Origin of the sequence: Bradyrhizobium sp. cf659, assembly GCF_900113725.1 — a bacterium.
In the GTDB taxonomy this organism is placed as follows: Bacteria; Pseudomonadota; Alphaproteobacteria; order Rhizobiales; family Xanthobacteraceae; genus Bradyrhizobium.
In genome coordinates this window covers 853,851-910,283 of record NZ_FOQJ01000003.1, presented here as the reverse complement: position 1 = coordinate 910,283, position 56,433 = coordinate 853,851, and the positions used below count along the sequence as shown (strand labels likewise).

Below are 56,433 nucleotides of genomic sequence, written 5' to 3'. Positions count from 1 at the left end.
GCCGGCCGCGAGATGCTCGAGCACGTCGCCTTCGCGCGCCGTCAGGGGCTCGCAGCCGGGCAACCAGCGCTGGCGGCGCGAGCCGGGCTGCGCAAACTCGTCGATGGCGGCATCGATCCGGTCCACGATGTCGCGGGTGCGGAACGGCTTTTCGATGAAGTCGGCCGCGCCGCTCTTGATCGCGTCGACCGCCATGGCGATGCTGCCGTTCGCCGAAGTCACCAGGACCGGCGCCATGCAATTCTCTTCGCGCAGCCGCTTGAGCACGTCGAGGGCGGAGCGATCCGGCGGCATCTCCAGCAGCACGCAGGCCGGCATCCGCGCCCTCGCTTCCGAGAGCAGAGACGCACCGTCGGCGAAGCAGATCACGTCATAGGCGCTCTGTTGGAGCGCGGTGGACAATTGTTCGCGGGAGGCGGCGTCGGTGTCGATGACGAATACCTCACCCTTGGAAAGCATGTTTCCCGGCATAATCCCGATCCAGCAATGTCTTGGTCAAATGATCCGAAACGGCGGGGCCTCGTCGCGCCCGGCGTCATGAGCACGGCATTCACGCCCGTGCTTCGGTTTTCCTTATGTATGTTCCGTGCTGTTCCCGGATTTGACGGATCGGGACAGAAACTTTACATTTCGGGACATCTGCGGGAATGGCTGGCAGGAACGGTTTGCATGACCGACCTCATTCGCAGCGCAGGCTTGAGCTATTACCCGGAGGTCGCCCGGTCGGTCGGGCTCGACCCCAGACAGATGATGCGCAAGGTCCGGCTGCCGCTGGCCTGCCTCGACAAGCCGGATACCCCCATTGCCGTGACGGGCCTGCGCCGCCTGCTCGAACTATCGGCGCAGATGTCCGGCGCCGAAGATTTCGGCTTGCGCCTCGCCGAACGCGGCGGCCTGACCAATTTCGGCGCGGTCGGCCTGATCGTGCGCGAACAGGCGACCGTCGGCGAAGCGATCGAAGCGTTTTCGCGTTTCATCCATATCCATCATGACGGCATGCGGCTCGACGTTGCGCGCAACAAGCAGACCGTAACCGTCGCGCTGCATCTGCGCGGCCGGCAGCCGAGCGCGCCGCGGCAGTCGATCGACATGGCGCTCGGCAGCGTCCACCGCATCATCCAGTCGCTGTTCGGCAGCGATTGGCGGCCGCAGGAAGTGCATCTGCATTATCCGCCGCCGCGCGACCGCAAGCGCTACCGCGACTTCTTCGGCTGCCACGTGACGTTCAACGCCGAGGACGACGCAATCCTGCTGTCGGTGCACGACATGGAGCGCCGGATCCCGAGCGCGCATCCGCTGATCGCGAGCTATCTGCGCAAACGGATCGAGGCGATCGAGACCCGGCCGGCAAGCTGGGAGGAGAAGGTCGACGAGGTCGTGCGCCTCCTGCTCGCCAGCGGCGACTGCACGGTCGAGCGCGTGGCCGAGCATCTCGCCTGCACCCGCCGCACCGTCCACCGTCACCTCGCCGCGTCAGGCACCAGCTTCTCGGCCATCCTCGACGCGCAGCGCGCCGATCTCGTCGTCGAATTGATCGACGACCCCGGCCGGCCGCTGGCCGATATCGGCGCGCAGCTCGGCTTCTCCGCGCAAAGCGCCATGGCCCGCTGGTTCCGCGGCCGCTTCGGCTGCACCATCACCGCGTGGCGCAAGGGCGTGCGGCCGTTGGCTAAGCCGGCCGGCGTGCCGTCGGCATCTGCGGCCTAACTCTATCGTGCCGGAGCGGGCACGCCCATGATGGCAAGTGCGCGCCGATTGCTGCCGGCGAGCAGCGGGCCGAACGCAATCGCAAAGCCGAGGAAGGCGACGACCCAGCCGCAGGCGGCAATGTGCAGCAGCACATCGCCATGCGCAGGCCACGCCACCGCAGCAACCCGCGCCAGCGCCGCAGCGACGATCGCGACATAGATGCCTTGCGTCGCCGGCGAGGCCGTCAGCGCCTGTCCGGTGTGGCCGAGGCTCGCGCGCGTCATCACCGCGAGCGTCATGGTTCCGGCCGCGCCCGCCATCCAGGCATGAATCCCCGCACTCGGCGGCAACGCACCGAACACGGCCAGGGCATGCAGGAGGAAGCCGAGCGGCACGAAGAAATAGCCGACATGCAGGATCAGGAGCAGCCGTTCACGCGAGGTGCGATCGCCGGCCCAGCGCGCAAGCCGCACCAGATGCAGCAGGCCAACGAGCGCCATCACGGCACCGGTGATCACGTTCAACGGCGCCACGATCCACGAGATCAGCGCCAACGCGCTCAATCCGATCACCGCTCCGTCGAAGCGGCCGAACGGCACCGGCAGGCGGCCGGGATTGAACTTGACCAGCCAGTTGCGGGTGAAGCTCGGAATGATGCGACCTCCGATCAGCGCGATCAGCAGCACGACCACACCGATGCCGACACGGATGCTGACATCGGCCGCGCCCGCGTAATGCGTTTCGAGATGAAAGCCGACATTGCCGGCGAGCAGCACGAGCACCAGGATCACCACGGGCAGGTTGCGCCAATTGCCGCCCGCGATGATCTCGCGCGTCGCGGCGGCGACGACCAGCGCCAGGAACGCCGCATCGACGACAAGCGCGAACGCCCAGCCGACCTCGGCGGACAGCGTCACCGCGAGGCGGCCGGCCAGCCACACCACCAGCAACGCGCCCAGCGAGGCGCCCTGGATCGGCAGCCGCCCGGTCCAGTTCGGGATCGCCGTGAACAGGAACCCGGTGATCACAGCCGGCAGGAAGCCATAGAGCATCTCGTGGACGTGCCAGTCGCGCGGCGCGAAGGCTGACGTCACCGACAATTCGCCGTAGAACATCGGCAGCCAGGCCAGGATCGACAGCCCTGCCTGGATGGCGGCGAGCAGGAAAAAGGGCCGAAAGCTGTTCGCGAACAGCGGCCAGCCCGCAAAATTGCGGGATCGGGCGCCAGCCATGAGGCAACTCCTGTGAATTCAGACCGTTGCCTGGAAAAATACTGCCGTCCCGGCCGGCCGGTTTTGCGCTATCGCAAACACCTGGACGATTGCAGGTGCCATCACACTCCCGAGCGCCAAGGAGGCAGAATGGCCAAGGTCGACACATCGCTGGTTGCGCATTTGCCGCTGTTTGCCGGGGTCACGCCGGAAGCCTTGGATGAGATCCTGCGCGAGGCCCGCTCGGCGCGCTATCCCAAGAACAGCGCCATCTTCGAGCAGGGCGCAGACGCGCAGTCCTTCTTCCTGCTGCTGCACGGCCATGTCCGCGCGGCCAAGACCACGCCGACCGGCGAGCAGATCGTGGTGCGCTACGTCGCGCCCGGCGAGACGTTCGGGCTCGCGATGGCGATCGGAGCCGCGCGCTACCCCGCGACTGCGATGGCCGTCGACGACAGCGTGGTGCTGATCTGGCCGACCTCGGCCTGGCCGCGGCTGGTCGAGCGGTTTCCGGCGCTGGCCGCCAACACGCTCCAGACCGTCGGCACGCGGCTCCAGGAGAGCCACACCCGCATCCTGGAAATGTCGACCCAGCAAGTCGAGCAGCGCGTCGCGCATGCGCTGCTGCGCCTCGCCAAACAATCCGGCAAGAAGCTCGACCACGGCATCGAGATCGACTTCCCGATCAGCCGCCAGGACATCGCGCAGATGACCGGCACCACGCTGCACACCGTGAGCCGCATCCTCAGCGGCTGGGAACAGCAGGGCATCGTCGAGAGCGGCCGTCAGCGCATCATCCTGCGCGAACCGCACAGGATCGTCGTGCTGGCGGAGCGCAGCCCCGACAGCGGTGCGGCGTAACTCTTCTTCTCCCTCTCCCCGTTCTTACGGAGCCGCGACGAGCTTCGCTCGCGCTGAGAGGGTTGGGGTGAGGGGCCGCTTCCGCGAACTCGCTAACAGATGAACTCGCGGAGAGTCCCCCTCACCCGGATTGCATCTTCGATGCAATCCGACCGCTCCCCGCAAGCGGGGCGTGGTGAACACCACCTCGAGCTAGGAAGATAGGGGTGAGGGACGCTCCCGCTTACGGCGAAAGCGCTCCCTCACCCGGGAATCCGCACGCGGCCCGCGCGAATTCCAGACCGTCTCACGCCGGCACGCAGTCGCACAGCGCGGCGAGGAATTTTTCCCGATCGATGCCATGCTCGCGGCAGGCGTCATCCACCGTGTGGAAGGTTGCGATCGGACAGCCGACACAGGCCATCCTGAAGGCGAGAAACACGCGGATCGTGTGCGGCGCCGTACGCATGATGTCATCGACCAGATCGTCGGATCGAAAGGGCATGGACAACTCCGTTCCGAAACGACGATAGCGGAGCGGGCGGCGGTTTCTTTGTTGGAGCGCAAGCAAGGTCGTCATTCCGGGGCGCGCGTAGCGCGAGCCCGGAATCCATTGTACAGCACATGTCGAGGAGCAATGGATTCCGGGTTCGCGCCATCCAAGTCGGCTATTGCCGACTTGGATCTTGAAATTTGCCGAACTCGGGTAAACCCGAGTTCGGGTGGCGCGCCCCGGAATGACGGGGAAGAGAGTTCTACACCGCCCGGCTGTGCAGCTGCTTGCCCGGATCCAGATGCGCGTCGAACGCGGCGGCGACGCTGCGGACCAGGAAGCGCGAGTCGTTCGCGACCGCGAGCCGGTCGCCCTCCAGCCTCACGACGCCGTCCGAGATCAGCGGCTTCAGACGCGACGCCGATTTGAGCATCGTCTCGGCCTCTGTGCCATGGCGCGCGCAGATGTCGCCGAGATCGGCGCTGAACTCGCACATGATACGCTCGATGATGTCGGCGCGCAGCCGGTCGTCGTCGGTGAGCCCATAGCCCTTCGCGGTGGCGAGGCGGCCGGCACTGACGCTCTGCGCATAGGCGCCGATCTGCACCTCGTTCTGGACGTAACCCTGCGGCAGATGTCCGATGGCGCTCGCGCCGAAACCGAGCAGGACTTCGCCTTTGTCGGTGGTATAGCCCTGGAAATTGCGCCGCAGCGTCCGCTCCTCGAAGGCCACGGCCATGGAATCGTCGGGCCGCGCGAAATGATCGAGCCCGATCTGCACGTAACCGGCCTCCTTCAGCGCATTCGCGATCGCACAGGCCTGGTCGTGACGCGCCAGGCCGTCGGGCAGCGCGCCCTGGCTGATCATGCGCTGGTGCTTCTTGAAATCAGGCACGTGAGCGTAGCCGAACACCGAGAAGCGGTCGGGCGCGAGCGAGAGACTGCGCCGCACCGTGTCCAGGCACGAGGCGACGGTCTGATGCGGCAGCCCGTAGATCAGATCGAAATTGATTCCCGCGATACCGGCACGCCGGAGCATGTCGACCACGGCCGCCGTCTGCTCGAAGCTCTGCACGCGGTTGATCGCACGCTGCACGATGGGGTCGAAACTCTGCACCCCCAGGCTGGCGCGATTGACGCCGGAAAGCCGCATGGCCTCGACCATGTCGGCGGTCAGTGTGCGGGGATCGATCTCGACCGCGATCTCGGCCGAAGGCAGCACGAAGAACGCCTGGCGCATCGCCGCCATCAACTCGGCAAAAGCCTCGGGCGCCATGATCGTCGGTGTGCCGCCGCCGAAATGGATATGCTCGACCTTGATGCGGCGGCCGATGGTCTCGGCGACCTGCGCGATCTCGCTGCGCAGCGTCCGCTGATAGGCCGCGATCAGATCGTCGCGCCGGACGATCTGGGTATGGCAGCCGCAATACCAGCACATCTCGCGGCAGAACGGCACGTGCAGATAGAGCGACGCGCTGGCCCCGGCAGGAAGCGCGGACAACCACCGGGCGTAGGTGTCGGCGCCGATGACGGGCGAGAAGTGCGGCGCGGTCGGATAGCTCGTGTAGCGCGGCAATCTCTCTTCGCCGTAGCTCGCTGCAAGATCAGCTCTCATATCTTACCCATTCGTAAATTTCAGCCGCAGACGTCACGGCAAATCACGGAATGCATTCAGCTAACCCGGATTTGCGGAGGCGACCTTGCGCTCGCGCAAAGTCGGACCGCGGCGCCGCAAACATTGCGCTCGCGCAAAGCGCGGCGGCCGGTTCCGCGCCATGATCATGGGCAATTCGCACGGCCATCCGGAGCGTTTGCCATGAGGTTTCTCGCATTCGAACTGCTTCTCTCCCTGCTGGACGTTCGCGGCCATATCCCGCGCTTCGAAGACTTCCGGCCGGTCCCGGCGGCGCCGGCCCCGGCCGGCGCCGTACGCGCTCTGGCCGCCGCAATCGCTGTCTTCGCCGTGCTGTCGCTGGCGATCTGGGCCGCGGTCTGGGTTGCCATTCATCTCATCTAGCCGCGTCTTCGCGAAGGCCTCGATCATGATCTCATCCAAGCGCGCATTTGCCGGCGCGGTCGCCCTGACATGCCTTGTCTGGCCGCCCGCCTTCGCCGCCGACAGAACCAGTGGCGATCTCGTCATCACCAGGGCCTGGAGCCGGGCGACGCCCGGCGGAGCCAAGGTCGCCGGCGGCTATCTGACCATCGAGAACAGGGGCGCTGCGCCGGAGCGGTTGAAGACCGCCTCGACCGCGCATGCGCTTCGAACCGAGATCCACGAAATGGCCGTCAATGGCGGCGTCATGACCATGCGTCCGCTCGTCGACGGGCTCGTCATCGCGCCGGGACAATCCCTCTCGCTTGCGCCCGGCGGCGGACACCTGATGTTCATCGGTCTCGATGCGCCGCTTCGTGTCGGCGATCAGGTCCCGGTGACGCTGTCGTTCGAGCATGCCGGCGAGGTGAAGGTGACGCTCGATGTGCAGGCCATCGGCGCGCAGGCGCCGGAGAAGACAGAGCGCACGGAGATCGCGCCGCCCGCGCCCCGTCCGGAGCCGGCCGCTCCACCCGCCATGGTTTCCGAAGCAGACGAAAGCTTCTTCACGCATCTCCATGCCGAAAAGGCCATGGCGAACGTCACGGTCTCGCCCGGGCGTGCCGGGCCGGTCGAGATCGCAATCCAGCTTGAAGATGCGAACGAATTGCCGCTGAGCGCCGACGCCGTTGCAGTCACGCTCGGCAACCCCGAGCACGGCGTGGCGCCGGTTACCGCAAACGCCGAACGCATCGGCAACGATCAGTGGCGTGTCAGGATGTCGGCGCCGCTGTCCGGCCGCTGGTCGCTCGGCCTCGACATCCGCATCACGCCCTCGGACGCGGTCAACGTGGTGTCACCGATCCTGCTCCGTTGAGCCGCCTAAGTACTGTTGCGTAGACGAATCCAGAAGAAGCTTGTCGCAGCGCAAACACTCTTGCCGTAACAGGCGCACACTGCATCCCGTCATCAAAACCATTTCAGATGAAGGATGCTTCCGATGTTCACCCGCAGAGCCGCATTGATCAGCGCCGCCGCGACCGCCTTGATGCTGGCAACCCCCGCCCTGGCGGCCGAGGATCTCAAACTGCCGCGTCAAAAGGTCGAGCTGGTCGCTCCGCCGTTCGTGCATGCGCACGAGCAGGCGACCAAGCAGGGCCCGAAGATCGTGGAGTTCAAGCTCACGATCGAGGAGAAGAAGGTCGTCATCGACGAGAAGGGCACCACCTTCCAGGCGATGACCTTCAACGGCTCGATGCCGGGCCCGCTGATGGTCGTGCATGAGGGCGACTACGTCGAAACGACGCTGGTCAATCCCGCGACCAACACCATGCCGCACAACATCGACTTCCACTCCGCGACCGGCGCGCTCGGCGGCGGCGCGCTCACCCTGATCAATCCCGGCGAGCAGGTCGTGCTGCGCTGGAAGGCGACCAAGACCGGCGTGTTCGTCTATCACTGCGCGCCGGGCGGCCCGATGATCCCCTGGCACGTCGTCTCCGGCATGAACGGTGCGGTGATGGTGCTGCCGCGCGAGGGACTGAACGACGGCAAGGGCCACGCGCTGAAATACGACAAGGTCTACTATATCGGCGAGCAGGACATGTATGTGCCGCGCGACGAGAAGGGCAATTTCAAGTCCTACGACTCGCCGGGCGAAGCCTTCACCGACACCGAAGAGGTGATGAAGAAGCTGATCCCCTCCCATGTCGTGTTCAACGGCAAGGCCGGCGCACTCACCGGCAAGAATGCGCTCACCGCCAATGTCGGCGAGAACGTGCTGATCGTGCACTCGCAGGCCAATCGCGACAGTCGCCCGCATCTGATCGGCGGCCATGGCGACTATGTCTGGGAGACCGGCAAGTTCGGCAATGCACCTGAGGTCGGGCTGGAGACCTGGTTCATCCGCGGCGGCTCGGCGGGAGCTGCGCTGTACAAGTTCATGCAGCCCGGCATCTACGCCTACGTCACGCACAATCTGATCGAGGCCGCCGACCTCGGCGCCACCGCGCACTTCAAGGTCGAAGGCAAGTGGAACGACGATCTGATGACCCAGGTGAAGGCGCCTGCGGAAATACCGGCCAACACCAACTAGACGCGACAAGGGGCCGGTGATCACCGGCCCCTTCTTCCTTTCGGGGGACGATCATGCTGATCGCATTCAAGCTGAAACTGGCACTGGCTTGCGCAGCCGGACTCGCAGGACCGATCGCGGTGGCGCCGCTGGTCTCGGACATGGCGGTCCGCGGCACGGCGGCGGAGCCTGCGATCGTCCAGATCGCGCCGGGCAGCCTGTCCTATCGCGAGGCCGGCGATTTCACGCGTGGCGGGCAACAGGCGGAAGCGCCGCTGCGCGCGATGCGGTTCGCGAGACCGCTGCACGTCATGCGGCATCAGGTTTCTTCATCCGACTACCGGCTTTGTGTGCAGGACGGCGCCTGCCGTGCGCTCGACCGCGACGTGGCGATAGCCACCGATCGCCCCGCGGTGCAGGTGAACTGGCACGATGCGCAGGCCTATGCGGGCTGGCTCTCGCACAAGACCGGCAAGACGTGGCGCCTGCCGAGCGACGCGGAATGGGCCTTTGCGGCGGGCTCGCGGTTCAAGGACGATGGCGCGCCGGTGGACGCGGAGGATCCTTCGAGGCGCTGGATCAGCCGCTATGAGCGGGAATCCGAACGCGACCGCTCCGACACGACGGCCTATCCGTTCGGCAAGTTCGGCGCGAACGAGCACGGCATCGAAGATCTCGCCGGCAACGTCTGGGAGTGGACCTCGACCTGCTTCGTGCGCTCGCGGACCGACGAGGCCGGCAATGCCGGCAAACCGACCGTGAATTGCGGCGTGCGTATCGCCGAGGGCGCGCACCGCGCCTATGTCACCGATTTCATCCGCGACGCCCGCGCCGGCGGCTGCGCGCAAGGCGTGCCGCCCGCCAATCTCGGCTTCCGCCTGGTGCGCGAGGAGCCGTCGTGGATTGCGAGCGTGTCGGCGCGATGGAGCAAGACGTGGGCGAGGTCGTAGCCACACGCGCTGTCATTGCGAGCACAGCGAAGCAATCCAGACTGTAGCCGTGGAAAGATTCTGGATTGCTTCGCTGCGCCCGCAATTGACGGCGTGGATCAAGGTGCGCCACTCGCACGGCCACCGTAGGGTGGGCAAAGCGAAGCGTGCCCACCGACTTTTACGCTGCGCGGATGGATGGTGGGCACAGCGCTATCGCGCCTTTGCCCACCCTACAAGTTCAAGCGAAAATGGCCGGGACGAAGCCCGGCCATTTCACAATTATTCGCGAGCGCTTCTTACGTGTTCTTCAGCGCGACGCGGAATTCGGCTTCGGTCTTGGCCTTGACCTCGTCGAGCGAGACGCCATCGGCAAGCTCGATCAGCGCCATGCCGCCGTCGCCGTGCTTGTCGATGGTGAAGACGGCGAGATCGGTGACGACCATGTCGACCACGCGTTCGCCGGTCAGCGGCAAATTGCACTTCTTCAGGAGCTTCGAGCCGTCCTTGGCGGAATGCTCCATCACCACGACGACGCGCTTGACGCCGGCGACGAGATCCATCGCGCCGCCCATGCCCTTGACCATCTTGCCGGGGATCATCCAGTTGGCGAGATCGCCGTTCTGGGCCACCTGCATGGCGCCGAGGATCGACAGATCCATGTGGCCGCCGCGGATCATGCCGAAGGAATCCGCGCTCGAGAAATACGAGGTCGAGGGCAGCTCGCTCACGGTCTGCTTGCCGGCGTTGATGAGGTCGGCGTCGACCTCGTCCTCATAGGGGAACGGGCCCATGCCGAGCATGCCGTTCTCGCTCTGGAGGCTGACGTCGACACCATCAGGGATGTAGTTCGAGACCAGCGTCGGGATGCCGATGCCGAGATTGACGTAGTAGCCATCGCGCAGTTCCTTCGCGGCGCGCGCGGCCATCTGTTCACGGGTCCAGGCCATATCGCTCTCCTGATTCTCAAGCTGCCGTGCGCGGGCGGGTGTTGCGGAATTCGATGCGCTTCTTGGCCGTGCCGACCTCGACGATGCGCTTCACGAAAATGCCGGGCGTGTGGATGTGGTCGGGATTGAGTTCACCGGCCGGAACCAGATGCTCGACCTCGGCCACCGTGATCTTGGCGGCGGTCGCCATCATCGGGTTAAAGTTGCGCGCGGTCTTGCGGTAGATGAGGTTGCCGGCGGTGTCACCCTTCCAGGCGTGCACGATGGCGAGGTCGGCGAACAGGCCGCGCTCCATCAGGTACTTCTCGCCATCGAATTCCTTCACTTCCTTGCCTTCGGCGATCAGCGTGCCGACGCCGGTCTTGGTGTAGAAGGCCGGGATCCCGGCGCCGCCGGCGCGGATGCGCTCGGCCAGCGTGCCCTGGGGATTGAATTCGAGTTCCAGCTCGCCGGCGAGGAATTGCTGGGCGAACAGCTTGTTCTCGCCGACATAGGACGAGATCATCTTCTTGATCTGCCGGGTTTCCAGGAGGCGGCTGAGCCCGATGCCGTCGACGCCGGCATTGTTGGAGACGACCGTCAGCCCCTTGACGCCGGACTCCCGGATCGCATCCGACAGCTCCTCGGCAATGCCGCAGAGGCCGAAGCCGCCCGACATGATCATCATGTTGTCTTTCAGAATGCCGTCGAGCGCCGACTTGGCGTCGGGATAGACCTTGTTCATGCAAAAAACCTCGACTGAACCTTCGGCTTGCGGGCGTCGCGCCTCATTGGCGGCGATTATTAGGCGAAATCGTCCGAAGCCGTCAATGATACGGGGTTCTCCGCGCCGCGGGGCGGTGGTAGAAGCTGCCCACGCCGTGGGCAAGACCGCCCGTGGCCTTGAAAGCGACAAGAAAACCCATCAAGTTGCGGCACTTAACCTAACAGGACTTGGGCGTGGGGCGCGCGGGTTTTCCCGGCCCGCCCTTCTGGCTCCAACGACCAACCCGATCAGGACATGCCATTGACCATGGCCCAAGGAATGAAGCGCCTCGGGACGCCGATCGCGGCGCTGCTCGGCGTCGCGCTGATCGCCCTGATCGCGACCTCCTGGCTCATCAACCGCGACGCGCTGCGCAAGGCCGTGGAAGCGCAGATCCGCGACGTCACCGGGCTCGAGCTCAATGTCGCAGGCGCCATCGACATTTCGGTGCTGCCGGCGAGCTACATCTCCTTCCATGACGTCGGCCTGAAGGGCGGCGGCACCAGCGATCCCGCGCTCCGTGTCGACGTGCTCACCGCCAATCTGCGGCTGCTGCCGCTGCTGCTGCAACGGTTCGAGATCGCCGACCTGACGCTGCTGCGGCCGCGCATCCATGTCAGCCTGAAGCCGGACGGCGAGAGCAACTGGACGCCCTTCATCCAGACCATCGCGCGCACCATGAAGCCCGGCGCCGAAAATCAGGTCTCGTTCTCCGAGATCCGGATCCAGGACGGCGTGCTCAATTACGAGGACGCCGCCACGCACGCCACCGAGCAGTTCGACGACATCGACCTGTCGCTGGCCTGGCCCTCGATCTCGCGCTCCTTCGCCGCGACCGGCCAGTTCGACTGGCGCGGCGAACGCGTCGATGGCTCGATCAGCTTCGCCGATTTCGTCGCCGCCCTCTCCGGCGACCGTTCCGGCCTGAAGGCGCGGATCGCCAGCGCCCCGCTCAAGCTCGCCTTCGACGGCAGCGTCGCCAACCGCACCAGCCCGATGATGGAAGGCACGCTCACGATCGACAGCCCGTCCTTGCGCAACGCGCTGCGCTGGACCGGCCAGCCGCAGCCCGCCAGCGGCGGCTTCGGCCGTTTCGCGCTGAAGGCGCGCGCCAATGTCGTCGGCGCCTCGATCGCGCTCACCAACGTCAATGTCGAGCTCGACGGCAATGCCGCCGAGGGCGTCATGACCTACGCCAACAACGGCCGGCAGACGCTCCAGGCGACGCTGGCCGCCGACACGCTCGACTTCACGCCTTACATCTCGACCTTCCGCCTGCTCGCGAGCGGCGCGCGCGACTGGAACAGGCAGCTGTTCGATCTCAACGGGCTCTCGACCACCGACCTCGACATGCGCCTGTCGGCGGCGCGGCTGACGGTCGGGCCGTCGAAGCTCGGCCGCACCGCGATCGGCGCCAATTTGCGCAACGGTACGCTGGCGCTCTCGGTGGGCGAAGCCCAGGTCTATGGCGGTATCGCCAAGGGCTCGTTCGGCATCGCGCGCGCCGACACCGTCGCCGACATCAAGGCGCAATTCCAGTTCACCGACGTCGACCTCCAGGCCTGCGCCTCCGAACTGTTCGGCCTCAACAAACTGTCCGGCCGCGGCAACATCAACGTCTCCCTCGTCGCCTCCGGCTCGAGCCCGTTCGGCCTCGTGCAGTCGCTCGACGGCAGCGCCACCGTCACCGGGCACAACGGCGCGATCTCGGGCTTCAATGCCGAACAGCTCCTGAAACGGCTGGAGCGCCGGCCGCTGTCCGGCGGCGGCAATTTCCGCAACGGCTCGACGCCTTACGACAATCTCACCATCGCGGTGAAATTCTCCGACGGGGTCGCCACCGCCGAAGACATCCGCGTCGAAGGGCCGGCGGCGAAGATCACGATGACCGGCACCGCCTCGGTGCCGACGCGCGAATACGACATGAAGGGCGTGGCCAGCCTCAACAGCGCCTCGGGCTTCGAATTGCCCTTCGTGGTGCAGGGCCCCTGGGATGATCCCCTGATCTTCCCCGATCCGGAAAGCCTGATCCGCCGCTCGCCCGCCTCCGCCCCCCTGCTCGACATGCTCAAGGACCGCAAGGCGGGCGACGCCGTGCGCTCCGCGATCGAGCGCATCACCGGCGGCGGCAAGCGCCCCGCACCGGCAGAATCGCCGACGGCGGAGAACGCCAAGGAAAACGCAAAGTCGAACTGAGGACCGCGCTCGAGCGGCACTGTCCGACCATCGCGAATTGATCCGGCCGAATTGATGCGGCGATTGGATCGATGCGCGCATTAAGCATCTCCACAGGCCCCGTCCCCACGACCTAGGTCTGACAACATGCCGCTAGATCGGCTGGCGGCCATGCGCTAGTGTTTTATACGACCGGTTAAAAACACCGGCCGTTTGAGGGAGAAAAACGTGAGATCCAAGGTTATTGGCGCAGTCACACTGGCGGTCGCTGCGGCGGGGCTGTTCGCAGCCGCTGCACCCGCATTTGCGCAGCAGAAGACGATTACGGTCTGGTGGGGCAAGGGCTTCTACCGCTCCGAAGACGACGCGCTGATCGAGACGATCAAGAAGTTCGAAGCCAAGACCGGCATCAAGGTCGAATTGTCGCAGTACGCGATCCAGGACATGATTCCGAAGACGGTCGCAGCGCTCGATGCCGGCACCGTGCCCGACGTCGCCTATTCCGACTCCTATGACGTGCAGGCCCAGGGCAAGTGGGCCTATGAGGGCAAGCTCGAGGATCTCACCGATGTCATGGAGCCGATCAAGGATCGGTTCGTGCAGAACACGCTGGATGCGTCGATCCTCTATAACGACGTGACCAAGAAGAAGGCCTATTACGGCTTCCCGCTGAAGCAGCAGAGCATGCACGTCCAGATCTGGAACGACATGCTGGAGAAGGCCGGCTTCAAGGTCGCCGACATCCCGAACGACTGGGAGGGTTACTGGACGTTCTGGTGCGACAAGGTGCAACCGGCGATCCGCAAGGCCACCGGCCAGCGCATCTACGCCGTCGGCCAGCCGATGGGCGTGGAATCCACCGACGCCTTCCAGTCGTTCTACACCTTCATGGACGCCTACCACGTCAAGCTGGTCGACGACGACGGCAAGCTCCTGGTTGACGATCCCAAGGTCCGCGAGAACCTGATCAAGGCGATGAAGGACTACACCGACACCTACATCAAGGGCTGCACCCCGCCCTCGTCCACGACCTGGAAGGATCCGGACAACAACGTCGCCTTCCACAACAAGACCATTGTGATGACCCACAATTTCACGATCTCGATCGCGGCGAAGTGGTACGAGGATTCGCAGAATCAGGCGCTGACGCCCGAGCAGCGCGAGGCCGGCAAGAAGGCCTACGAGCAGGACATCGTCACCGCCTCTTTCCCGAAGGCGCCTGATGGCACGACCATCCGCTACCGCTCCGACGTCAAGACCGGGCTGGTCTTCACCGCGGCCAAGAACAAGGCCGAGGCGAAGCAGTTCATCAGCTTCCTGCTCCAGGAAGACAACGTCCGCCCCTATATCGAGGGCGCGCTCGGCCGCTGGTTCCCGGTGACCAAGGAAAGCCAGGCCAGCCCGTTCTGGCAGGCCGACAAGCACCGCAAGGCGGTCTACGCCCAGTTCACCGGCGGCACCGCTGCGTTCGACTTCACCAAGAACTGGAAGTTCACGATCCTGAACAACGAGAACGTCTGGGCCAAGGCGATGAACCGGGTCGTCAGCGAGAAGGTTCCGGTCGACAAGGCCGTCGACGAGCTGATCGCCCGCATCAAGCAGGTCGCGGGCTAAGGTCCATCCCTCCCTCTCCCCGTTCGTCACGGGGAGAGGGTTGGGGTGAGGGGCTCTATCCACGAGTAATGCTCGCGGTGAGTCCTGTACCCCCTCACCCGGAGTGCTTCGCACTCCGACCTCTCTCCGCAAGCGGGGAGAGGTATTAGATTTGAGAGAAGAGTCCGAAAGAATGGCGATCACGCTCTCTGGCGATCAGGCAATCCCCGCGCCGCCCTTGTCGTCGCGGCTGACCCCGGCGCAGGTCTGGGGCATCGCGCTGCTCGCGCCCTATCTGCTGGTCTTCCTCGCCTTCGTCGTCTATCCCGTCTGCTACGGGCTGTGGCTGGCGCGGGCACCGGCGAACTATGTCGCGCTCTACAACGACCCGATCTTCGCGCGCGCCGCGGTCAACACGCTGATCTTCCTGGTCATCGGCATCAACATCAAGATGCTGATCGCGCTGTTCCTGTCCGGCTTCTTCGCCCAGCAGCGCACCTGGATCAAATGGCTCTCGGTGATCTTCATCCTGCCCTGGGCGGTGCCGTCGATCCCGACCATCCTGTCGGTGCGTTTCATGCTCAACCCCGAATGGGGCGTGATCAACCACCTCATCTTCTCGTTCACCGGTGACGACGGCCCGAACTGGCTGAACGACCCGACGGTGGCGCTGACCATGGCGATCGGCGTCCACATCTGGAAATCGCTGCCGTTCTGGACGCTGATCCTGATCACCGGACGCCTTGCGATACCGCACGATCTGTTCGAGGCCGCCGAGGTGGATGGCGCGAGCTGGTGGCAGAAGTTCCGCTTCATCACCTGGCCGTCGATGCAGACGCTCTACATCACCTGCACGCTGCTCTCGATGATCTGGACGCTCGGCGATTTCAACAGCGTCTACCTCCTCACCGGCGGTGGCCCGGCCGACCTCACGCATGTGCTGGCGACGCTCGGCATCCGCTATCTCCGGCTCGACCAGCTCTCGCTGGCAATGGCATCGATCGTCTGCGCGATGCCGTTCGTCCTGCCGCTCGTGTACTTCATGATGAAACGGTTGTCGCGATGAAGCTCCCCTCCTTGCGCGAAGTCGCGACCGAAGCGCGGTTGCTGCTGATCGGCATTCCCGTCTTCATCTGGACGATGGTGCCGATCTATCACATGTTCCTGTTCGCGATCTCCCCGAAGGAGGACGCGTTCTCGGGCAAGCTGTGGCCCGACCATCCGACGCTGCACAACTTCGAGATCGTGTTCAAGCAGCAGCACTACTTCCTGCGCGACTTCTACGTGCAGTTCTGGAACTCGCTGGTGATCGCGGCGTCCGTCGGCGTGCTGACGCTGTTCATCGCGACCGCCGCCGCGTTCTCGATCTCGCGGCTGCGTGTGCCCGGCGGGCGCATCGTGATGAACCTGGCGCTCTTCACCTATTTCATCCCTGCGGCGTTCCTCGCCGTGCCGATGTACCGCACCATGGGCAATTACGGCCTCCTCAACAATCACTGGGCGCTGATCCTGGCCATGGTGACGATCGCCAGCCCCTACGCGATCTGGGTGCTGAAGCAGGCCTCCGACAAGCTGCCGGTCGAGCTGGATGAAGCCGCCGTGATGGACGGCGCCACCACGCTCCAGATCTTCCGGCTGGTCTATCTGCCGCTGATGATGCCCTCGCTGGTCGCGATCGGCACCTACGCGGTGCTGCTCGCCTGGAACGAATATCTCTACGCGTTCCTGCTGCTCTCGAACGACCGCGAGATCACGCTGCCCGTCGCGCTCGGCAACTTCCTCGCCGCCGACGATTCGCCGTGGGAGCTGTTGATGACCACCGGCTTCATCTACGCCCTGCCGCCGGCCGCGATCTACTACGCCTTCCGCCGCTACATGGTGGGCGGGCTCACGGCGGGCGCGGTGAAGTCCTAGGCGCCCTTCGTCATTGCGAGCGAAGCGAAGCAATCCAGACTGCATCCGCGGAGAGACCTGGATTGCTTCGTCGCAAGTGCTCCTCGCAATGACGGCAGGGCCTACAGCGGCGCCGCGCTCTCGCCCTGCGAGCTCGACAGCTTCGAGGCGAGCGAAGCAATGACGATGACCACCGCGATCAGGGCAATCACCAGCGTGCAGATCGCGTTGATCTCGGGCTTCACGCCAAGGCGCACCTCCGAATAGATCCGGATCGGCAAGGTCGCCGAGCCGGGACCGGTGGTGAAGCTCGCGATCACGAGATCATCGAGCGACAGCGTGAAGGCGAGCATCCAGCCGGCGACGATCGCGGGCGCGATCAACGGCAGCGTGACGGCCATGAACGCACGCACCGGGTTGCAGCCGAGGTCCATCGCCGCCTCCTCCAGCGAGCGGTCGAGCGAGCCGAGGCGGGACTGCACGACCACCGCAACGAAGCACATCGTCAGCGTGGTATGGGCGATCGTCACCGTCCAGAAGCCGCGCTCGGCGTTCAACGCCACGAACAAGAGCAGCAGCGACAATCCGGTGATCACCTCAGGCATCACCAGCGGCGCGTAGAGCATGCCGGAGAACAACGTCCGGCCGCGGAACCGCTCGCCGCGCGACAGCGCCACCGCGGCGAGCGTGCCGAGCAGCGTGGCGATGGTCGCCGAGGAGGTCGCGACCCGCAGGCTCATCCAGGCCGCCTCGATCATCGCGCGATCATTGAAGAACTCGTGATACCAGCGCAGCGACCAGCCGCCCCACACCGTCACCAGCCGCGAGGCGTTGAAGGAATAGATGACGAGAATGAGGATCGGCAGATAGAGGAACGCCAGCCCCAGCGCGAGCGAGGCGACATTGAAGCGGGACAGGCGAGAGACCTTGCGCATCGACTCACCGTCCCTGTTCCAGTTGTCGCTTCTGGAGCCGTTCGTACAGCAACAGCGGCACCAGCAGCACCACCAGCAGCACGATGGCCGCAGCGGAGGCGACCGGCCAGTCCTTGTTGGTGAAGAATTCGAGCCACAGGGTCTGGCCGATCATCAGCGAATTGGAGCCGGCCAGGAGGTCGGGGATCACGAACTCGCCGACGATGGGGATGAAGCACAAGAGCACGCCGGCGCCGACGCCGGGCAGCGACAGCGGGAAGGTGACGAGCCAGAACACCTGCCAGGGCGGCGCGCCGAGATCGGAGGCCGCCTCCTCCAGCGCCGGCTCCATCTTGGCGAGCGTGGCATAGAGCGGCAGGATCATGAACGGAAGATAAGAGTAGACGATGCCGATATACATCGCGGTATCGGTGGAGAGCCACACCACCGGCTGGCTGATCAGATGCAGCGCGAGCAGGATCTGATTGAGCAGGCCGTCGTGCTGAAGGATGTTGATCCAGGCATAGATGCGGATCAGGAACGAGGTCCAGAACGGCACGATCACCAGCACCATCACCACCGCCTGCCAGCGCTTCGGCAACCGCGCCATGCCATAGGCGATGGGATAGCCGATCAGGAGCAGCAGTGCCGTCGCCGTGACCGCGACGGTGAGGCTGCGCACATAGGCGTACACATAGATGTCATCGGAGCCGAGCAGCCTGAAATTGTCGAACGACAGCGCGGCAAAGGCTGCCTTGAGCGATTCCCACCCCGCCGTCAGGTCGAACACCGGTTCGTAGGGCGGCTGCGCGATCGCGGTCTGCGACAGGCTGATCTTCAGCACGAAGCCGAACGGTACCAGGAAGAACAACACCATCCAGACATAGGGAGCGATTGCGGCAAAGCGCGCCGGCCTCGCGAAGATGCGGCGGGAGCTCATGACGGCAACACCATGCAGTCGTCGGGCGTGAACCAGGCGACGACGTTCTGGTTCACGCTGTAGGCGTCGACGTCGAGGCGCGCGCTGTTGGCGACGGACGCCTGCACGATCCCGCCGGTGTCGAGCTTCACCTTGTAGGTGGTGGTGCCGCCGAGATAGCAGATGTCGGCGATCACGCCGTCGAGCTGGTTGATCGCCTTTGCCTGACCCGCCTCGCTCACCGGTCCGCGGCGCGAGAGCTTGACCTTCTCGGGACGGATCGCGACCGAAAATTTTCCCGCACCGACCGGTTCGCGCGGCTCGGCCACCACCAGCGCCCCCGCATCACGCGTGCCAATGACCAGACGATGACCGTCGCGCAATTTGGACTCGCCGTCGAACAGATTGATGTCGCCGACGAACTCCGCGATCCAGCGCGAGCGCGGCGCCTCGTAGAGCTCGCGGGGGCCAGCGACCTGGGCGAGCTTGCCGGCCTTCATCACGCCGATCCGGCTCGCCATCGTCATCGCCTCTTCCTGATCGTGGGTGACGATGATGAAGGTCATGCCGAGCCGGCGCTGGAGCTCCATCAACTCGCCTTGCGTGCTTTCGCGCAGCTTCTTGTCCAGCGCTGCAAGCGGCTCGTCGAGCAGCAGCAGTTGCGGGCGGCGTGCCAAAGCGCGGGCCAGCGCCACGCGCTGGCGCTGGCCGCCGGAGAGCTGGTCGGGCTTGCGCTTCTCGAGCCCCTCGAGCTTCACCAATGCGAGCATCTCCGCAACGCGCGTGGCGATGTCGGCGCGCGCCATGCCTGCACGCTTCAGGCCGAAGGCGATGTTGTCGCGCACCGAGAGGTGTGGAAACAACGCGTAGTTCTGGAACATCATGTTGATCGGGCGCTCATGCGGCAGCGCCTGCGCGATGTCCTTGCCGCCGAGCAGGATGCGCCCCTCGTCCGGCGCCTCGAAGCCGGCGAGCATGCGCAGAAGCGTGGTCTTGCCGCAGCCGCTCGGGCCAAGGAGGGCAAAGAACTCGCCGGCCTTGATGTCGAGTGACACGCCGTCCACGGCCCGGAACGTCCCGAACGTCTTGGCGACGCCCTCGATGCGCAGCAAAGGCTGACCCGCTACGGGAAATGCATCTCCGGCGGCCGTATCTGCCGCGACGTCCGTTCCGGGCAACTCTTCCGCCATGGTCCCTGCCAACCCCGATTCCGCCGCACGCTAGCGGCCGATCGGCCTTTGCTCAACCGGTTCGGGGCGATCGTTCACATCCGCCATGAACGCGGCCAGCGCGTCGCGGTCCGCTGCCGGCATGGTCAGACCGAGCTTGGAGCGGCGCCACAGGATGTCCTCCGGGAAGCGCGCCCATTCGTGGCCCATCAGATAGCGCACCTCGGCGCCGGTCAGTTCGGGGCCGAAGGCGGGACCGAGTTCGTCACGGCCCTTTGCCTCGCCGAGCACCATCGGCAGTCGCGAGCCGTAGGCCGCAACCAGGCGCTGGGCCTCCGGCTCCGAGAGAAAGCGCCAGCGGTCGCGCGCGAGGTCGACTTCGGTATCGAAACGATCCCAGGCGAAATCTCCGCCGGGCAGCGCCGCTCCGGCGGTCCAGCGCGGCGACATCGGATAGAACGGCGTCAGCCGCGTCACCGCCCGCTCCGCGCGCAGGCGCGAGGTGGTGACATCGCCGCCGAACATCGTGATCAGCGGCGCCTTGCGCCGGCGCGCATGGAACAGCGTCGTGCCGTCGCGTCCTCGCGCGGACGCCAGCGTCAGGTTGACGCCCGAGACAGTGCGGACCACGTCGGTCGGGGCGACGCGCTCGCGGAAATAGCGGCTGGCCGCTTCGCAGAGATAGCTGACGTCGGCGCCCGCCATCGCGACGATCGCGGGATCGCCGGTGAAAGCGTGCGTGACGGTGCCGATCAGCGTGAAGTCGCGCTCGAGGGGCCGGGCGAAGATCAGCCGTCCATCATTGTTCTGGAAGACGTAGACGTTCCCGGAATCGAACAGCCGCGGCACGATGATCTGGCTCATCTGCATGGCGGCCATGGCGGGCAGCGGCTGCCGCAGCACGGTGTCCGCCACCATCGACGTCCACCCGCCGGTGGCGTTGGCCAGCGCCCGCGCCGTGATCGCGCGGCGGTGGCCGCGATCGACCACTGCGAGCCGCCAGATGTCGGTTCGATCGGCGCGGACGCAGCGTGCTCCAGTCCGGATCGCGGCACCACGTTCGGCGGCATCCAGCGCCGTGAGCACCACCAGGCGGGAATCATCAACGACACAGTCCGAATATTCGAACGCCGTGCCGAACAGACGCCTCAGCGCGTTGCCGACGGGATGATGCGTGATGTCGAGCGTCGCCGTTACAGGCAGGCCGCTCCGGCTCGTCAGGCTGTCATAGAGGAACAGGCCGGCCCGCAGCAGCCATGGCGGACGCTCCTCGGAATGGGCGGGGATCACGAAGCGCATCGGCCGGACCAGGTGCGGCGCGATCCGGAGCCAGGTCCGGCGCTCGGCGAGCGCCCGGCGCACCCGCCAGAACCCGCGGCGCTCCAGCACCGACAGATCGCCATGGATCAGCCGCGGCGTCGCCGACGAGGCGGCACCGCCGAGATCGCCCTGCTCGAACAGAATGACCCGCAGGCCGCGGCCGGCCGCATCGCGCGCGAGGCTGACACCGTTCAGGCCGCCGCCGATGATCGCAAGGTCGTAGTCCGCCATGAAGCCGTCGAGAAGGAGCGAAACGAAACGCTCTCATCACTAGAGCCATTTCCGTTCCGATGGTATCGGAACGGGGCTCCAGATTCCTGTTTTGACGCGTTTTCTTGACGCGAGCCGGTTTCCACTTCGCTCGAAGACGCTCTAGCCGGTCTTGAGCGCAAGCTCCATGGCTTCGGCGCGGCCGACAAGGCCGGCATATTTCCCGATCGGCAGCGGCTTGCCGAGCAGATAGCCCTGCACGCCGTCGCAGCCCTCCTTGGCGAGGAAGGCCAGCTGGTCGAGCGTCTCGACGCCCTCGGCGACGATGGACATTTCGAGGCCGTGGCCGAGATCGATCACGGCGCGCACGATCGCCGCCGATTGCGGGTTGCGGCCGAGATTGATGATGAAGGCGCGGTCGATCTTGATCTTGTCGAACGGGAACGCCTGGAGATAGCTCAGCGAGGAATAGCCGCTGCCGAAATCGTCCATGGAGATGCGCACGCCGAGCGCCTTGAGCCGGCGCAACAGCGCCAGGCCGCGGTCGAAATCCTCGATCAGCACGCCCTCGGTGATCTCGAGCTCGAGCCGGCCGGGCGCGAGGCCGGTTTCGATCAGGATCGAATGGACCAGCCCGACCACGTCGCCGTGCATGAACTGCGCCGGCGACAGATTGACCGCGACCTGGAGCGGCTTCGGCCAGGACGCCGCCTCGCGGCAAGCCTCGCGCAGGATCCACTCGCCCATCTCGACGATCAGGCCGCTTTCCTCGGCGATCGGGATGAATTCGGCCGGCGAGACCTGGCCGCGCACCGGATGCTGCCAGCGCGCCAGCGCCTCGAAGCCGATGATCTCGCTCTCGGCGACGCTATGGCCGGCGGCCCCCTGCGGCTGGAAGGCGAGCGAGAGCTCGCCGTTCTTGATCGCCATCGACAGGTCCTGATGCAGCACGCGGCGATCGCGGATCTGCTGGTCCATCTCCGGCTGGTAGAGGCTGATCGTGCCGCGCGATTTCTGCTTGGCGCGGAACAGCGCCGCACCGGCATTGGCGAGCAGCGAGGCGCCGTCGGCGCCATTGTGCGGGAAGATCGACATGCCGGTGGTGACGCCGGCGCGGACCGGCCGGCCGTCGATCTGGAATTCCCGCGCGACGGCTTCGCCAAGCTGCTGCGCCAGCGCAAGACCCGCCTCCGGCTGCTTGCCGTCGATGATCAGGCCGAACTCGTCGCCGGACAGACGCGCCACCACGCCGCCACGCGCGGAGTCCTGGAGCCGCTGGGCCACCTCGATCAGGAGCTTGTCGCCGAGCGCATGGCCGAAGACGTCGTTGACCTCCTTGAGGCCGTCGAGATCGACGCAGAGGACGGCGAACTCCTCGCCGGTGCCTTCGCAGGCCTCGATCATCTGGGTCAGCGCCTGCAGGAAGGCGGCGCGGTTCGGCAGATCGGTGAGGCCGTCGTGATAGGCCATGTGCGCCATGCGCGACTCGGTCTGCCGGCGGTCGGTGACGTCTTCGTGGGTCTTGATCAGGTATTGCGGCTCGCCGGCATCGCTGAGCACGGTGGCGCGGCGGGTCAGGAACAGGCGCAGGCCGTCCTTGGTGGAGATCGGATGCTCCTCGGTGATCATCCCGCGCTTCTTGATCGCGGCCTCGTCGCGCGCGATGATCAGCTTGGCTTCCTTGGGATTGAAGATGTCGGACGCGGTCAGGCCCGTGGCTTCCTCGCGCCTGCGGTTGAGGATCGTCTCGGCGCTGCGGTTGGCGAGCAGATAGCGGCCGTCCTTGACCTGCTCGACGATCAGCGCCACCGGGATGTTGTCGACGACGAGCTCGAGGAATTTCTTGGTGCTCTCCAGCTCCTGCGACAGCGAGCGGCGATCGGTGATGTCCTCGAACACGAGCATCAGGAATTCGGGCTTGTTGTTCTCGTTGCGGACCACGATCCGGATCGAGGCCACCATGCGCCGTTCACCGCCGCGGTCGACCTCGAACTCGTTGCGGAACTGGCCGTCCGGCGCATTGAGCGCGGCCTGGTCGGTCGCCTCGATTCTGGCCGCCGAGACGGGGGCAAACAGCTCGCGCGCGTTCTTGCCGACGACCTGGTCCCGCGAGAAACCCCAGAACCGCTCATAGGCGCTGTTGGCGAAGATGTAGCAGCCGTCCTCGATGTTCTTCGCGGCAACGCAGGCCGGCACGTTGTCCAGCACCGTTTCCAGGAACTGCTTGGTCGAGGCGAGCTGCCGCGACAGCCTGCGCTGCTCGCTGACGTCCAGATGCGTCGCCACCGAGCCGCCGTTCGGCAGCACGAAATATTTCACCAGGATGGCCCGGCCATCAGGCAGTTCGGTGATCAGACCGTTGCTGCTTGACGCCTTGTCGTAGAACTCGTCGTCAGAGACGTCGCCGAGGACCCCGCGCTTGCGCCGCAGCTCGAGGAGCTCGTAGCCGTTCATGTTGGCCCAGACATCCGAGCGCGTCAGACCGTAGAGCTCGAGATAGCGGTCGTTGCAGAAGATGATGCGCCGCTGCGCATCGGTCATCACCACGCCCTGGTTGAGACTGTTCATGGCGGAGGAGACGAAGGCGTTGCGCCGCAGCTGCAACCGCCTGGTCCGGCGCAGTGCAGAGTGGATCCACAACGCGATTGCCACGAGGAACGCGCAGACGACGATGCCCCCGATCAGGGCTTCCCAGATCAGGTTGGGATCGAGCCTGTCGAGAGAGCTCGGCGGAGCGAAGCTGTCCGACAGCGCAAAGGCACGCGCAGGCGCGACCGTGCCGGCCAGGCACACGACGGCCTGCACAGCAATCGGCATCGTGCTGTCCGCGTGCCAGTTCTTCTCAGCCATCAGCCACCCGCGATTTCAACGTCGGATTGTCTGGCTTCACGGGTTTGGATCGGGTAAACGCCTGTACGCGCAACAGAAAAATGTCACGTGAAATACGGCAATTGCCCTGACATGATAAATGCTTCCTTAACGGAAAACGACCCCGCGCCTTCGTTCCCGGGCTTGATGCCACCGGCGCTTCCAGCGAACCTCCTGCACAACCATGGATAGGGTCGACTGCATCGTCATCGGAGCCGGCGTGGTCGGGCTCGCTGTGGCTCGAAAGCTGGCCCAGGCCGGGCGCGAGGTCATCGTGCTCGAGGAAGCCGAGGCCATCGGCACCATCACCTCCTCGCGCAACAGCGAGGTGATCCATGCCGGCATCTACTACCGCGCCGGGAGCTGGATGGCGCGCATGTGCGTCAGCGGCAAGCACGCGCTCTACCGCTACTGCGGCGAGCGTGGCATCCCGCATAAGAATTGCGGCAAGCTGATCGTCGCGACCAATGCGAAGGAAACCAAGAAGCTGCAATCGATCAAGGCGCACGCCGAGGCCAATGGCGTGCTCGACATGCAGTTGCTCACGGGCGAGGCCGCACGCGCGCTGGAGCCGGCGCTCGCCTGCGACGCCGCGCTGCTCTCGCCCTCGACCGGCATCATCGACAGTCACGCCTACATGCTCTCGCTGCGCGGTGAGGCCGAGGAAGCCGGCGCGGCCTTCGCGTTTCACACCCCGCTGATCCGCGCCAAGGCGGCCGCCGGCGTGATCGAGGTCGAGGCCGGCGGCGAGGCACCGATGGCGCTGCAATGCAGCCTGCTCGTCAACGCTGCGGGCCTGGCGGCGACAACGGTGGCGCGCAACATCGACGGCATGCCGCTGGACCGGATTCCGCCGGCCTATCTCGCCAAGGGAAATTACTTCAGCTGCAATGCCAAGGCGCCGTTCTCGCACCTGATCTATCCGGTGCCCGAGCCCGGCGGCCTCGGCGTGCATCTGACGCTGGACATGGCAGGGCAGGCGCGTTTCGGCCCTGACGTCGAGTGGATCGAGACGATCAACTACGAGGTCGATCCGTCACGCGCCGATCGCTTCTATCCGGCAATCCGGCGATACTGGCCGACGCTGCCTGACGGCGCGTTGATGCCGAGCTATTCGGGCATCCGCCCGAAGATCGTGCCGCCGGCGGTCGCCACGCAGGATTTCCTGATGCTGGGCCCGCGCGATCACGGCGTCGAAGGCCTGATCAACCTGTTCGGTATCGAATCGCCGGGACTGACGTCCTCGCTCGCGATCGCGGATCACGTCGCCGAGCTCGCAGGAATCTAGGACGCCGCGCAAATGTCCTTGCGCGGTTTGCACCTTCCAACAGGGATGAGCGCAACAGGTCTCACCCCTGCCTGAAAGGGTACGATCAAACTTTGCACTGTTACGGGGTTTACTAGTGAAGCGTGTCGCTAGTTTGCTTCAGACGCTCGATCTGGTCCTTGACCATCAACTTCCGGCGCTTCAACTCAACAATTTGCAGGTCGTCTGTTGAAAGGTGCACGAGAGCTTCGTGCAATTCGTTTTCGAGAGTTTTGTGCTTCCGTTCCAATTCAACCAGATGTGCCTGAATTGTCATTCGAAACCTCCTCGGTAGGGGTGACCTTGGATTCGATCCGGACGAGCAAGTGTACATCACCGATTCGTTCTGTCGACGAATATCCGTCGTCGCAATGTCATTTTTGAAAATTCATATGTAACGAAGCGTGAGTAAGGAACCACGTTGGGAAAAATCCATGATATCAATGCGCTTGCGCAAGCGCCGCAGCGAACCGTCGAAATATCTTGCGAGAGATCGGTGAGCGACGGCCCGAGATCGCTTGCGGTCACGGCGCGCAAGGACGATAATTTCCACAGGGCATCCACAGCCTTAATCTCAATCTCACGCCTACCGGTTTTTCGGCCACCGCAGACATGACCCATGAAGACGAGCGCGAACTCGAAGCCGAGCTCGCCCGGTTGCAGCAGGAACACCGAGATCTCGATGCCGCGATCGATGCATTGCATCAATCGCCTGCCCCCGACCTATTGCGGTTACAGCGGCTGAAGAAGCGCAAGCTGTTGTTGCGCGACCGCATCGCCTTCATCGAAGACCAGATCACGCCTGACATCATCGCCTGATCCCCAGCGGCTTTTCGCGGCAGGGCGCCGCAGGTGAATCCGCTTGACTCCAAAAGAACAAAATAGGAACATTCTAACATCCAACGCCCCCAGGAAACGCCCAGAGAAGCGCCCAAGGAACCAGCAAGGACAACGCAGATGTCGGCAACCGCCCTTTTGGACAACAGCCATTATGAACAGGCCTGCGATCAGGCGATCGCGATGTGCGACGGCAATCTGCGCAGCACCATCAAGGCGCTGATCATGGCCAACGAATATCTGGAGGCGGAGCTCGAGGAATTGCAGGCGGCGATTTCAGCCGGCTGCATTCCGGAGACCTCTCGCAGCAAGGCGCGGAGCAGCGCCGCCTGATGTTGATGACCGGAGCAACGCCATGTCGGACGTCACCTACTACGTTGCAATGCCCTTCCTGATCGATGACGACGGATCACCGGTCGCCGGCGCCGCAGAGGAATGTCAGTCCTCGACGGCTGCGCTGCGGCGCGCCGAGATTCTGGCGCGCGGTGCCGGCCACATCGGCGCGGTCGCATTCTGCCGCAGCGGAGATCCCATGACCGGCGAATTCGGCGACGCCACGCTGCTGCGCAAATTCGGCAACGTGCCGGAAGATCTGGCCACGCTGTAGAGTCAGTTGCTGACGAGCCTGATCCGCGGCTCGTGCCGCCGGCGCGCCTTGCGCACATACATTGCGGCATCCGCTTCCTCCAGGGCGCGACCCGCGTCGGAGTGCGCCCCCAGCAATGCGACGCCGGCAGAGGCGCCCGCGGTCACATGCTGGTCGCGGAAGACAAAGGACAATTCGTCGATCGCCTGCTCGAAGACCGCGGCCTTCGCCTTGGCATCGGTCTCGTTGAGATTCCACAGCAGCAGCGCGAACTCGTCGCCGCCGAGTCGGCCGACCACGTCGGAGGCGCGGACCTGCCGCGTCAGCGCGCCGACGATCGCCTTGAGCACCTCGTCGCCGGCGGCGTGGCCGAAGGAATCGTTGATCGGCTTCAGCCGATCGACATCGAGCACGATCAGCGCGCCGCTGGCGTGATATCGCTTCATGTAGGCAATGGCGCGCGTGAGCTCGCGCTCGAAGCCGCGCCGGTTCGGAATCTCGAGCAGGAAATCGGTGTCGGCGGCCGCCTCGAGTTCGGCAACGCGCTGCAAGGCCTGCTTGAGCTTGGACCGCAGGCCGCGGATGACCTTGGCAGCGACGTTGCCCCCATCATCGGCCGACGCTCCGCGCCGCGGCGCCTTGACCCCACGCCTGACTGAACGCTTGGGGGCGGCATTGGATCGGCTGGCACTGATCTTCCGGCCCTTTTTGGCCTTCGCAGCGCTTGCCCTTTTTGGTTTCTTCATGGGCATCCTGCTCAATGAAGGCTTGCGGGGATTCACCAAGACAGGATAGTGCATTCCCTTCTCCTTGCCACCGCCTTGCGAGCCGCCGGCCGGAACCGTTAATCTGGCCTATGTTTCTGTTTTCCCGAGCACAATTAACGTCATGACCGCGCCGATCGCCATCATCATGGGAAGTCAGTCGGATTGGGACACGATGCGGCATGCCGCCGACACGCTTGAGGCGCTCGGCGTTGCCGCCGAGACCCGCATCGTTTCGGCCCACCGCACCCCCGACCGGCTGGTCGCTTTCGCCAAGGGTGCCAAGGCGGCGGGTTACAAGATCATCATCGCCGGCGCGGGCGGCGCTGCACATTTACCGGGCATGGCGGCGGCGCTGACGGAACTCCCGGTCTTCGGCGTTCCCGTCGAATCGAAGACGCTCAAGGGCGTCGATTCGCTCTATTCGATCGTGCAGATGCCCGCGGGCATCCCGGTCGGCACCCTTGCCATCGGCAAGGCCGGCGCGATCAACGCGGCGCTGCTCGCTGCCGCCGTGCTGGCATTGTCCGACCCGGCCTTGTCCGACCGCCTCGCCGCTTGGCGCAAGGCGCAGACCGAGGCGGTTGCCGAGCGCCCGGAGGACAAGGCGTGACTGACGCAAAGCAGGTGAAGCTGAAGCCCGGCGACACCATCGGAATCCTCGGCGGCGGACAATTGGGGCGAATGCTGGCGATGGCCGCGGCGCGGCTCGGCCTGCGCTGCCAGGTGTTCTCGCCCGATCCTGATTCCCCGGCCTTCGACGTCGTGCTGAACGCGACCTGCGCCGAATATGCCGACGTCGAGGCGCTCGAGCTGTTCGCCAACGACGTCGACGTCATCACCTACGAATTCGAGAACGTGCCGGCCGCCGCCGCGATGGTGCTGGACGCACGCCGCCCCGTGCTGCCCAACCGCAAGATCCTGGAGACCACCCAGGACCGGCTCGCCGAGAAGGATTTCGTGACGCGGCTCGGCATCGGCACCGCAGCTTATGCCGACGTCACCTCCGTTCCCTCGTTGCGCGAGGCGATTCTGAGGATCGGTCTTCCGGCCGTGCTGAAGACCCGCCGCTTCGGCTATGACGGCAAGGGCCAGGCCATCATCCGTGAGGGCGACGACATCGCCAAGGTCTGGACCAGCCTCGCCACCAAGTCGGCGATCCTGGAGGCCTTCGTGCCGTTCGAGCGCGAGATCTCCGTGATCGCCGCGCGCTCGGCTGCGGGTCAGGTGGAGTGTTTCGACGTCACCGAGAACGAGCACCGCGACCACATCCTGAAGATATCGCGCGCGCCCGCGCCGATCCCGGACGCGCTTGCCGAAGAAGCGCGCAGCATCGCGAGCAAGATCGCAAGCGCGCTCGACTATGTCGGCGTGCTGGCGGTGGAGATGTTCGTGCTTGCCAATGGCACCGGACCGAAGGTGCTGGTCAACGAGATCGCCCCGCGCGTGCACAATTCCGGACACTGGACTCTCGACGGCGCCTCCATCTCGCAGTTCGAGCAGCACATCCGCGCCATCGCCGGCTGGTCGCTCGGCAAGCCGGTGCGCCACGGCGAGATCGTCACCATGACCAACCTGATCGGCGACGAGATCAACGACTACGAGAAATGGCTGAGCGTTCCGGGCGCGACCATCCACATCTACGGCAAGGGCGGACCGCGCCCCGGCCGCAAGATGGGCCATGTCACCGAAGTCCGGCCGCCCCTGGAGAAGTGACGGGACCGCGGCAACTGCCGCGATCCCGTTTGCCGACTAGATTTGCTTCGACGCGTTTTCTTGACGCGAACCGGTATCCACTTCGCTCGAAAATACTCTAGGCCGGCTTCACGCCTGCGACGACGCCGGTGGGCTCCTCGCTGAGCCAGCGATAGATCACCCCGCCAAGCGCGCCGCCGATCAGTGGCGCGACCCAGAACAGCCAGAGCTGCGCCAGCGCCCAGCCGCCGACGAACAGCGCGGGGCCCGTGCTGCGCGCCGGGTTCACCGACGTGTTGGTGACGGGAATGCTGACGAGATGGATCATCACCAGCGCGAGCCCGATCGCGAGCGGCGCAAAGCCCGCGGGCGCGCGGCCGTGAGTTGCGCCCATGATGACGAACAGGAACATCATGGTCATCACCACCTCGGTGATGAAGCAGACCATCATGCTGTATTGGCCGGGCGAATGCGCATCATACCCGTTCGACGCGAAGCCCTTGGTGACGTCGAAGCCTGGGGCGCCGCTGGCGATGACGTAGAGCAGTTCGGCGGCAACAATCGCACCGCAGACCTGCGCGATCACGTAGGGCAGGATCTGGCCGGCCGGAAAGCGCCCGCCGGCGGCAAGGCCGACCGTGACGGCCGGATTGAGATGACAGCCCGAGATGTGACCGATCGCGTAGGCCATGGTGACGACGCTTAAGCCGAACGCCAGGGACACGCCGACCAGGCCGATTCCGACCTGCGGGAAGCCGGCCGCGATCACCGCACTGCCACAGCCTGCGAATGTGAGCCAGAAGGTGCCGATGGCCTCGGCAGCATATTTCTTCATATCCATGTGTCGTCCCCTCATTTCAAAGTTTCCGGAACAAAGCTCCGGTCACAGCCCCGTCAAAGACGCCAAATCTCCCAAATCGGGGCCGCACAGAGGTCTTTTCGCCTTATTTAATGGCTGAACTTGGCCCGAAACCCCGCTTGGCAGGTGGACATCCAGGGTTTTGTCTGATACATCCGCGCGCTCAAGGCTAAGGGCTTGCGCGTTTTGCCATCCCCTTTGACTTACCAGAATTCAAATCCTGTCCACTGAAGAGGATGCCGCGTGCAGGTTCTCGTTCGCGATAACAATGTCGATCAAGCCCTCAAGGCGCTGAAGAAGAAGATGCAGCGCGAGGGTATTTTCCGCGAGATGAAGCTCCGCGGTCACTACGAAAAGCCCTCCGAGAAGAAGGCTCGCGAAAAGGCCGAAGCCGTGCGCCGCGCGCGCAAGCTGGCCCGCAAGAAGCTCCAGCGTGAAGGCTTGCTGCCGATGAAGCCGAAGCCGGTGTTCGGCGCTGGCCCCGGTGGCGAGCGCGGCGGCCGTGGCGGCCCGGGTGCAGGTCCGCGCGGACCGCGCTGATTTGCCGAATTTGTAAGACCTCAGTTTTCGATAACGCGGGCCGCTGGCCCGCGTTATTGTTTGTGAGCGGTGCCTTTCTGGGACGGGGCACTACCGATGCGGCACCGGCGCGAGCGATCCGTAGATGGCCTCCCCTTTCCCCGAGCGTGGCTTGGCGCAACTGCGCCAGATCTGGCGGCAGCCGTTCGCGCTGGCCTTGATGGGGATCGCACTGTGCGGCTGCTCCTTCGATCTGGGATCGCTGATGCCGGAGAAGGAGAAGCCGCAGGAGGCCCCCAAGGCGGCGGCCGCCACGGAGAGCGCGGTCAGCCCCGGCAACGTCACTGAGGCCCAGGCCCACACCGCAAAGGCCCAGACCCTGGCCAAGTCAGGCGAGACGGCAGCAGCGCTGGACGAATTCAATCGCGCGGTCGGGCTGGATCCCTACAACGCGCAGGCGCTCTATGGCCGCGCGCTGATCTACCAGGGCAATAACCAGCACGATTTCGCCATCGCCGATTTCACCGCCGCGAGCGGGCTCAACCCGCAAAAGGCCGAGCCGCTGCTCGGCCGCGCCATCAGCCATCTCGCCCTCGGCAAGATCAAGGAGGCTGCGGCCGATCTCGACGAGGCTTCCGAGGCCGATCCGCACAATGCCCAGGTCTGGACCGCGCGGGGGCAGGCCTATGAGCGGCTGGGCGACAAGGCCAAGGCGGCGGCCTCCTACACCAGGGCGGTCGCGCTTCGTCCACGCGACGATGCCGCCCGCAGCGGCCTCGCCCGCGTCGGCGGCTGACTGCGCGGCGCAAGGGCCGTCCTAGTCGGGGGTGGCGCTTTTCGGCAGAACGGCGTGGAACATCGACTTGACGCCGGACAGCATCTCGTCGGCGACATTGGTCTTCTTCGGCCGCGGCATGGACGCACCGGCATCGGCACGCAGATCGAGCGGAGGCGCGATCACCGGCACGGGAATATCAGCCGGCGGCGTCAGCCGATTCGGGTCGTCGTTGCCGACCGAGGCCGTGTAGGACGGGCCGGGCTGCGACGACGGGCTGTTGGGATAGGTCTCGGCCGACGGCGTCGACACCGTGATCGGCGGCGGCAGCGGGCGCAAAGCCGACGGCGGCGCGGTCACGACGCGCGGGGCCGCTTCCGGTCCGCGGGCGGCTTCCTGCACCACCGGCTCAGGCGATTTCTCGGACGACCTGGTCTCGGCAGACTTACCCTCAGCAGACTTGCCCTCAGCAGACTTGCCCTCAGCAGACTTGCCCTCGGGCGACTTGCGCAGGCGCTCGATCGCAGCCCGCACGAGATCGTTGGCGTCGGGGGTTGCAGCCGGAGCGGCCGCAGCCGGCGCCGAATTGGCCTCGACCACCGGGGCGGCGGGAGCGGGAGCCGTGGCGGCCGGAGTGGACTTGGCAGCCGCCTTCTCGCGCGCGGCGGGCCGGCTGCGCGGGGTGGTGGCGGGGGCGGTCTCGGCCGGAGCCACGTCCGCGGCCTTGGTCTCGGCGGCCGGCTGATCGGCGGCCTTCTCGGCTGCCGGCTTGTCCGTCACGCTCTTTTCCGAGATGCCCTTGGCCTTGACGCCGGGCGCCGGCAGGTTGGCGACGTCGGCGGGCTTGCCGCTCTTGCCGGCCTCGGCAGGCGCCACCACGGCCGCAGGGGTATCGGCCGCCGGCTTGGCGTTGATGTAGTGATTAACGATGTACGCCCCGATGATCGTCGCGAGCACCGAGGGGAAAATATCCATCGAGATTTTAGCGAGGTATTTCAGCATTTCTCGGCCACTCCCCGCGCATTCTGATGCGGGAACTTTGGGGCATTGTAAGGGATCAACTGCGACGGATCGATGGCAAACGGTAACGCCGGACTTACGGCTTCAGCTCGATCTCAAGGAACACGATCTCAGTTGAGGTTTCGTTAAGCACGTCGTGTTGGACGCCGGCCTTGCGGAAGTAGGATTTTCCGGCCGCAAGCTGCGCCTTGGAACGCTCGCCGCCGGGTGCCACGATGGTCATTTCGCCGGCAACGACGGGAACAATCACATAGTCCATCCCGTGGGTGTGGTGCCCGGTCGCGCTGCCCGGGGCGAGCCGCCATTCGGTCACCCGGACCTCTTCATTGTCGATCTGAACCTCGGACCTGGCGGCAAGCATCGGAACTCTCCTGGAGAATCGCTTCAGGGCACGAAAACCATGAACACGTAGACGGCAAATACCACCATATGGACCAGCCCGAACAGGACATTGGTCCTGCCCGTGCCGAAGGTCAGCATGCTCAAAAAGAAGGTCAGGAGCAAAAGGACGCTGCCCTGGGCGCTGAGGCCGAGCTCGAGCTCCTTGTCGAAGGCGTAGGTGGCGATGCCGACGGCCGGGATGGTAAGGCCGATGGTCGCGAGCGAGGAGCCGAGGGCGAGGTTGATGCTCTTCTGGAGATCGTTCTTGCGGGCCGCCGCAATGGCCGAGACGCCCTCGGGCATCAGGATCAGGAGCGCGACCAGAAGGCCGGCAAAGGCCGGCGGCGCGCCGATCCTGGCGGCCACGGCATCGACCACGAGCGAGAACTTCTTGGCCAGCAGCACGACTGCCAGGAGCGAGACCAGCAGCAGCCCCACGGTGAGCGCAAGCGCCCCGACCGACAGGTGCGCCTCGCCGCCCTCGCCCTCCGTCCGTTCATGAACGAAGTAATCCTTGTGCAGGACGGTCTGGGTGTAGAGAAACACCGCATAGAGCGCGAGCGTCACCACATCGACGAAGCCGAGCTGAACCGTCGAATAGACCGGACCCGGCGTGGTGGTCGTGTAATTCGGCATGATCAGCGTGATGGTCGCGAGCGCGAACAGGACGCTGAGATAGACGTTGGCCCCGGAGAGCTGAAAGCCCTGCTCGCGATAGCGCAGGCCGCCGATAAAGATGCAGAGCCCGACGAGGCCGTTGCAGACGATCATGACCACGGCGAACACGGTGTCGCGCGCCAGTTCCGGCGCCGGCTTGTCGCCCAGCATGATCGTGGTGATCAGGGCCACCTCGATGATCGTCACCGAGAGCGTCAGCACCAGCGTGCCATAGGGCTCGCCGACCCGTTCGGCAATCACTTCGGCATGATGAACGGCGGCAAACACCGTGCCGAACAGGATGACCAGAAGGACGATGGCGAAGACGAGCCCGCCCAGCGAGAGCGTGAAGACGTAGCCCGTCGCACTGACGGCCACGAACATCAGCACGGCCAGCGCCGGAAAGATCCAGGCCGACCGGGGCATCGGATTATGCGCGCTCATCCACCGGCTCCAATTGTCAGCCGAGCAGTAGCAAGCCCGCAGATTCAATGCCAGTGCAGGAACGGCGCGACCGGCAGCACGGTCAGCAGCAGGAACAGCGGGATCAGCACGGCGCTGGCGCGCAGGAAATAGCCGAAGAAGCTCGGCATCTCGACGCCATTCTCGCTGGCGATGCTGGCGACCATGAAGTTCGGCGCATTGCCGATATAGGTGAGCGCCCCCATGTAGACCGCGCCCATGGAGATGGAGGCGAGCGTGCCCGAGAGGGCATGCATCAGCACCTGCGGGTCGCCGCCGGCGAGCTCGAAGAACAGCAGGTAGGTCGGCGCATTGTCGAGGAACGCCGACATCATGCCCGTGAACCAGAAATAGGCGACCTCGCGCGGCGTTCCGTCCGGTGCCGTGACGGCGGACAAAAGCCAGGCGAAGGCGCCGTGATGCCCGGCATCGAGCATGGCAATGACCGGGATGATGGCGACAAAGATACCCGCGAACAGCTTTGCGACTTCGCGGATCGGCTCCCAGGTGAAGCCGTTGGCCAGCCTGTGCTCGTCCGGCGTCAGCCACACCGACAGGGCGGCAATGGCGAGCAGCGCCACGTTGCGCGCGATGTCTTCCAGCTCCAGCTTCGTTCCGAGAATATCGAAGGCGATGCCAGGCTTCCACATCGCGGAGGCCAGCAGACTCGCGACGATCGCTGCGATCAGCACGAGGTTGATGAGGCCGCGAATCCGCAGCGGCTTGGCGGGACCGGCGTCTCCCTGCACCGGCTCGCTACGGAAGCGCCAGACGTCGATGACGACGAAGATCGCCAGCAACATTCCGGCAACGATCGCCGTCTGCAGCCAGATGGTCCGGGTGGTCCAGAAGAAGTCGACGCCATGCAGGAAGCCGACGAACAGTGGGGGATCGCCGAGCGGGCTCAACGCACCGCCGACATTGGCGACCAGGATGATGAAGAAGATCACGACGTGGGCGTTGTGGCGCCGCGGCCGGTTGGCGCGGATCAGCGGACGGATCAGGATCATGGCGGCACCCGTGGTGCCGACGATGCTCGCCATGAGCGTGCCGAGCGCGAGGATGCCGGTGTTGGCCGACGGCGTAGGCTTGATGTCGCCCGTGATGAGAATGCCACCGGCCACGACATAGAGCGAGAACAGCAGCACGATGAAGCCGAGATATTCGGCGAGCATGGCATGGACGAGTGCGGCCAGCGTCGCCATGCCTCCCGCGAGCCAGACCAGCGAGCCGAGCGCCAGCAGCGACCAGGCCGCGGCGATCTTGCCGTAATGGTGGTGCCAGAATTTTGCAAACAGCAGCGGCCCGAGCGCGATCGACAGCAGGAGGCCGGCAAAGGGCAGCGCATAGGGCCAGCGCATCGCCGCACCGTCGAGCCCGGCCGCCGCCCATGCGGGCTGCGGCAGCAGCGCCAGGATGGCGGCGACGGGCACGCCGCCGCGCAGCATCACCAGCCGTCTAGGAAGCAATGAAGCGCCTCGCTGTTTCGATCGCACCGAAGGAATCAAGATCGTCGTGTCCGCCGCCCGCAAGGCGAACAAACTGCTTCGGTTCATGCGCGAGCGCGAACAGACGCTCTCCGAACACGATCGAAATGGCAAGGTCGTTGGTGCCATGCATCACCAATAGCGGCACCGTGACGCGCGCAATCCGCTCGTCGGAGCGAAACTGATCGCGCATCAGAAGGCGAACGGGAACGAAGCGGTACAGCGAGGCGGCGACATCGACCGCCGACGTGTAAGGCGCCTCCAGGATCAGTTTGCGGACCGGATGTTCGGCGGCGATGGCGACCGCGACGCCCGTTCCGAGCGAGAAGCCCCAGGCGACGATTCGTTCCGCCGCGTAGCGCGCCGTCGTGAAGGCGTAGGCGGCCGCGGCATCGCGCAGCAGGCCCTCCTCGCTCGGCGCGCCGGAGGAGCCGGCATAGCCGCGATAGGACAGCGCGACGAGGCCGGTGCCGTCTGCCGTCGTCGCCTTGAAGCGGCTGACACAGCCGGCGAGAGAATCACCATTGCCAGGGAAATACAGGATCACGGGGCGGCCGGGCCTGGCCGGCACGTGCCAGACAATGACCTTCTCGCCGTCCGACGTGGTCAGGACATGCTCTTCCGCCTCGGGGAGGCCTGCGGCATCGGGAGCGGTGCGACCGACGGGCGGGATCGGAAACAGCATCTCGCGCTGGCGGACATACAGCACCACGAGACCGGCGCAATAGGCGGCCGCGAGCAGGATGGCGATCCACTTGACGATGGTCATCATTGCGCGGCCGGCCCTCGATCCCGGCTAGGGCTTGCGACGGCTCCGCAGCAATTTCATGACGTCAGGGCGGAGGCTCGCCGGAACGTCGCGGCAGCCGCACGCCGCCTTGTGAGCAGCGTGCCAGGCGACGCGCTGCTCGCGCGTCGCTTTCGATGGCATGCGATGGGACCGGTGCCATTCCCTGTTGATGGCCACGGCCCGCGTCGCTCGTCTTACATCGCCTTGACGATGTTCTCGGTGACCTTCTTGGCGTCGCCGAGCAGCATCATGGTGTTGTCGCGATAGAACAGCGGATTGTCGATGCCGGCATAGCCCGAGGCGAGCGAGCGCTTGATGAACATCACGGTGCCGGCCTTCCAGACCTGGAGCACGGGCATGCCGTAGATCGGCGAGGTCTTGTCCTCTTCAGCCGCGGGGTTGGTGACGTCGTTGGCGCCGATCACGAAGGCGATGTCGGCCTGCGCGAATTCGGAGTTGATGTCCTCGAGCTCGAACACCTCGTCATAGGGCACGTTGGCTTCGGCCAGCAGCACGTTCATGTGGCCGGGCATGCGGCCGGCGACGGGGTGAATGGCGTATTTCACCTCGACGCCTTCCTTCTTCAGCATGTCGGCCATTTCGCGCAGCGCGTGCTGGGCCTGCGCCACCGCCATGCCGTAGCCCGGCACGATGATGACCTTGGAGGCGTTCTTCATGATGAAGGCGGCATCGTCCGCCGAGCCGAGCTTGGCGGGCTTCTGCTCGCCTGTCGCCCCGCCGGCCGCGGCGGTCTCGCCACCGAAGCCACCGAGGATGACCGAGATGAAGGACCGGTTCATCGCGTGGCACATGATGTAGGACAGGATCGCGCCCGAGGAGCCGACCAGCGCGCCGGTGATGATCAGCGCGGAATTGCCGAGGGTGAAGCCGATGCCGGCCGCGGCCCAGCCGGAGTAGGAGTTCAGCATCGAGATCACGACCGGCATGTCGGCGCCGCCGATCGGGATGATCATGAGCACGCCGAGTGCCAGCGCCAGGATGACGATCATCCAGAAGTCGAACGCGCTGCCGGAGATCACGAGGCCGACGATGAAGAAGACAAGGGCAGCGGCGATCGCGATGTTGATGATGTGGCGGAATGGCAGGATGATCGGCGCACCGCTCATCCGCGCGGACAGCTTCAGGAACGCGATCACGGAGCCGGTGAAGGTCAGCGCGCCGATGGCGACGCCGAGCGACATTTCGACGAGGCTCTGGGCATGGATGTGGCCGGGCGTGCCGATGTCGAAGGCTTCGGGCGCGTAGAACGCGCCGGCTGCGACCAGCACCGCGGCCATGCCGACCAGCGAGTGGAAGGCAGCGACCAGCTCCGGCATCGAGGTCATCGGCACACGGCGCGCGATGACCGCACCGATGGCGCCGCCGATGGCGATGCCGACGATGACGAGCACCCAGGCCAGGCCGTCAGCCGGCGGATGGTTGGCGAGCGTGGTCGCAACCGCGATCGCCATGCCGATCATGCCGAACAAATTGCCCTGGCGCGAAGAGGCCGGGCTCGACAATCCCCGCAGCGACAGGATGAACAGCACCCCCGCCACGAGATACAAGAATGCAGAGAGATTGGCGTTCATCTCAGGTCCCCATTGATCCCTTCAGCCCGAGGTGGCCGCTTACTTCGACTTCTTCTTGTACATCGCCAGCATGCGCTGGGTGACAAGGAAGCCGCCAAAAATGTTCACGCAGGCGAAGATCAGCGCGACGAAGCCGAAGGCGCGTGCCCAGCCCGAGCCGCTCGAGACGTTCGCGACGCCGCCGGCGAGCAGCGCGCCGACCACGATCACCGAGGAGATCGCGTTGGTCACGCTCATCAGCGGCGTATGCAGCGCCGGCGTCACCGACCACACCACGAAATAGCCGACGAAGACGGCGAGGACGAAGATCGACAGCCGGAAGACAAAGGGGTCGACGACCTGTGCAACATGCTCCATGGCGGTTCTCCTTAGACCTTCGGCTGGAAGTTCGGGTGGATGACGGCGCCGTCCCTGGTCAGCGCGGTGGCCTTGACCAGTTCGTCGTCCCAGTTCACGGCAAGGGCCTTGCTGCCCTTGTCGACCATGGTCTCGATGAAATTGAACAGGTTGCGCGCATAGAGGCTGGAGGCGGATGCCGCGACGCGGCCGGCCACGTTGGTGTAGCCGACGATCTTGATGCCATCGAGGTCGACGACCTCGCCGGCCTTGGCGCCTTCGACATTGCCGCCGCGCTCGACGGCGAGATCGACCAGCACCGAGCCGGGCTTCATCGACTTGACCATCTCGCCCGAGACCAGCTTCGGCGCCGGCCGGCCCGGAATCAGCGCCGTGGTGATCACGATGTCCTGCTTCTTGATGTGCTCGGCGGTGAGCGCGGCCTGCTTGGCCTGGTATTCCTTGGACATTTCCTTGGCGTAGCCGCCGGCGGTCTGCGCGTTCTTGAACTCCTCGTCCTCGACGGCGAGGAATTTTGCGCCGAGCGATTCGACCTGCTCTTTCGTCGCGGGCCGCACGTCGGTCGCGGTGACGATGGCGCCGAGACGGCGCGCGGTCGCGATCGCCTGGAGACCGGCGACGCCGACACCCATCACGAACACTTTTGCGGCAGGCACGGTGCCGGCCGCGGTCATCATCATCGGGAAGGCGCGGCCGAAGGCTTCGGCGCCCTCGATCACGGCACGGTAGCCGGCGAGGTTGGCCTGCGAGGACAGCACGTCCATCACCTGCGCGCGCGTGATGCGCGGCATCAATTCCATCGCGAAGGCGGAAACGCCGGCATCGGCCATCGCCTTCAGCGCGGCATCGTTACCATAAGGATCCATGATGGCGATGACGAGCGCCCCGCGCTTGTACTGCGAGAGCTCCGACGCCTCGGGGCGCTTCACCTTGATGATGATGTCGGCGTCCTTCAACGCATCGGCGCTGACGGTGGCGCCGACCGCGGTGAACTCGGAATCCGGCAGCCCCGATTTGAGGCCGGCGCCCGGCTCGACGGCGATCTCGGCGCCGAGCGCTTTGAACTTCTTCACCGTATCAGGCGAAGCGGCAACGCGCGGCTCCGACGGATCGATTTCCTTGGCAACGGCGATCTTCATAGGCCCTCCGGCGACGCGGGAAAAAGCGCGCACGCGAACTTAGCGTTACTCCCGCAACGTTGGATACCGGTTTTCAATCCGGCTTGAATGCAAATTTTATGGGCACCGACGACGCTGGCGGTGCGGCAGACGATGGATCAGGTGAGGAAGATCGCCATCAGGATCACGATGAGCGCGACCGAGGCCGTGCCGTATTTCACCAGCTTGATGAAGCCCTCATAGGTCTGCTCGTGGGCAACGTAGTCGTTGCCGTCGGCAGTGGTGTACGCCACTTCGCTATGGTCAGCCATGGATTGTCCCCAGTCGAAAGTCGAATTCCCGGCTGGCAATAGCGCAAACCGCCGGGCAGGGCAACGGCAGGCAGGCGCGGTTTTCCCGCAAATCAGGTCATTTGGAATTCCGATTGCCGGGAATCCGGCTCTGGCGCCGCTCAGCCCTGGTCGATCATCGTGGTGGCGGCGCTCGCGGCCGGTCGCCGGGGTTCCGGAAGACCGAGCGCCTCGCGGACCGCGTCGATCGCCTGCTCGCCCGCCTCGGTAAATCGCGCCATGCGCGGATCCGTGCCGGGACCGACCGCGACGGAATGGTCGCCGGCCAGGAAACCATGGGTCATGTGGAACCCCAGCGCACGATAGACCTCGAACTGCTCCTCCGAGAAGAACTGATCGCCGGTGGTCTCGTGGGGGAACGTGTCGTTACGCCGCGCATAATCGCGGATGTAGTCGTTCTCGTCGCGGGAGAGCGAGGACTTGATATAGACGAGATAGCCCTTGTCATCGCCGCCATAGTCGATGACGCCGATCGCGACGTGAACATGGTCCTTCGCGGCCTCGTCTGATGTCTCAGGGGATGCTTGTACGGACTTCCTGGCGTTCTCCGCCATGATGGCGCGCGTGCGATCGCGGATCGGCGTCCAGGGCAGATCGATCCGGACGCCGAGATCGATGCGGGCATAGCGCTGGAGCTTCATCAGCGAGGAGAAATTCATCGGCGCGTCGGCTTCCGCGTCGACCGCGACGATCACCTTGCAGCGCCGGCGGAGCAGCTCGTAGACGCCGAGATTTTCGATGTGGCCGCCGTCGGTGAGATAGACGCCGTCGCTGTTCTCGTAGAGACGGCCCGAGATTTCCGACCACAGGAACAGCGGCGTGGAGCGGCGCTGCGGCCGGGCGGTGGCCCCGACATAGCGCGGGTTGCTCAGCCAGTAGCCCAGCCGCACGTTCAACAGCGCCAGCGTCGGCGTCAGCGCCTTGATCGAATTCGAGCCCATGTTCGACGATGCGGCCGCCCCCGAGATCGCCATGGCGGTGGCGAGGTCGAGGCTTTGCTCCAGACGCTCGACCGCCGGGGTCCCGGCGTAGCGCGTCGCTTCGCTACCGACATAGAGCGGCGAGAAGACGAAGAAGTCCGCATTGCGGCCGCGCCGGTTGGCGAAGTCCGACCCCTGGATGTTGAGCGCCGTGTTGATGAGATGATAGGGCGCCCGCAGCTTCGGCGCGGCCGGCCGATCGTTCGTCGTGGCACCGTCGTCGGCGACCACGAAGAGCTCGCTCAACTTCATGCGATCGAGCGGCTTGAAATCGCGCCCCTGGTCGAGGCTCGCCTCGGCGCGCGCGATATTGCCGTCTGCCGAGCGGCCGGGGTCGAACAGGAAAGCCTTGCTCAGCCGATCGCGGTAGAGGCGATGCAGCGAATTGGCATTCGGCGTCAGGGACCAGGAGATCGCAAACAGCAGCATGCCGACGAGCGTGTACAGGATCACCACGGGCAGGCTGTGCGCGTAGCCGGAGCCTCGAGCCGTCCAATCGAAGTGTCTTGCGACATTGCCCGCGGCGAATCCGAGCCAGGCCGGAACGTGGGATACCGGCGTCAACCAGTCCGTCGTCGCCGTCGTTGCGGCGGCCTTTGGCGTGATCTGGGCCGTGAAGGTGCCGGCGGCAGCGTCGAACTCGATCTTGCCCGACAGGTTTCCCGACGCGGGCACGGTCGATTTGTTGGCGGCGAGACAGCCCTTCTGCGCAATCGCGGTCAGGGGCGCCTGACATTTTTCGATCGGATCGTTGGCGATGCCCCAATAGGACAGATAGAGATAGGCGACCCAGATGATCAGCGGCAGCGCCAATCCTGCGATCCACAGCGCGATCTTGGCGATGATCGCGAGCACCAGCGAGCCCCATTGCGAAGATGCGCTGTTGCCCTTCAGGAATTCGGCGAACTGCTGCCTGAAGGCAGTGACGAATATGCCGATCGGCGCGGCAATCGCGGCGAGCGATTTGATCCAGGTGACGGCCACGCCGCCGACCGGCCCGCCGATCGTGTTGCTGTCGACGACATCGAACATCTGCAACAGCATGAAGGGCTGGAACTCGAAGAACGCGATCACGGCAAGCAGCACCAGGAAGGTCGCGCCGGCGGTCGGCCAATGCGAGCGAAACTCCTGGCGTTTCTCGGGACTTGCAAATGACTGCTTGAGCGCCCAGCCGAAGAACAGGGCGGCGCCGATGATCGCCGCTGCCAGCGTCAGCGCGAAATTCCTGATCTGAAGGATGCGGGCGAAGTCGCACGCGATGCCGAGCAGGAACGCGATGCCTGCGGCATAGGTCAGGAAGACGGTTGGGCCGATGCCCCGCTCCGCGCGTGAGCGCAGATAGGCAATTCCCCCGCAGGCAAGCAGCACCAGCGCGAAGATCGCGCCGATGGCGGCGAAGCCGAAACGGTCCGCGATCCAGCCGAAATGGTGCAGCTCGCATTGCGGCGAAGCGCCGTCGGCAAGATCGACACCGAAGAAGTTCGCGACGGTCAGGCAGCTCCGCAGCGGCGTCGACCAGATGGTGACGGCGGCGAGCAGCAGCACGGCCGGCAGCGTCAGCCCGATATTGGCGATCAGGCCGCGCGCCACGATCGCAATCCCGGTCAGGAGATCGCGGAAGCCGGCCGGGACCAGGTAGTTGGAATAATTCCTGATGTGCCCGACCGACGGCGTATCGCTGATCTCGCTGGCGGTCACGGTTTCTCCGGCCGGCCGCTCGCCGAACACGAAACGCCCTGTCACCGTCATGGTCGTGCTGAGCGAGGTGCCGATGTAGCCGCCGCCCGATACGGTGGAGAGATAATCGATCCGCCTGATCAAATCGTGGTGGTTCAGCGCCTGGAGCACGCCGAGACACATGGCCGAGGAGCGGATGCCGCCGCCGGACAAGGCGAGCCCGACGACGTCGAGCATCTGGCAGGCGACGATGCCGTCGGGGTCGAGTTGCCGCGCTGCCTCGCGGCGTGTGTTGATGGCCTCGATCTCGTCGCGAACGATCTGCTGATGCTTCTCGCACCAGGGCGTTTCCGCCTCGAAGGCTGCGGCGTTCCGCGCTGCTCCAGGTCGCGGGACCTGTCCCTGATCGGGCATACGAGCCTCCCCCGGGCAATAAATGGCAATCGGCAATCAGCGGTTGAAAAAGTCAATCAAGTATCTACAGGATTAGTCTTGCTTCTGGTTCGAACGTTCAATGCCGGCGAGCAGGATCTCGAGGCCGGTCTCGAACGTCGCGTCAAAATGCGCAGGCTGAAAATACGGCGCAGCGGCCGCAAGATGCTTGAAGTTCGCGGCGATCGTTTCGTCCGGGACCGGTTCCGCCGAGGAAGGACCGCGGGCGTAGCCCGCCGTCTCATCCAGTGCCGCGCCCGTGAGGTAATAGCCGAGTTCCCGAAAATAGATGGCCGCCTCGCGGTCGGAAAAGCCGGCGTCGCGCAGGCCTTCAACTATGGCGACCTGCCGATCTGGGACATGCTGCTCGGCACCTTTCGCAATCCCGCGAGCTTCGAGGGCGCGGTCGGTTTCGACAAGCCGGCGACCGACCGGTTTGGCGCGATGCTCACCTTCGCCGACGTGAACGAACCTGCGGCGGGGGCGGGGCAGAATAGCCTCGGCCGCAGGGCCAATCCGGCCAGCTAGCGCGAAGCGTCCGCGCCGCTCAGCCCATCGCCTCCAGCTCGTCGATCATGCCGGCAATGACCGAGAGGCCGCCGTCCCAGAATTTGGGATCCTTGGCGTCGAGCCCGAACGGCCGCAGCAGCTCGGAATAGTGCTTGGTGCCGCCGGCGGCGAGCATGTCGAGATAGCGCTCGGCAAAGCCCTCGGCCGCGTTCTCGTAGACCGCGTAGAGCGAGTTCACGAGACAATCGCCGAAGGCATAGGCATAGACGTAGAACGGCGAATGGATGAAGTGCGGGATGTACATCCAGTAGTTCTCGTAGCCGGCCTTGATCTCGATCGCCGGCCCCAGGCTCTCGCCCTGCACCGACAGCCAGATCTCGCCGAGCCGCGTCGCGGTGAGCTCGCCGTTCTTGCGCTCGGTGTGGACCGCGCGCTCGAAGGAATAGAAGGCGATCTGCCGGACCACGGTGTTGATCATGTCCTCCACCTTGCCGGCGAGCAGCGCCTGGCGCTGCTTGGCGCTCTTGGTCTGCGCCAAGAGCCGCCTGAAGGTCAGCATCTCGCCGAACACGCTCGCGGTCTCCGCCAGCGTCAGCGGCGTCGGCGCCATCAGCGCGCCGTTCTTGGCCGCCAGCACCTGATGCACGCCGTGGCCGAGCTCATGGGCGAGCGTCATCACGTCGCGCGGCTTGCCCTGGTAGTTCATCAGCACATAGGGGTGCGCCGACGGCGTGGTCGGATGCGAGAACGCTCCCGGCGCCTTGCCCGGACGCACCGGCGCGTCGATCCAGCGGTCGGTGAAGAAGCGCTCGGCGATGTCGGCCATCTTGGGCGAGAAGCCACGATAGGCCGTCAGCACCATGTTGCGCGCATCGGGCCAGCCGATGACGTCGGTCGCCGCAAACGGCAGCGGCGCGTTGCGGTCCCAATAGGCCAGCCGCTTCTTGCCGAACCACTTCGCCTTCAGCGCGTAATAGCGATGCGACAACTTTGGATAGACCGCGCGCACCGAGGCGACCAGCGCATCCACCACCTCGCGCTCGACGCGGTTGTTGAGGTGGCGGGAATCCGCGACGTCCTTGAAGCCGCGCCAGCGGTCGGAGATGTCCTTGTCCTTGGCCAGCGTGTTGGTGATCAGCGCGAAGGTGCGCTCATTGGCCTTGAAGGTCTTCGCCAGTGCCTCCGCCGCGCTCCTGCGCTTGGCGCCGTCGCGGTCCTGCAACAAATTGAGCGTCGGCTCGATCGCGAGCTCCTTAGGCCCGACCTTGAAGCGCAGGCCGGAGATGGTCTGGTCGAACAGCCGGTTGAAAGCGGAATAGCCGGTCTGCGCCTTCTCCAGGAAAAGCTGCTCGAGCTTGTCGTCGAGCTGATAGGGCTTCTCCTTGCGCAGATCCTCGATCCAAGGACGGTAATACGCCAGCTCCGGCTCCTGCATCGCGCGGGTCAACAAATCGTCATCGACACGGTTGAGCTCGAGCGCGAAGAACAGAAGATGGGTGGACGCCGCCGTCAGCCGCTCGGAGACATCGCCGTAAAACTTTGAAATCTTGGGATCAACGCTGTCGCCGGCATGGACGAGGCCGGCATAGGAGCCGAGACGGCCGGCGAGATCGTCGATCGCCTCATAGCGTCGCACCGCCTCGGCGAGCCATTTTCCGCCATCTTCGTTTGCTGTCCCTGTCGCCAGCTTGCCCTTGTAGTCGGTCTCGAACGCGACGCAATCGGCATCCATCCTTTCGAGATCGCGCGCCACTTCCGGCGCGTCGATCCCGGAATAGAGATCGGCGAGGTTCCATTCCGGAAGCCTGCCGGTCTTGCTCGCAGGCTTGGCGTGTGAAGACTTGGCTGGTGAAGACTTGGCGAGTGAAGATTTGGAGGACTTTGCCTTGACGACGGCTTTCTTGGCGGCGGATGTCCTGGTGGTCGGCTTGCGGAGAGCGGGTTTGCTGGGAGCGGGCTTCTTCAAGGCAGATTTGGAGCGCGAAGTCATTCTGTGGGAAACCTGTGTTCAACAATCGCAACGGCGGGCGGGGGCATCAAGGTTTAAGAGTGCGTTAATCGGCTTCGGCCAGAGTGCCCCGATTCGAGACAGATAGTAGTAGCGTGCGGGGAACACCATGGCTGCCAGTATTTTGATCGCCGACGACGACGCTGTGGCCCGCCGGCTGATCGAGAACATGGTGCAGAAATGCGGCTATGAAACGATCGTCGTGGAGTCCGGAGACGCCGCGGTCGCCGCCCTCACCGCCCCCGATGCACCTGTGATCGACGGCGTCATCCTAGATCTCGTGATGCCCGGCCTCGACGGCATGGGCGTGCTGGCGAAGATCCGCGAAGCCGGCCTCAGCGTGCCCGTCATCGTGCAGACCGCCCATGGCGGCATCGACAACGTGATCTCGGCGATGCGCGCAGGCGCTGCCGATTTCGTGGTCAAGCCGGTCGGCATGGAGCGGCTCCAGGTCTCGCTTCGCAACGCGCTCAACGCCTCCGCGCTCAAGGGCGAATTGCAGCGCATCCGTCACAGCCGCGAGGGCCGGCTGACCTTCTCCGACATCATCACCCGCGCGGAAGCAATGGCGGGCGTCATGCGCACCGCGCAGAAGGCGGCGAACTCCTCGATCCCCGTGCTGATCGAGGGCGAGTCCGGCGTCGGCAAGGAGATGTTCGCGCGCGCCATCCATGGCAGCGGCGAGCGCAAGGCCAAGCCGTTCGTCGCGGTCAATTGCGGCGCGATCCCCGACAACCTCGTCGAGTCCATCCTGTTCGGCCACGAGAAGGGCGCCTTCACCGGCGCCACCGAACGGCACACCGGCAAGTTCGTCGAGGCCCATGGCGGCACGCTGTTTCTGGACGAGGTCAGCGAGCTGCCGCTGGCCGCGCAGGTCAAGCTGCTCCGCGCGCTCCAGGAAGGCGCGGTCGAGGCCGTCGGCGGCCGCAAGCCGGTGAAGGTCGACGTCCGCATCATCTCGGCAACCAACCGCAGGCTGCTGGAGCGGGTGAAGCAGGGCCATTTCCGCGAAGACCTGTTCTATCGCCTGCACGTGCTGCCGCTTACGATCCCCTCGCTGCGGACCCGGCGCGAGGACATTCCGCATCTGCTCCGGCATTTCCTGGCGCGCTTTGCCGCCGAGGAGAACCGCCCCATCAGCGGCATCAGTGGCGAGGCCGTGGCGCATCTCGCCCAGCTCGACTGGCCCGGCAACATTCGCCAGCTCGAAAATGCGGTGTACCGCGCCGTGGTGATGAGCGAGGGCGACCAGCTTGGCCTTGGCGACTTCCCCCTGCTCGCCTCGCAGCCGCATCCCGCGACCGACATTCCGACCGCGCCGCTGATGCTCGAGCCGATCGCGGCGCCTTCGGTCGTGTCGTCGGGTAGCGAAATACCGATTGCGCCGCTCACCTCGGTGGGAACTCTTCCCATGCTGACCGCGACCGGCGACGTCCGCCCGCTGGAGGACATGGAGAACGAGATCATCCGCTTCGCGATCTCGCATTATCGCGGGCAGATGTCCGAGGTCGCCCGCCGCCTCAAAATCGGCCGGTCCACGCTCTACCGAAAACTCGACGAGGCCGGGGTTCCCGGACATGGCGGGAAAAGCGGTGAGGAGACGCACTGAGCCTCATGCGAACGGAGGTTCGCGCGACGGCGCGGTGACGCTGTAAGCCGTTCGCATGACGATAGAATTCGACTGCGATTTGAACCGTGACTTGGAAGTGACAGACAGAGGGAAAAGCGTGTGGCAAAGGCCCACAATCCGTTGCCAAGAGGCTCCCTTGAAGTCAGTTTGTCGTGAGTTGTCCCGGGTAGCGCTGGCTGCAAATCCGGGGCCTGTATATCGTCTGCGTATGAATCGTTGCGTGCAGGCGTGCAACTTTCCAGAGGCCGGCGCGGTTTAGCCGAAACTCAATTAGGCGATAACGAAGCTGTTCCACGAGGGACAGTTCACCCGAGGGGTGCGACACAATGCGTGACTGTTTGAACCACCGTGCAGGCTTTGACCGTGTCTTGATGACGGTTGCGGCAACCTTCCTCACGGTGTCGGCCAGCTCAGCCCTGGCGCAGGATCAGGTGCGCAGCAGCGCCGCCGAGCTGGCGATCGAAGCCGCGATCCCGCGTCCCGAGCCCGCCAACGTCCCGCCCCCGACCGCGTCCGACATCAAGCTCGACACCACCGCCACGGTCCAGGATTCCGCGAAGGAGCCGGCCAAGGAAGCTGCGAAGGCCGAAGCCGCACCTGCGCCCGACAGGGTCGGGACCAAGCCTGCCGACGTCGCCACCACGCCCGCCAGCGAGGCGCCGAAGAGCGAGACGGCCAAGAGCGAACCTGCCAAGTCCGAACCGGCCAAGTCCGAGCCGGCCAAGGCCGACACTGCGACGGCCCCCGCCGCCGCAGCGACTCCGGCCGAGCCGCCGAAGGACGTCGCCAAGGAGCAGCCAGCCTCCGAGCCCGTGAAGGCAGCAAGCGCCGTTCCCGCCGCCGACCAGCCGGTCGCGGACAAGCTCAAGGACATCATCGGCGCCAAGACCTCGCGCCATTTCGACCGCAAGAACGAGCGCGCCGCCGTCGAGAAGTTCTACGGTGCGCGCGACTTCGCTCCGGTCTGGACCCAGGGCGGCAGCCTGACCGCCGCGGCCAAGGGCGTGATCGCGCGGCTGAAGGATGCAGCCTCCGACGGCCTCAATCCGGCCGACTATCCGGTGCCGGATTTCGCCGCCGCCACGACCCCCGATGCGCTCGCCGACGCCGAGCTCAAGCTCACCGCCAGCATGTTCGACTATGCGCGCCAGGCGCAGAGCGGCCGCATGCACTGGTCGCAGGTCAGCGCCGACATCCTCTATCCCGAGCACCCGGTCGACCCGAGCGAGGTGCTCGCCAAGGTCACGACCGCAGCTGACGCCTCCGCGGCGCTCGACAGCTACAACCCGCCGCAGAAGCTCTACAAGGAACTGAAGGCCAAGCTCGCGGAGCTCCGCGGCCAGGGCAACGGCCCGGTGATCGAGATCGCCGATGGCCCGGCGCTGAAATACACCCCCGCCGGCAAGAAGCAGGCTGAAATCGTCGTCGAGGATCCGCGCGTGCCGCAGCTCCGCACCAAGCTCGGCATCGCCGAGAATGCGAGCGACACCCGCTATGACGCCACGGTCGCCGAAGCCGTACGAAAATTCCAGAACAGCGCCGAGCTCAAGGTGACCGGCATCCTCGACGACAAGACGATCAGGGCGCTCAACACCCCGAAGCGCGACAAGCAGATCGACGTCGTGCTGGTGAACATGGAGCGCTGGCGCTGGCTGCCGCGCGACCTCGGCGCGCCTTCGCTCGGCGATGCCTATGTCATCCTCAACATTCCCGACTACACGCTGAAGGTGATGCAGCGCGGCCAGCAGGTCTGGACCACCCGCGTCGTCACCGGCAAGCCGGGCCAGCACGCGACGCCCCTGCTCACCGAAACGATGAAGTACATCACGGTCAACCCGACCTGGAACGTGCCGCCGTCGATCGTCTACAACGAATATCTGCCGGCGCTTCAGCAGGACCCGACCGTGCTTCAGCGCATGGGCCTCAAGCTCGAGCAGAACCGCGACGGTTCGGTGCACATCTCGCAGCCGCCGGGTGAAGCCAACGCGCTCGGCCGCATCCGCTTCAACTTCCCGAACAAGTTCCTGGTCTATCAGCACGACACGCCGGACAAGAACCTGTTCGCCCGGGACGAGCGCGCCTTCAGCCATGGCTGCATGCGCGTGCAGAATCCGGATCAGTACGCCTCCGTGCTGCTCAACATCACCATGCCGAACGAGAAGTACACGCCGGAGCGCGTGCGCAGCATGTACGGCAAGAGCGAGATCGACCTGAAATTCCCGACCCCGATTCCGGTCAACATCACCTACCAGACCGCGTTCGTGGACGATGGCGGCAAGCTGCAATTCCGCAAGGACGTCTATGGCCGCGACGCGACCATGATCAACATCCTGAAGAACGGCCGCGGCAAGGACCTCGAGAACATCGTCGCGCACTCCCAGCCGAGCTATTCGCGCCCGGCGACGACGCTGCCCTCGGGCGTGGCGGTGGCCAACAATGGCGGCGGCTTCGGCTCGTCCGGTCCGAACTTCTTCGAGCGGCTGTTCGGGGCCCCGACCCCGCCACCGGCTCCGGTCGGCCGCCGGCCGCCGCAGCGGGTGTTCACCCGCTGAGCCCGGCCCGGCCTCTTGTTTTCTGAAATTCTGCAATAAAATCAGCGACCCCGTCCCCCTGGATGGGGTCGCTTAACGTTAACCATTGTCCACCCGGCCTCGGGCAGCGGGCGTTTTTTCGCCACACTCAACCGGTTAGGATCGTATTCTGACTTGGTTTGGGGTCGGGAAGGTCAACCTCGAATTAACCTTCTCGCTTTAAGAAAGCGTTCATCCTCTTTCGCGCGCTAACGGGATTGGCGGGAGAGTCCATTTTGAACGCTCGTCGACTGGGTGGGCTCATACGTGCTGACTGGTTTCGCACGCCAATTCGTTGTGCTGTCGTCGTCCCATGCGGGAGTGAAGGCCGGATCCCGGATCGGCCTTGCTGCCGTATTGCTGCTTGCTGCCGCCGGTTCAGTCCATAACGCCGCCGCGCTGAACGAAACCAAGACGCTCTCCTTCCACCACACCCATTCCGGCGAAGACCTCACCGTCACCTTCAAGCGCGACGGCCGCTACGACGAGGCGTCGCTGAAGCAGCTCAACCACTTCCTGCGCGACTGGCGCACCCAGGACGAGACGGTCATGGACCGTCACCTCTTCGACATCCTCTGGGAAGTCTATCGCGACGTCGACGGCAAGCAGCCGATCCAGATCATCTCCTCCTACCGCTCCCCCGCCACCAACGCCATGCTCCGCCGCCGCTCCTCCGGCGTGGCGCGCTTCAGCCAGCACATGCTGGGGCATGCGATGGACTTCTACATTCCGGGCGTGCCGCTGGAGCAGATCCGCTTCGCCGGCCTGCGCCTCCAGCGTGGCGGCGTCGGCTTCTATCCGACCTCCGGCTCGCCCTTCGTGCATCTGGACACCGGCAGCATCCGGCACTGGCCGCGCATGACGCATGACCAGCTCGCCCGCGTGTTCCCGGACGGAAAGACGGTACATCTGCCGACCGACGGCACGCCGCTGAAGGGCTATGAGCTCGCCAGGACCGAGATCGAGCGGCGCGGCAATGGTGACGATTCCGGCAGCAAGCCGAACTTCTTCGCCGCCCTGTTCAGGGGCAAGCCGGCGCCGGCCGCCGCCACCAGCGACGAGGACGACGAGGGCGCACCTGCCCCGGCCGCCAAGCCTGTGGCGCCCACCGTGGTCGCCGCCGCAGCCAAGCCGGCCGATCCGGTGCCGACGCCACGCGCCAAGCCGCAGATCGCCGCCACGCTCCAGCTCGCCTCGGCCGATGCGCAGATCGTTGCGCCGCCCAAGCCGAAGCCCGCGCCCGTGGCCGACAAGCCGGCGGCCGGCAAGCCTGAAACCCCGGCCGACATCATCAATGCCCGCGGCTTCTGGGACATCCCGGCTACGCCGCAGCAGGCGACGCCGGCGCAGGTCGCCGCGTTGAAGGCCCGCCAGGCGCTTGCCGCCGCGACCGATCCGCAGCCGACCGCCAGCGTCTCCAACGCAGCCTATCAGGCGCTGGCCTATGCGCCGGCCGCCGCATCCCCGGTCGACCGCGCCAACGTCGTCGCCGCCTCCGCGCCGATCCCACGCTCCGCCCGTCCCGCCGCCGCGTCGCGCAACGTCGCTCAGGCAACCGAGATCAATACGGTGGTCGGCAAGAGCGTTGACGGCATGGTCGCAACCGCGACCCGGCTCTCCGCGGCCAAGAGCGAGAGCGTCTGGCTCAAGATCGTCATGCTGTCGCCGAGCGCCAGCCGCGCGATGTCGGTGACGCTGATGGGCGAGCTCGATATGGCCGCGATGCGCCGCTATTTCGTCAAGCCGCAGGCCGTGATCGCGATGGGCTTCACCGACGATCCGATGCAGGGCCTGTCCTGCGACAGCTTCTCGGGCGCCGCGACCGCGAAGCTCGAGACGACCTCCTTCGTCGTGCGCACGGCGGCGTTGCGCTAGCGCTTCGACATTTCGCTGCTTCCAGAATCTCCGGTGTCGTCCTGACGAAGGCCAGGACGACGACGCTATTTCCGACCCCGCCGGTCCAGATGATACCGCAGCGCCAGCGACAGGCAGATCGACAGCGGCTGCTTCGGCAGCGCGCCGGACAGGGGCAACAGCAACGCCCTCGTCTGCCGGTACTCGAACTGATCGGGAAAGCGCTCGCGGAAGGTGTCGACCAGGGTCGTCTTGCAGTTGAACAGAATGGCCGGCTGCTCGGCCCCCTTCACGCGCCCGAGCCGGATCGTGGAGCCGCTGCCGGTCTCATCGGTCAGGTAGGCGGGCTCGCCCCATTTCAGCGTCTCGGTGAGCCGGCCGACGTCGTCATGCGCCGCAGCGGTCGCGAAGATCAGTGCACGCACCTGAAGCAGCCGCTTGCCGATCGACGCCGGAAGAGCGTCGAAGGCGCGGCTCACCTCGCGCGGCAGCGGCGGCGCGGTCACGGCGGTCTCCCTCGATGGACCCACAACACCGGTGTCGTCCTGGCGAAAGCCAGGACCCGTACCGCGGAATCTATCGGTGAAGCGCGGTACCAATCCCGCACGACGATAAGGCAACTGCCGGCCTTCGCAACAACCACATCCTGTGGCTACGGGTCCCGGCTTTCGCCGGGACGACCGCACAGGCCTCAGATCATCCCCAGCGCCTGCATGTAGGTCTCGAGAATGGTCTCGGCCTCGGCGCGCTCGTTGGGGTCCTGCTTGCGCAGGCGCACGATGGTGCGTAGCGCCTTGACGTCGTAGCCATTGCCCTTGCTCTCGGCATAGACGTCGCGGATGTCGTCGGAGATCGCCTTCTTCTCTTCCTCCAGCCGCTCGATGCGCTCGATGATGGATTTGAGCTGGTCCTTGGCAAATTTCGTCGCGGGCTCGTCGTCGCGGACGGCGGCGGAGGTGGCCATCTTGGTACTCCCAATGGAACTGGCAAAACGAGGTGACGCCGGCATCCCTCACCGCGCGTGCTGGAAGACCCTTAGGGTTGGTGCCCCCCGCGTTCAAGCAAGCATCGCGCTCGTCCACAGCGCGCCCACACCTTCCTGCGGCTGCTCGAAGAAAGCTGTTGTGTGGTGCGACTCAGCCGACACGCGCCGGCGCCGTTCAGTGCCCGTGAGGATGGACCTTCTTCATCGCCTCGATCTGCTCGGGCGTGGCCGTGCCCTGGTATTTCGATTTCCAGGTCTCGTAGGGCATGCCGTAGACGGCCTCCCGGCTTTCGTCCTTGCTCAGGGCGACGCCTTGGGCGTCGGCGGCGTCCTTGAGCCAGTTGGACAGGCAGTTGCGGCAGAAGCCCGCCAGATTCATCAGGTCGATATTCTGGACGTCCGTCCGTGTCTTCAAATGATCGACCAGGCGCCGGAAGGCGGCCGCTTCGAGCTCCGTTCTGGTTTTGTCGTCGATTGCCATAGCTGAATTCCTTAAGCTCCGACCTGGCTCTGACCCCGATGGCGGTCACCGTTACGGGATCAGGTGGGGTCCTGTCACAGATTTTGCCATATCGCGGCGCAAACGGGCCAAGCCCGGCCTTGGGGCAGTTCCCCGCCTCTACGCCAAATCGTCAATGATCTGATATAGCTTCCGCGATAATGATCGCCGAATCTCCCCGCGCCCCCCTTCGCCTGCTCGCCCGGTTGGTCCCGGTGCTGGCGATTGCCGTGTTGTGTCTCTGGACCAGCCCGGCCTCCGCCGATTTCCGGCTGTGCAACAACACCTCGAGCCGGGTCGGCATTGCGCTCGGCTACAAGGACGCCGAGGGCTGGACCACCGAGGGCTGGTGGAACATCTCCTCACGCTCCTGCGAGACCCTGCTGCGGGGAACGCTGGTCGCCCGCTACTATTACATCTACGCGATCGACTATGACCGCGGCGGCGAATGGTCGGGGCAGGCCTTCATGTGCTCACGCGACAAGGAATTCACCATCCGCGGCACCGAGGATTGCTTGGCGCGCGGCTATGACCGGACCGGCTATTTCGAGGTCGATACCGGCGAGCAGCGCGCCTGGACGGTGCAGCTCACCGATGCCAACGAGCAGCCGGCACAGCCGCGCCTGCCTGGCATGCCCGGCCCGGTTGGCCCGGGTGGCGGCGTTCCGGGTTTGCCCAATGGCCCGCCCGGTGCTACGCCCCCGGGCTCGCCCGGCCTGCCACCGGCCGCAGCTCCGCCCCCGCCTGGGAATAAGCCATGAGGCGTCTTCGCCGTATCAAGATTCTCGCGACACTGGGACCTGCCTCTTCGGACCTCGCGATGATCCGCCGCCTGTTCGAGGCCGGCGCCGACCTGTTCCGCATCAACATGAGCCACACCCCGCATGACAAGATGCGGGAGCTGGTGGCGACGATCCGCAATGTCGAGAGCAGCTACGGCCGGCCGATCGGCATCCTGGTCGACCTTCAGGGACCGAAGCTCAGGCTCGGCGCCTTCGCGGAAGGCGCGGTCCAGCTCCAGAACGGCCAGACCTTCACGCTCGATTCCGACAAGACGCCGGGCGATGCCACGCGCGTCCATCTCCCGCATCCGGAGATCCTGGCCGCGCTGCGGCCCGGCCATGCGCTGCTGCTGGATGACGGCAAGGTACGGCTGATCGCGGAGGAGACCTCGAAAGAGCACGCGGTGACGCGCGTCGTGGTCGGCGGCAAGATGTCCGACCGCAAGGGCGTCAGCCTGCCCGACACCGACCTGCCGGTCTCGGCGATGACGCCGAAGGACCGCGCCGACCTCGAGGCGGCGCTGGTCACCGGCGTCGACTGGATCGCGCTGTCCTTCGTGCAGCGCGCCGACGACGTGATCGAGGCCAAGAAGATGATCCGCGGCCGCGCCGCCGTCATGGCCAAGATCGAGAAGCCGCAGGCGATCGACCGCCTCGCCGACATCATCGAGGCCTCCGACGCGCTGATGGTGGCGCGCGGCGACCTCGGCGTCGAGCTGCCGCTGGAGCGCGTGCCGAGCCTCCAGAAGCAGATGACGCGCATGGCGCGCCGTGCTGGCAAGCCGGTGGTGATCGCAACCCAGATGCTGGAATCGATGATCCAGTCGCCGGTGCCGACCCGCGCCGAGGTCTCCGACGTCGCCACCGCCGTCTATGAAGGCGCCGACGCCATCATGCTGTCGGCGGAATCGGCGGCCGGCAAATTCCCGGTCGAGGCGGTCTCGACCATGAACCGCATCGGCGAAGAGGTCGAGCGCGACCCGATTTATCGTTCCGTGCTCACCGCGCAGCGCCCCGCGCCGGAATCAACCGCGGGCGATGCCATCGCCGACGCCGCCCGCCAGATCGCCGAGACGCTCGACCTGCCGGCCCTGATCTGCTGGACCAGCTCGGGCTCGACCGCGGTGCGCGTCGCGCGCGAGCGGCCGAAGCCGCCGATCGTGGCGATCACGCCGAACATCGCGGCCGGACGCCGGCTCGCGGTGGTCTGGGGCGTGCATTGCGTGGTGGCCGAAGACGCGCGCGACCAGGACGACATGGTGAGCCGCGCCGGCCAGATCGCGTTCCGGGACGGCTTCGTCCGCGCCGGCCAGCGCGTGATCATCGTCGCCGGCGTACCGCTCGGCATCCCCGGCACCACCAACATGGTGCGCATCGCCTCGGTCGGCCCCGAGGGCGGCGCGGATATCTAGGTCCGCGGGCGCGCGACAAACAAAAAAGTCAAAAACAACCCCATGCACAGTAGCCGGCCGGTCCGGCGAACATGCTCGGATTGTTCGAAAAGGCGCGCTCGGACGACGGCCTGAGCGCGATCAGGCCCGTGCCCCGGTTGCGCCCTCGACTTAAGCCCCAACCAGCGCCTTCGTCGTCGGGAGCAGCGTCTGCTGCACCACCAGGCCGCGGGCGCGGGCGTCCATGACGCCGACGGCGCGCAGCGCGAGCAGCGTCACGGTCTGCACCGCATCGCGCATCTTGACGGGATCTTCGAGATTGTCAGGCGCGAGCGGCCCGACCAGCGCCTCATGCAGCGCACCGAGCAGCGCGGTGGCGGCAAGTGCGGTGTCCTGCGCCGGCAGGTGACCGGCGCGCACGGCCGCATCGATCCGGCCAGCGATCTCGCCGGCGATCTCGCGCCGGCTGGCCAGGCGCGAGGCGCTGACATCGACATCGACCGGCTCGGCCAGGATGCCCCAGGCCAGCCTGCGCTGCGACAGGGTATGGACCGCCACCGTGGTGACGGCGGCAGCCAGCGCGGAGGACGGCCCCGGCGCGGCATCGGCCGCCCTGCGGATCGCCGCGAGCTCGTCGCGGGAGACCTCGGCAATCAACTCGGAGATCAGCTCGGCCTTGGAGGGGAAGTAGCGGTAGACCGTGCCGGCTGCAACATTGGCCCGGACCGCGACCGGCGCAATCTGCACCGCCGCCATCCCGCCTTCCGCCGCAGCCTCCCGCGCCGCCGCCAATATCGCACTGCGCCGGGCCGCAAGGCGCTTAACCACTTGATGCGTCCGCCGATAAACCATGGCGCGCTTCCTGTCCCACACGCCTGCCGCACGCCCTGCGGCCCAACGCTTCGTCACTGCAATAGATGCAAATCGCCCCGCAAGGACTGAACAACTATTCAGGGGGGATGACAAGATGCATTTGCACGAAGCGTCATACCAAAGCGGCGAGACGGATTCGCTCAAATGCACAGAGCCGGTTGGTAAACGGCTAACCACAATTGTTACCGCGATCTTAAAGCAGCCCGGCGACTTTACCGCACTACTGCGATCCCTCCTCGGTGCAGCATGATCGACCCGGACGCCCGGACCGCCTGGCAGCTCTTCAATCTGAACTGGCTTCCTGTCGCGGCCATGGGCGCCCTGCTGGCGCTCGGCCTGCCCTTGACCGGTCTGAGCCTCGAGCCTGTTGCCTACGGCATCACACTGGCGATCGCGGCCGTCCTGGTTGCAGTCGCCTATGGCTACCGGCTCGCCAAGAGCGAGTTTGCCGATCCGAAACTGGTGTTCTCGCTGGGCACGATCGGACAGGTCATTCTCACCTGCGCCATCGTCGGACCGCTCAGCTATGTCGCGGGCAAGCTGAACTGGCCGCTCCAGGATGGCGCACTGCTGGCGATCGACCGCGCGCTCGGCCTCGATCCCGAACCGATCGCGCGCTACGTCAACGACCATCCCTGGCTCGCCGACTGCCTGGCTCGC

53 protein-coding genes and 1 pseudogene (2 of these 54 running past the window's edge) are annotated in these 56,433 nt (G+C 65.5%); 24 read left to right on the top strand and 30 right to left on the bottom strand.

The annotated features are described in order from the left end of the window. Positions 1 to 471: the 5' portion of a response regulator transcription factor gene (locus BM118_RS18360; RefSeq protein WP_092186883.1), read on the bottom strand. It extends 156 nt beyond the left edge of the window; 471 of the gene's 627 nt are visible here — the first part of the coding sequence; its start codon is at positions 469 to 471; the stop codon falls past the left edge of the window. 198 nt (positions 472 to 669) lie between these two features. Between BM118_RS18360 and BM118_RS18355 the strand changes: the two genes are divergently transcribed. Next, a complete protein-coding gene (locus BM118_RS18355) occupies positions 670 to 1,707 on the top strand; it encodes an AraC family transcriptional regulator (protein ID WP_092186882.1) in 1,038 nt (345 codons plus the stop codon). 2 nt (positions 1,708 to 1,709) lie between these two features. On the opposite strand, the gene BM118_RS18350 is transcribed toward BM118_RS18355, so the two are convergent. Further along, entirely contained in the window at positions 1,710 to 2,921 is a 1,212-nt protein-coding gene (locus tag BM118_RS18350) for an NnrS family protein (protein WP_092186881.1), read from the bottom strand. 129 nt (positions 2,922 to 3,050) lie between these two features. Between BM118_RS18350 and BM118_RS18345 the strand changes: the two genes are divergently transcribed. Beyond that, positions 3,051 to 3,761, top strand: coding sequence for a Crp/Fnr family transcriptional regulator (locus BM118_RS18345; RefSeq protein WP_092186880.1), 711 nt, complete (start codon positions 3,051 to 3,053; stop codon positions 3,759 to 3,761). A gap of 286 nt (positions 3,762 to 4,047) precedes the next feature. Here BM118_RS18345 and BM118_RS18340 read toward each other — a convergent pair whose 3' ends face one another. Both BM118_RS18340 and hemN read right to left on the bottom strand, forming a co-directional pair. Continuing rightward, complete coding sequence (locus tag BM118_RS18340; protein WP_092187054.1) at positions 4,048 to 4,245, bottom strand: DUF1858 domain-containing protein; 198 nt, start codon at positions 4,243 to 4,245, stop codon at positions 4,048 to 4,050. Positions 4,246 to 4,495: 250 nt separating this feature from the next. Continuing rightward, the gene (gene hemN, locus BM118_RS18335; RefSeq protein WP_092186879.1) at positions 4,496 to 5,848 is read right to left on the bottom strand and encodes an oxygen-independent coproporphyrinogen III oxidase; all 1,353 of its coding nucleotides are present in this window, start codon (positions 5,846 to 5,848) and stop codon (positions 4,496 to 4,498) included. Positions 5,849 to 6,049: 201 nt separating this feature from the next. On the opposite strand from hemN, the gene BM118_RS18330 reads away from it, so the two are divergent. From BM118_RS18330 to BM118_RS18315, 4 genes and pseudogenes are all read left to right on the top strand, one after another. Beyond that, positions 6,050 to 6,250, top strand: a complete 201-nt coding sequence (locus BM118_RS18330; RefSeq protein ID WP_092186878.1) for a hypothetical protein — start codon at positions 6,050 to 6,052, stop codon at positions 6,248 to 6,250. Positions 6,251 to 6,275: 25 nt separating this feature from the next. After that, positions 6,276 to 6,740: pseudogene (locus BM118_RS42340) on the top strand (copper chaperone PCu(A)C); the annotation flags it as partial. 528 nt (positions 6,741 to 7,268) lie between these two features. Continuing rightward, the gene (gene nirK, locus BM118_RS18320) at positions 7,269 to 8,363 is read left to right on the top strand and encodes a copper-containing nitrite reductase (RefSeq protein ID WP_177234415.1); all 1,095 of its coding nucleotides are present in this window, start codon (positions 7,269 to 7,271) and stop codon (positions 8,361 to 8,363) included. 53 nt (positions 8,364 to 8,416) lie between these two features. Next, complete coding sequence (locus BM118_RS18315) at positions 8,417 to 9,292, top strand: formylglycine-generating enzyme family protein (protein WP_092186875.1); 876 nt, start codon at positions 8,417 to 8,419, stop codon at positions 9,290 to 9,292. A gap of 278 nt (positions 9,293 to 9,570) precedes the next feature. Here BM118_RS18315 and BM118_RS18310 read toward each other — a convergent pair whose 3' ends face one another. Both BM118_RS18310 and BM118_RS18305 read right to left on the bottom strand, forming a co-directional pair. After that, positions 9,571 to 10,221, bottom strand: coding sequence for a 3-oxoacid CoA-transferase subunit B (locus tag BM118_RS18310; RefSeq protein WP_092186874.1), 651 nt, complete (start codon positions 10,219 to 10,221; stop codon positions 9,571 to 9,573). A gap of 16 nt (positions 10,222 to 10,237) precedes the next feature. Next, a complete protein-coding gene (locus BM118_RS18305; protein WP_011089830.1) occupies positions 10,238 to 10,945 on the bottom strand; it encodes a CoA transferase subunit A in 708 nt (235 codons plus the stop codon). Positions 10,946 to 11,233: 288 nt separating this feature from the next. Between BM118_RS18305 and BM118_RS18300 the strand changes: the two genes are divergently transcribed. From BM118_RS18300 to BM118_RS18285, 4 genes are all read left to right on the top strand, one after another. Further along, positions 11,234 to 13,162 (top strand): AsmA family protein, encoded by a 1,929-nt coding sequence (locus tag BM118_RS18300; RefSeq protein WP_177234449.1) that lies wholly within the window; start codon positions 11,234 to 11,236, stop codon positions 13,160 to 13,162. A gap of 207 nt (positions 13,163 to 13,369) precedes the next feature. Continuing rightward, on the top strand, positions 13,370 to 14,755 hold the full coding sequence (locus tag BM118_RS18295; RefSeq protein WP_092186872.1) for an ABC transporter substrate-binding protein: 1,386 nt from the start codon (positions 13,370 to 13,372) through the stop codon (positions 14,753 to 14,755). 172 nt (positions 14,756 to 14,927) lie between these two features. Next, positions 14,928 to 15,800 carry a carbohydrate ABC transporter permease gene (locus tag BM118_RS18290; RefSeq protein WP_092186871.1) on the top strand — a complete coding sequence of 291 codons (873 nt, stop codon included), beginning with the start codon at positions 14,928 to 14,930 and terminating at the stop codon, positions 15,798 to 15,800. Next, positions 15,797 to 16,648: a carbohydrate ABC transporter permease gene (locus tag BM118_RS18285; RefSeq protein ID WP_092186870.1), complete on the top strand. Its 852-nt coding sequence runs from the start codon at positions 15,797 to 15,799 to the stop codon at positions 16,646 to 16,648. The genes BM118_RS18290 and BM118_RS18285 overlap by 4 nt, the downstream gene beginning before the upstream one ends. A 101-nt stretch (positions 16,649 to 16,749) precedes the next feature. On the opposite strand, the gene BM118_RS18280 is transcribed toward BM118_RS18285, so the two are convergent. The 5 genes from BM118_RS18280 to BM118_RS18255 all read right to left on the bottom strand — a co-directional run bounded on the left by BM118_RS18280 (position 16,750) and on the right by BM118_RS18255 (position 24,009). Continuing rightward, the gene (locus tag BM118_RS18280) at positions 16,750 to 17,562 is read right to left on the bottom strand and encodes an ABC transporter permease (protein WP_092186869.1); all 813 of its coding nucleotides are present in this window, start codon (positions 17,560 to 17,562) and stop codon (positions 16,750 to 16,752) included. Between the two features lie 4 nt (positions 17,563 to 17,566). Further along, a complete protein-coding gene (locus BM118_RS18275) occupies positions 17,567 to 18,481 on the bottom strand; it encodes an ABC transporter permease (RefSeq protein WP_092186868.1) in 915 nt (304 codons plus the stop codon). Then, entirely contained in the window at positions 18,478 to 19,650 is a 1,173-nt protein-coding gene (locus BM118_RS18270) for an ABC transporter ATP-binding protein (protein ID WP_092186867.1), read from the bottom strand. Before BM118_RS18270 ends, BM118_RS18275 begins: the two co-directional genes overlap by 4 nt. 30 nt (positions 19,651 to 19,680) lie before the next feature. After that, complete coding sequence (locus tag BM118_RS18265) at positions 19,681 to 21,180, bottom strand: glycerol-3-phosphate dehydrogenase (RefSeq protein WP_092186866.1); 1,500 nt, start codon at positions 21,178 to 21,180, stop codon at positions 19,681 to 19,683. A gap of 141 nt (positions 21,181 to 21,321) precedes the next feature. Further along, positions 21,322 to 24,009, bottom strand: a complete 2,688-nt coding sequence (locus tag BM118_RS18255) for a sensor domain-containing protein (protein ID WP_092186864.1) — start codon at positions 24,007 to 24,009, stop codon at positions 21,322 to 21,324. A gap of 202 nt (positions 24,010 to 24,211) precedes the next feature. Here BM118_RS18255 and BM118_RS18250 point away from each other — a divergent pair, with 202 nt between their 5' ends. Next, the gene (locus BM118_RS18250; protein ID WP_092186863.1) at positions 24,212 to 25,315 is read left to right on the top strand and encodes an NAD(P)/FAD-dependent oxidoreductase; all 1,104 of its coding nucleotides are present in this window, start codon (positions 24,212 to 24,214) and stop codon (positions 25,313 to 25,315) included. Positions 25,316 to 25,427: 112 nt separating this feature from the next. Here the strand turns inward: BM118_RS18250 and BM118_RS18245 are convergent, their stop codons facing one another. Continuing rightward, positions 25,428 to 25,610: a YdcH family protein gene (locus BM118_RS18245; RefSeq protein WP_027545540.1), complete on the bottom strand. Its 183-nt coding sequence runs from the start codon at positions 25,608 to 25,610 to the stop codon at positions 25,428 to 25,430. Positions 25,611 to 25,945: 335 nt separating this feature from the next. On the opposite strand from BM118_RS18245, the gene BM118_RS18235 reads away from it, so the two are divergent. The 3 genes from BM118_RS18235 to BM118_RS18225 all read left to right on the top strand — a co-directional run bounded on the left by BM118_RS18235 (position 25,946) and on the right by BM118_RS18225 (position 26,777). Then, positions 25,946 to 26,152: a YdcH family protein gene (locus tag BM118_RS18235; RefSeq protein ID WP_027545541.1), complete on the top strand. Its 207-nt coding sequence runs from the start codon at positions 25,946 to 25,948 to the stop codon at positions 26,150 to 26,152. Positions 26,153 to 26,290: 138 nt separating this feature from the next. Further along, positions 26,291 to 26,503 (top strand): hypothetical protein, encoded by a 213-nt coding sequence (locus tag BM118_RS18230; protein ID WP_027545542.1) that lies wholly within the window; start codon positions 26,291 to 26,293, stop codon positions 26,501 to 26,503. Positions 26,504 to 26,525: 22 nt separating this feature from the next. Further along, positions 26,526 to 26,777: a hypothetical protein gene (locus BM118_RS18225; RefSeq protein WP_011089849.1), complete on the top strand. Its 252-nt coding sequence runs from the start codon at positions 26,526 to 26,528 to the stop codon at positions 26,775 to 26,777. 2 nt (positions 26,778 to 26,779) lie between these two features. On the opposite strand, the gene BM118_RS18220 is transcribed toward BM118_RS18225, so the two are convergent. Continuing rightward, positions 26,780 to 27,502 carry a GGDEF domain-containing protein gene (locus tag BM118_RS18220; protein WP_177234414.1) on the bottom strand — a complete coding sequence of 241 codons (723 nt, stop codon included), beginning with the start codon at positions 27,500 to 27,502 and terminating at the stop codon, positions 26,780 to 26,782. Between the two features lie 142 nt (positions 27,503 to 27,644). Here BM118_RS18220 and purE point away from each other — a divergent pair, with 142 nt between their 5' ends. Continuing rightward, positions 27,645 to 28,133 carry a 5-(carboxyamino)imidazole ribonucleotide mutase gene (gene purE / locus BM118_RS18215; protein WP_011089851.1) on the top strand — a complete coding sequence of 163 codons (489 nt, stop codon included), beginning with the start codon at positions 27,645 to 27,647 and terminating at the stop codon, positions 28,131 to 28,133. Further along, complete coding sequence (locus BM118_RS18210; protein WP_092186860.1) at positions 28,130 to 29,236, top strand: 5-(carboxyamino)imidazole ribonucleotide synthase; 1,107 nt, start codon at positions 28,130 to 28,132, stop codon at positions 29,234 to 29,236. The genes purE and BM118_RS18210 overlap by 4 nt, the downstream gene beginning before the upstream one ends. Positions 29,237 to 29,333: 97 nt before the next feature. On the opposite strand, the gene aqpZ is transcribed toward BM118_RS18210, so the two are convergent. Next, positions 29,334 to 30,056, bottom strand: coding sequence for an aquaporin Z (gene aqpZ, locus BM118_RS18205; RefSeq protein WP_092186859.1), 723 nt, complete (start codon positions 30,054 to 30,056; stop codon positions 29,334 to 29,336). A 261-nt stretch (positions 30,057 to 30,317) separates the two neighbouring features. Here aqpZ and rpsU point away from each other — a divergent pair, with 261 nt between their 5' ends. Beyond that, positions 30,318 to 30,614, top strand: a complete 297-nt coding sequence (gene rpsU / locus BM118_RS18200; RefSeq protein ID WP_027545547.1) for a 30S ribosomal protein S21 — start codon at positions 30,318 to 30,320, stop codon at positions 30,612 to 30,614. Between the two features lie 124 nt (positions 30,615 to 30,738). After that, a complete protein-coding gene (locus BM118_RS18195; protein ID WP_092186858.1) occupies positions 30,739 to 31,389 on the top strand; it encodes a tetratricopeptide repeat protein in 651 nt (216 codons plus the stop codon). A gap of 21 nt (positions 31,390 to 31,410) precedes the next feature. On the opposite strand, the gene BM118_RS18190 is transcribed toward BM118_RS18195, so the two are convergent. The 12 genes from BM118_RS18190 to BM118_RS18135 form a co-directional block, all read right to left on the bottom strand. Next, entirely contained in the window at positions 31,411 to 32,370 is a 960-nt protein-coding gene (locus BM118_RS18190; protein WP_092186857.1) for a hypothetical protein, read from the bottom strand. Positions 32,371 to 32,464: 94 nt separating this feature from the next. Further along, complete coding sequence (locus tag BM118_RS18185; protein WP_092186856.1) at positions 32,465 to 32,749, bottom strand: cupin domain-containing protein; 285 nt, start codon at positions 32,747 to 32,749, stop codon at positions 32,465 to 32,467. 23 nt (positions 32,750 to 32,772) lie between these two features. Beyond that, positions 32,773 to 33,870: a calcium:cation antiporter gene (locus tag BM118_RS18180; protein ID WP_092186855.1), complete on the bottom strand. Its 1,098-nt coding sequence runs from the start codon at positions 33,868 to 33,870 to the stop codon at positions 32,773 to 32,775. Positions 33,871 to 33,914: 44 nt separating this feature from the next. After that, a complete protein-coding gene (locus BM118_RS18175) occupies positions 33,915 to 35,357 on the bottom strand; it encodes a sodium:proton antiporter (protein WP_210189049.1) in 1,443 nt (480 codons plus the stop codon). Continuing rightward, on the bottom strand, positions 35,347 to 36,144 hold the full coding sequence (locus BM118_RS18170) for an alpha/beta hydrolase (RefSeq protein ID WP_092187052.1): 798 nt from the start codon (positions 36,142 to 36,144) through the stop codon (positions 35,347 to 35,349). The genes BM118_RS18175 and BM118_RS18170 overlap by 11 nt, the downstream gene beginning before the upstream one ends. A gap of 215 nt (positions 36,145 to 36,359) precedes the next feature. Further along, a complete protein-coding gene (locus BM118_RS18165; RefSeq protein WP_092186854.1) occupies positions 36,360 to 37,757 on the bottom strand; it encodes an NAD(P)(+) transhydrogenase (Re/Si-specific) subunit beta in 1,398 nt (465 codons plus the stop codon). A 39-nt stretch (positions 37,758 to 37,796) separates the two neighbouring features. Continuing rightward, positions 37,797 to 38,114: a proton-translocating transhydrogenase family protein gene (locus BM118_RS18160; protein ID WP_027545555.1), complete on the bottom strand. Its 318-nt coding sequence runs from the start codon at positions 38,112 to 38,114 to the stop codon at positions 37,797 to 37,799. An 11-nt stretch (positions 38,115 to 38,125) separates the two neighbouring features. Continuing rightward, complete coding sequence (locus tag BM118_RS18155; protein ID WP_092186853.1) at positions 38,126 to 39,253, bottom strand: Re/Si-specific NAD(P)(+) transhydrogenase subunit alpha; 1,128 nt, start codon at positions 39,251 to 39,253, stop codon at positions 38,126 to 38,128. A gap of 137 nt (positions 39,254 to 39,390) precedes the next feature. Continuing rightward, positions 39,391 to 39,543: an aa3-type cytochrome c oxidase subunit IV gene (locus BM118_RS18150; protein WP_008136857.1), complete on the bottom strand. Its 153-nt coding sequence runs from the start codon at positions 39,541 to 39,543 to the stop codon at positions 39,391 to 39,393. Positions 39,544 to 39,683: 140 nt separating this feature from the next. After that, complete coding sequence (locus tag BM118_RS18145; protein ID WP_092186852.1) at positions 39,684 to 42,653, bottom strand: patatin-like phospholipase family protein; 2,970 nt, start codon at positions 42,651 to 42,653, stop codon at positions 39,684 to 39,686. Between the two features lie 72 nt (positions 42,654 to 42,725). Next, the gene (locus BM118_RS42760) at positions 42,726 to 42,962 is read right to left on the bottom strand and encodes a TetR/AcrR family transcriptional regulator C-terminal domain-containing protein (RefSeq protein ID WP_441299757.1); all 237 of its coding nucleotides are present in this window, start codon (positions 42,960 to 42,962) and stop codon (positions 42,726 to 42,728) included. A gap of 256 nt (positions 42,963 to 43,218) precedes the next feature. Further along, entirely contained in the window at positions 43,219 to 45,171 is a 1,953-nt protein-coding gene (locus BM118_RS18135) for a M3 family oligoendopeptidase (RefSeq protein ID WP_092186851.1), read from the bottom strand. A 127-nt stretch (positions 45,172 to 45,298) separates the two neighbouring features. Between BM118_RS18135 and BM118_RS18130 the strand changes: the two genes are divergently transcribed. From BM118_RS18130 to BM118_RS18120, 3 genes are all read left to right on the top strand, one after another. Further along, positions 45,299 to 46,798 (top strand): sigma-54-dependent transcriptional regulator, encoded by a 1,500-nt coding sequence (locus tag BM118_RS18130; protein ID WP_092186850.1) that lies wholly within the window; start codon positions 45,299 to 45,301, stop codon positions 46,796 to 46,798. Positions 46,799 to 47,145: 347 nt separating this feature from the next. Further along, complete coding sequence (locus BM118_RS18125; protein WP_092186849.1) at positions 47,146 to 49,371, top strand: L,D-transpeptidase family protein; 2,226 nt, start codon at positions 47,146 to 47,148, stop codon at positions 49,369 to 49,371. Between the two features lie 273 nt (positions 49,372 to 49,644). Next, on the top strand, positions 49,645 to 51,264 hold the full coding sequence (locus BM118_RS18120; RefSeq protein WP_092186848.1) for a peptidoglycan L,D-endopeptidase MepK: 1,620 nt from the start codon (positions 49,645 to 49,647) through the stop codon (positions 51,262 to 51,264). Positions 51,265 to 51,329: 65 nt separating this feature from the next. Here the strand turns inward: BM118_RS18120 and BM118_RS18115 are convergent, their stop codons facing one another. From BM118_RS18115 to BM118_RS18105, 3 genes are all read right to left on the bottom strand, one after another. Then, complete coding sequence (locus BM118_RS18115; protein WP_092186847.1) at positions 51,330 to 51,749, bottom strand: hypothetical protein; 420 nt, start codon at positions 51,747 to 51,749, stop codon at positions 51,330 to 51,332. A 185-nt stretch (positions 51,750 to 51,934) separates the two neighbouring features. Continuing rightward, a complete protein-coding gene (locus BM118_RS18110; protein ID WP_008546273.1) occupies positions 51,935 to 52,207 on the bottom strand; it encodes a DUF2312 domain-containing protein in 273 nt (90 codons plus the stop codon). Positions 52,208 to 52,403: 196 nt separating this feature from the next. Next, complete coding sequence (locus tag BM118_RS18105; RefSeq protein ID WP_092186846.1) at positions 52,404 to 52,709, bottom strand: DUF1244 domain-containing protein; 306 nt, start codon at positions 52,707 to 52,709, stop codon at positions 52,404 to 52,406. 179 nt (positions 52,710 to 52,888) lie between these two features. Here BM118_RS18105 and BM118_RS18100 point away from each other — a divergent pair, with 179 nt between their 5' ends. Together BM118_RS18100 and pyk are read left to right on the top strand one after the other, a co-directional pair. Beyond that, a complete protein-coding gene (locus tag BM118_RS18100) occupies positions 52,889 to 53,488 on the top strand; it encodes a DUF1036 domain-containing protein (RefSeq protein WP_092186845.1) in 600 nt (199 codons plus the stop codon). Continuing rightward, on the top strand, positions 53,485 to 54,921 hold the full coding sequence (gene pyk / locus BM118_RS18095) for a pyruvate kinase (RefSeq protein WP_092186844.1): 1,437 nt from the start codon (positions 53,485 to 53,487) through the stop codon (positions 54,919 to 54,921). Before BM118_RS18100 ends, pyk begins: the two co-directional genes overlap by 4 nt. A gap of 150 nt (positions 54,922 to 55,071) precedes the next feature. Here pyk and BM118_RS18090 read toward each other — a convergent pair whose 3' ends face one another. Next, complete coding sequence (locus BM118_RS18090) at positions 55,072 to 55,752, bottom strand: TetR/AcrR family transcriptional regulator (RefSeq protein ID WP_008136878.1); 681 nt, start codon at positions 55,750 to 55,752, stop codon at positions 55,072 to 55,074. A gap of 267 nt (positions 55,753 to 56,019) precedes the next feature. Here BM118_RS18090 and BM118_RS18085 point away from each other — a divergent pair, with 267 nt between their 5' ends. Further along, positions 56,020 to 56,433, top strand: partial view of a phosphatase PAP2 family protein gene (locus BM118_RS18085; protein WP_092186843.1) — the beginning only. 570 nt of this gene lie beyond the right edge of the window; only the first 414 of its 984 coding nucleotides appear in the window; its start codon is at positions 56,020 to 56,022; its stop codon lies beyond the right edge, outside the window.

Excerpts from the sequence above, each read along its gene's own strand:
- purE (WP_011089851.1), top strand. The coding sequence starts at position 27,645 with ATGACCGCGCCGATCGCCATCATCATGGGAAGTCAGTCGGATTGGGAC.
- hemN (WP_092186879.1), bottom strand. The coding sequence starts at position 5,848 with ATGAGAGCTGATCTTGCAGCGAGCTACGGCGAAGAGAGATTGCCGCGC.
- BM118_RS18145 (WP_092186852.1), bottom strand. The coding sequence starts at position 42,653 with ATGCCCGATCAGGGACAGGTCCCGCGACCTGGAGCAGCGCGGAACGCC.
- BM118_RS18160 (WP_027545555.1), bottom strand. The coding sequence starts at position 38,114 with ATGGAGCATGTTGCACAGGTCGTCGACCCCTTTGTCTTCCGGCTGTCG.
- BM118_RS18230 (WP_027545542.1), top strand. The coding sequence starts at position 26,291 with ATGTCGGCAACCGCCCTTTTGGACAACAGCCATTATGAACAGGCCTGC.
- BM118_RS18170 (WP_092187052.1), bottom strand. The coding sequence starts at position 36,144 with ATGACCATCGTCAAGTGGATCGCCATCCTGCTCGCGGCCGCCTATTGC.
- BM118_RS18245 (WP_027545540.1), bottom strand. The coding sequence starts at position 25,610 with ATGACAATTCAGGCACATCTGGTTGAATTGGAACGGAAGCACAAAACT.
- BM118_RS18275 (WP_092186868.1), bottom strand. The coding sequence starts at position 18,481 with ATGAGCTCCCGCCGCATCTTCGCGAGGCCGGCGCGCTTTGCCGCAATC.
- BM118_RS18185 (WP_092186856.1), bottom strand. The coding sequence starts at position 32,749 with ATGCTTGCCGCCAGGTCCGAGGTTCAGATCGACAATGAAGAGGTCCGG.
- nirK (WP_177234415.1), top strand. The coding sequence starts at position 7,269 with ATGTTCACCCGCAGAGCCGCATTGATCAGCGCCGCCGCGACCGCCTTG.
- BM118_RS18165 (WP_092186854.1), bottom strand. The coding sequence starts at position 37,757 with ATGAACGCCAATCTCTCTGCATTCTTGTATCTCGTGGCGGGGGTGCTG.
- BM118_RS18135 (WP_092186851.1), bottom strand. The coding sequence starts at position 45,171 with ATGACTTCGCGCTCCAAATCTGCCTTGAAGAAGCCCGCTCCCAGCAAA.
- BM118_RS18255 (WP_092186864.1), bottom strand. The coding sequence starts at position 24,009 with ATGGCTGAGAAGAACTGGCACGCGGACAGCACGATGCCGATTGCTGTG.
- BM118_RS18130 (WP_092186850.1), top strand. The coding sequence starts at position 45,299 with ATGGCTGCCAGTATTTTGATCGCCGACGACGACGCTGTGGCCCGCCGG.
- BM118_RS18355 (WP_092186882.1), top strand. The coding sequence starts at position 670 with ATGACCGACCTCATTCGCAGCGCAGGCTTGAGCTATTACCCGGAGGTC.
- BM118_RS18235 (WP_027545541.1), top strand. The coding sequence starts at position 25,946 with ATGACCCATGAAGACGAGCGCGAACTCGAAGCCGAGCTCGCCCGGTTG.
- pyk (WP_092186844.1), top strand. The coding sequence starts at position 53,485 with ATGAGGCGTCTTCGCCGTATCAAGATTCTCGCGACACTGGGACCTGCC.
- BM118_RS18300 (WP_177234449.1), top strand. The coding sequence starts at position 11,234 with ATGGCCCAAGGAATGAAGCGCCTCGGGACGCCGATCGCGGCGCTGCTC.
- BM118_RS18220 (WP_177234414.1), bottom strand. The coding sequence starts at position 27,502 with ATGAAGAAACCAAAAAGGGCAAGCGCTGCGAAGGCCAAAAAGGGCCGG.
- BM118_RS18150 (WP_008136857.1), bottom strand. The coding sequence starts at position 39,543 with ATGGCTGACCATAGCGAAGTGGCGTACACCACTGCCGACGGCAACGAC.
- BM118_RS18110 (WP_008546273.1), bottom strand. The coding sequence starts at position 52,207 with ATGGCCACCTCCGCCGCCGTCCGCGACGACGAGCCCGCGACGAAATTT.
- BM118_RS18305 (WP_011089830.1), bottom strand. The coding sequence starts at position 10,945 with ATGAACAAGGTCTATCCCGACGCCAAGTCGGCGCTCGACGGCATTCTG.
- BM118_RS18280 (WP_092186869.1), bottom strand. The coding sequence starts at position 17,562 with ATGCGCAAGGTCTCTCGCCTGTCCCGCTTCAATGTCGCCTCGCTCGCG.
- BM118_RS18195 (WP_092186858.1), top strand. The coding sequence starts at position 30,739 with ATGGCCTCCCCTTTCCCCGAGCGTGGCTTGGCGCAACTGCGCCAGATC.
- BM118_RS18090 (WP_008136878.1), bottom strand. The coding sequence starts at position 55,752 with ATGGTTTATCGGCGGACGCATCAAGTGGTTAAGCGCCTTGCGGCCCGG.
- BM118_RS18290 (WP_092186871.1), top strand. The coding sequence starts at position 14,928 with ATGGCGATCACGCTCTCTGGCGATCAGGCAATCCCCGCGCCGCCCTTG.
- BM118_RS18265 (WP_092186866.1), bottom strand. The coding sequence starts at position 21,180 with ATGGCGGACTACGACCTTGCGATCATCGGCGGCGGCCTGAACGGTGTC.
- BM118_RS18350 (WP_092186881.1), bottom strand. The coding sequence starts at position 2,921 with ATGGCTGGCGCCCGATCCCGCAATTTTGCGGGCTGGCCGCTGTTCGCG.
- BM118_RS18100 (WP_092186845.1), top strand. The coding sequence starts at position 52,889 with ATGATCGCCGAATCTCCCCGCGCCCCCCTTCGCCTGCTCGCCCGGTTG.
- BM118_RS18180 (WP_092186855.1), bottom strand. The coding sequence starts at position 33,870 with ATGAGCGCGCATAATCCGATGCCCCGGTCGGCCTGGATCTTTCCGGCG.
- aqpZ (WP_092186859.1), bottom strand. The coding sequence starts at position 30,056 with ATGGATATGAAGAAATATGCTGCCGAGGCCATCGGCACCTTCTGGCTC.
- BM118_RS18155 (WP_092186853.1), bottom strand. The coding sequence starts at position 39,253 with ATGAAGATCGCCGTTGCCAAGGAAATCGATCCGTCGGAGCCGCGCGTT.
- BM118_RS18340 (WP_092187054.1), bottom strand. The coding sequence starts at position 4,245 with ATGCCCTTTCGATCCGACGATCTGGTCGATGACATCATGCGTACGGCG.
- BM118_RS18250 (WP_092186863.1), top strand. The coding sequence starts at position 24,212 with ATGGATAGGGTCGACTGCATCGTCATCGGAGCCGGCGTGGTCGGGCTC.
- BM118_RS18270 (WP_092186867.1), bottom strand. The coding sequence starts at position 19,650 with ATGGCGGAAGAGTTGCCCGGAACGGACGTCGCGGCAGATACGGCCGCC.
- BM118_RS18330 (WP_092186878.1), top strand. The coding sequence starts at position 6,050 with ATGAGGTTTCTCGCATTCGAACTGCTTCTCTCCCTGCTGGACGTTCGC.
- BM118_RS18315 (WP_092186875.1), top strand. The coding sequence starts at position 8,417 with ATGCTGATCGCATTCAAGCTGAAACTGGCACTGGCTTGCGCAGCCGGA.
- BM118_RS18310 (WP_092186874.1), bottom strand. The coding sequence starts at position 10,221 with ATGGCCTGGACCCGTGAACAGATGGCCGCGCGCGCCGCGAAGGAACTG.
- BM118_RS18225 (WP_011089849.1), top strand. The coding sequence starts at position 26,526 with ATGTCGGACGTCACCTACTACGTTGCAATGCCCTTCCTGATCGATGAC.
- BM118_RS18125 (WP_092186849.1), top strand. The coding sequence starts at position 47,146 with ATGCGTGACTGTTTGAACCACCGTGCAGGCTTTGACCGTGTCTTGATG.
- BM118_RS18285 (WP_092186870.1), top strand. The coding sequence starts at position 15,797 with ATGAAGCTCCCCTCCTTGCGCGAAGTCGCGACCGAAGCGCGGTTGCTG.
- BM118_RS18105 (WP_092186846.1), bottom strand. The coding sequence starts at position 52,709 with ATGGCAATCGACGACAAAACCAGAACGGAGCTCGAAGCGGCCGCCTTC.
- BM118_RS18345 (WP_092186880.1), top strand. The coding sequence starts at position 3,051 with ATGGCCAAGGTCGACACATCGCTGGTTGCGCATTTGCCGCTGTTTGCC.
- BM118_RS18190 (WP_092186857.1), bottom strand. The coding sequence starts at position 32,370 with ATGCTGAAATACCTCGCTAAAATCTCGATGGATATTTTCCCCTCGGTG.